The 56,975-nt window shown below is 69.8% G+C and carries 53 protein-coding genes and 1 pseudogene (2 of these 54 only partly in view); 24 read left to right on the top strand and 30 right to left on the bottom strand.

What is annotated here, in order from left to right:
- Positions 1-844: the 3' portion of an aldehyde dehydrogenase family protein gene (locus ACH4TV_RS26775; protein WP_398402297.1), read on the top strand. 77 nt of this gene lie to the left of the window's left edge; 844 of the gene's 921 nt are visible here — the last part of the coding sequence; its start codon lies off the left edge, out of view; it ends in the stop codon at positions 842-844.
- A 115-nt stretch (positions 845-959) separates the two neighbouring features.
- On the opposite strand, the gene ACH4TV_RS26770 is transcribed toward ACH4TV_RS26775, so the two are convergent.
- Positions 960-1,370: a hypothetical protein gene (locus ACH4TV_RS26770; RefSeq protein ID WP_398402295.1), complete on the bottom strand. Its 411-nt coding sequence runs from the start codon at positions 1,368-1,370 to the stop codon at positions 960-962.
- A gap of 60 nt (positions 1,371-1,430) precedes the next feature.
- Between ACH4TV_RS26770 and ACH4TV_RS26765 the strand changes: the two genes are divergently transcribed.
- On the top strand, positions 1,431-2,144 hold the full coding sequence (locus tag ACH4TV_RS26765; protein ID WP_398402293.1) for a uridine kinase: 714 nt from the start codon (positions 1,431-1,433) through the stop codon (positions 2,142-2,144).
- A gap of 262 nt (positions 2,145-2,406) precedes the next feature.
- Here ACH4TV_RS26765 and ACH4TV_RS26760 read toward each other — a convergent pair whose 3' ends face one another.
- Positions 2,407-3,162 (bottom strand): SigE family RNA polymerase sigma factor, encoded by a 756-nt coding sequence (locus ACH4TV_RS26760; RefSeq protein WP_398402291.1) that lies wholly within the window; start codon positions 3,160-3,162, stop codon positions 2,407-2,409.
- A gap of 318 nt (positions 3,163-3,480) precedes the next feature.
- Here ACH4TV_RS26760 and afsQ1 point away from each other — a divergent pair, with 318 nt between their 5' ends.
- The 5 genes from afsQ1 to ACH4TV_RS26735 all read left to right on the top strand — a co-directional run bounded on the left by afsQ1 (position 3,481) and on the right by ACH4TV_RS26735 (position 7,474).
- Entirely contained in the window at positions 3,481-4,158 is a 678-nt protein-coding gene (afsQ1, locus tag ACH4TV_RS26755; protein WP_198655456.1) for a two-component system response regulator AfsQ1, read from the top strand.
- Entirely contained in the window at positions 4,155-5,750 is a 1,596-nt protein-coding gene (locus ACH4TV_RS26750; RefSeq protein WP_398402289.1) for an ATP-binding protein, read from the top strand. The genes afsQ1 and ACH4TV_RS26750 overlap by 4 nt, the downstream gene beginning before the upstream one ends.
- Positions 5,747-6,361, top strand: coding sequence for a hypothetical protein (locus ACH4TV_RS26745; protein ID WP_398402287.1), 615 nt, complete (start codon positions 5,747-5,749; stop codon positions 6,359-6,361). Before ACH4TV_RS26750 ends, ACH4TV_RS26745 begins: the two co-directional genes overlap by 4 nt.
- A gap of 220 nt (positions 6,362-6,581) precedes the next feature.
- Positions 6,582-7,133: a VanZ family protein gene (locus ACH4TV_RS26740; protein ID WP_398402285.1), complete on the top strand. Its 552-nt coding sequence runs from the start codon at positions 6,582-6,584 to the stop codon at positions 7,131-7,133.
- A gap of 131 nt (positions 7,134-7,264) precedes the next feature.
- Positions 7,265-7,474 (top strand): PspC domain-containing protein, encoded by a 210-nt coding sequence (locus ACH4TV_RS26735; protein WP_398402283.1) that lies wholly within the window; start codon positions 7,265-7,267, stop codon positions 7,472-7,474.
- Positions 7,475-7,551: 77 nt separating this feature from the next.
- Here ACH4TV_RS26735 and ACH4TV_RS26730 read toward each other — a convergent pair whose 3' ends face one another.
- Positions 7,552-7,911 (bottom strand): ATP-binding protein, encoded by a 360-nt coding sequence (locus ACH4TV_RS26730; RefSeq protein ID WP_398402281.1) that lies wholly within the window; start codon positions 7,909-7,911, stop codon positions 7,552-7,554.
- A gap of 136 nt (positions 7,912-8,047) precedes the next feature.
- Complete coding sequence (locus ACH4TV_RS26725; RefSeq protein ID WP_398402279.1) at positions 8,048-9,322, bottom strand: adenosine deaminase; 1,275 nt, start codon at positions 9,320-9,322, stop codon at positions 8,048-8,050.
- Between the two features lie 157 nt (positions 9,323-9,479).
- On the opposite strand from ACH4TV_RS26725, the gene ACH4TV_RS26720 reads away from it, so the two are divergent.
- Positions 9,480-10,238 carry a prolyl oligopeptidase family serine peptidase gene (locus ACH4TV_RS26720; protein ID WP_398402277.1) on the top strand — a complete coding sequence of 253 codons (759 nt, stop codon included), beginning with the start codon at positions 9,480-9,482 and terminating at the stop codon, positions 10,236-10,238.
- Between the two features lie 106 nt (positions 10,239-10,344).
- Here ACH4TV_RS26720 and ACH4TV_RS26715 read toward each other — a convergent pair whose 3' ends face one another.
- Positions 10,345-11,295: a LysR family transcriptional regulator gene (locus ACH4TV_RS26715; protein ID WP_398402275.1), complete on the bottom strand. Its 951-nt coding sequence runs from the start codon at positions 11,293-11,295 to the stop codon at positions 10,345-10,347.
- Between the two features lie 63 nt (positions 11,296-11,358).
- On the opposite strand from ACH4TV_RS26715, the gene ACH4TV_RS26710 reads away from it, so the two are divergent.
- Complete coding sequence (locus tag ACH4TV_RS26710) at positions 11,359-12,642, top strand: MFS transporter (RefSeq protein WP_398402273.1); 1,284 nt, start codon at positions 11,359-11,361, stop codon at positions 12,640-12,642.
- A gap of 288 nt (positions 12,643-12,930) precedes the next feature.
- Positions 12,931-13,968, top strand: a complete 1,038-nt coding sequence (locus ACH4TV_RS26705) for a sigma-70 family RNA polymerase sigma factor (RefSeq protein WP_398402271.1) — start codon at positions 12,931-12,933, stop codon at positions 13,966-13,968.
- A gap of 30 nt (positions 13,969-13,998) precedes the next feature.
- Here the strand turns inward: ACH4TV_RS26705 and ACH4TV_RS26700 are convergent.
- Positions 13,999-14,139: pseudogene (locus ACH4TV_RS26700) on the bottom strand (hypothetical protein); the annotation flags it as partial.
- Positions 14,140-14,393: 254 nt separating this feature from the next.
- Between ACH4TV_RS26700 and ACH4TV_RS26695 the strand changes: the two are divergent.
- Positions 14,394-15,314, top strand: a complete 921-nt coding sequence (locus ACH4TV_RS26695; RefSeq protein WP_398402269.1) for an AEC family transporter — start codon at positions 14,394-14,396, stop codon at positions 15,312-15,314.
- A 256-nt stretch (positions 15,315-15,570) separates the two neighbouring features.
- Here ACH4TV_RS26695 and ACH4TV_RS26690 read toward each other — a convergent pair whose 3' ends face one another.
- From ACH4TV_RS26690 to ACH4TV_RS26655, 8 genes are all read right to left on the bottom strand, one after another.
- A complete protein-coding gene (locus ACH4TV_RS26690; RefSeq protein ID WP_398402370.1) occupies positions 15,571-16,854 on the bottom strand; it encodes a thymidine phosphorylase in 1,284 nt (427 codons plus the stop codon).
- A 136-nt stretch (positions 16,855-16,990) separates the two neighbouring features.
- Positions 16,991-17,395, bottom strand: a complete 405-nt coding sequence (locus tag ACH4TV_RS26685; RefSeq protein ID WP_398402267.1) for a cytidine deaminase — start codon at positions 17,393-17,395, stop codon at positions 16,991-16,993.
- Positions 17,392-18,654 carry an ABC transporter permease gene (locus tag ACH4TV_RS26680; RefSeq protein WP_398402265.1) on the bottom strand — a complete coding sequence of 421 codons (1,263 nt, stop codon included), beginning with the start codon at positions 18,652-18,654 and terminating at the stop codon, positions 17,392-17,394. Before ACH4TV_RS26680 ends, ACH4TV_RS26685 begins: the two co-directional genes overlap by 4 nt.
- Positions 18,651-19,781 (bottom strand): ABC transporter permease, encoded by a 1,131-nt coding sequence (locus tag ACH4TV_RS26675; protein ID WP_398402263.1) that lies wholly within the window; start codon positions 19,779-19,781, stop codon positions 18,651-18,653. The genes ACH4TV_RS26680 and ACH4TV_RS26675 overlap by 4 nt, the downstream gene beginning before the upstream one ends.
- The gene (locus ACH4TV_RS26670) at positions 19,778-21,490 is read right to left on the bottom strand and encodes an ABC transporter ATP-binding protein (protein ID WP_398402368.1); all 1,713 of its coding nucleotides are present in this window, start codon (positions 21,488-21,490) and stop codon (positions 19,778-19,780) included. Before ACH4TV_RS26670 ends, ACH4TV_RS26675 begins: the two co-directional genes overlap by 4 nt.
- Positions 21,491-21,731: 241 nt before the next feature.
- A complete protein-coding gene (locus tag ACH4TV_RS26665; RefSeq protein ID WP_398402261.1) occupies positions 21,732-22,778 on the bottom strand; it encodes a BMP family protein in 1,047 nt (348 codons plus the stop codon).
- A gap of 362 nt (positions 22,779-23,140) precedes the next feature.
- Complete coding sequence (locus tag ACH4TV_RS26660; RefSeq protein ID WP_398402259.1) at positions 23,141-24,169, bottom strand: BMP family protein; 1,029 nt, start codon at positions 24,167-24,169, stop codon at positions 23,141-23,143.
- A 298-nt stretch (positions 24,170-24,467) separates the two neighbouring features.
- Positions 24,468-25,709, bottom strand: coding sequence for a M20 family metallopeptidase (locus ACH4TV_RS26655; RefSeq protein WP_398402366.1), 1,242 nt, complete (start codon positions 25,707-25,709; stop codon positions 24,468-24,470).
- A 288-nt stretch (positions 25,710-25,997) separates the two neighbouring features.
- Here ACH4TV_RS26655 and ACH4TV_RS26650 point away from each other — a divergent pair, with 288 nt between their 5' ends.
- Entirely contained in the window at positions 25,998-26,717 is a 720-nt protein-coding gene (locus tag ACH4TV_RS26650) for a class I SAM-dependent DNA methyltransferase (protein WP_398402257.1), read from the top strand.
- A 130-nt stretch (positions 26,718-26,847) separates the two neighbouring features.
- Here ACH4TV_RS26650 and ACH4TV_RS26645 read toward each other — a convergent pair whose 3' ends face one another.
- The 4 genes from ACH4TV_RS26645 to ACH4TV_RS26630 all read right to left on the bottom strand — a co-directional run bounded on the left by ACH4TV_RS26645 (position 26,848) and on the right by ACH4TV_RS26630 (position 31,783).
- A complete protein-coding gene (locus tag ACH4TV_RS26645; protein ID WP_398402255.1) occupies positions 26,848-28,071 on the bottom strand; it encodes a hypothetical protein in 1,224 nt (407 codons plus the stop codon).
- Positions 28,072-28,160: 89 nt separating this feature from the next.
- Positions 28,161-29,096: an N-acetylneuraminate synthase family protein gene (locus tag ACH4TV_RS26640; protein ID WP_398402253.1), complete on the bottom strand. Its 936-nt coding sequence runs from the start codon at positions 29,094-29,096 to the stop codon at positions 28,161-28,163.
- A 12-nt stretch (positions 29,097-29,108) separates the two neighbouring features.
- Entirely contained in the window at positions 29,109-30,428 is a 1,320-nt protein-coding gene (locus ACH4TV_RS26635; protein ID WP_398402251.1) for a cytidylyltransferase domain-containing protein, read from the bottom strand.
- A 62-nt stretch (positions 30,429-30,490) separates the two neighbouring features.
- Positions 30,491-31,783: a DUF6716 putative glycosyltransferase gene (locus ACH4TV_RS26630; protein ID WP_398402364.1), complete on the bottom strand. Its 1,293-nt coding sequence runs from the start codon at positions 31,781-31,783 to the stop codon at positions 30,491-30,493.
- Between the two features lie 222 nt (positions 31,784-32,005).
- Between ACH4TV_RS26630 and ACH4TV_RS26625 the strand changes: the two genes are divergently transcribed.
- The 3 genes from ACH4TV_RS26625 to ACH4TV_RS26615 all read left to right on the top strand — a co-directional run bounded on the left by ACH4TV_RS26625 (position 32,006) and on the right by ACH4TV_RS26615 (position 35,817).
- Positions 32,006-32,992 (top strand): glycosyltransferase family 2 protein, encoded by a 987-nt coding sequence (locus ACH4TV_RS26625; protein WP_398402249.1) that lies wholly within the window; start codon positions 32,006-32,008, stop codon positions 32,990-32,992.
- Entirely contained in the window at positions 32,992-34,365 is a 1,374-nt protein-coding gene (locus ACH4TV_RS26620; RefSeq protein WP_398402248.1) for a polysialyltransferase family glycosyltransferase, read from the top strand. Before ACH4TV_RS26625 ends, ACH4TV_RS26620 begins: the two co-directional genes overlap by 1 nt.
- 246 nt (positions 34,366-34,611) lie before the next feature.
- Positions 34,612-35,817, top strand: a complete 1,206-nt coding sequence (locus tag ACH4TV_RS26615) for an acyltransferase family protein (protein ID WP_398402247.1) — start codon at positions 34,612-34,614, stop codon at positions 35,815-35,817.
- 66 nt (positions 35,818-35,883) lie between these two features.
- Here ACH4TV_RS26615 and ACH4TV_RS26610 read toward each other — a convergent pair whose 3' ends face one another.
- From ACH4TV_RS26610 to ACH4TV_RS26600, 3 genes are all read right to left on the bottom strand, one after another.
- Positions 35,884-37,233: a polysialyltransferase family glycosyltransferase gene (locus tag ACH4TV_RS26610; RefSeq protein WP_398402246.1), complete on the bottom strand. Its 1,350-nt coding sequence runs from the start codon at positions 37,231-37,233 to the stop codon at positions 35,884-35,886.
- Positions 37,230-38,216: a glycosyltransferase family 2 protein gene (locus ACH4TV_RS26605; protein WP_398402244.1), complete on the bottom strand. Its 987-nt coding sequence runs from the start codon at positions 38,214-38,216 to the stop codon at positions 37,230-37,232. The genes ACH4TV_RS26610 and ACH4TV_RS26605 overlap by 4 nt, the downstream gene beginning before the upstream one ends.
- 124 nt (positions 38,217-38,340) lie before the next feature.
- Positions 38,341-39,024 carry a TetR/AcrR family transcriptional regulator C-terminal domain-containing protein gene (locus ACH4TV_RS26600; protein WP_398402242.1) on the bottom strand — a complete coding sequence of 228 codons (684 nt, stop codon included), beginning with the start codon at positions 39,022-39,024 and terminating at the stop codon, positions 38,341-38,343.
- A 72-nt stretch (positions 39,025-39,096) separates the two neighbouring features.
- On the opposite strand from ACH4TV_RS26600, the gene ACH4TV_RS26595 reads away from it, so the two are divergent.
- Complete coding sequence (locus tag ACH4TV_RS26595) at positions 39,097-40,557, top strand: FAD-dependent oxidoreductase (protein ID WP_398402240.1); 1,461 nt, start codon at positions 39,097-39,099, stop codon at positions 40,555-40,557.
- An 18-nt stretch (positions 40,558-40,575) separates the two neighbouring features.
- Here ACH4TV_RS26595 and ACH4TV_RS26590 read toward each other — a convergent pair whose 3' ends face one another.
- Together ACH4TV_RS26590 and ACH4TV_RS26585 are read right to left on the bottom strand one after the other, a co-directional pair.
- Entirely contained in the window at positions 40,576-41,151 is a 576-nt protein-coding gene (locus ACH4TV_RS26590; RefSeq protein WP_398402238.1) for a Uma2 family endonuclease, read from the bottom strand.
- Between the two features lie 92 nt (positions 41,152-41,243).
- Positions 41,244-42,824: a methylmalonyl-CoA mutase gene (locus ACH4TV_RS26585; protein ID WP_398402236.1), complete on the bottom strand. Its 1,581-nt coding sequence runs from the start codon at positions 42,822-42,824 to the stop codon at positions 41,244-41,246.
- Between the two features lie 134 nt (positions 42,825-42,958).
- Between ACH4TV_RS26585 and ACH4TV_RS26580 the strand changes: the two genes are divergently transcribed.
- The gene (locus ACH4TV_RS26580; RefSeq protein WP_398402234.1) at positions 42,959-43,855 is read left to right on the top strand and encodes a peptidoglycan-binding protein; all 897 of its coding nucleotides are present in this window, start codon (positions 42,959-42,961) and stop codon (positions 43,853-43,855) included.
- Positions 43,856-44,153: 298 nt separating this feature from the next.
- Here the strand turns inward: ACH4TV_RS26580 and ACH4TV_RS26575 are convergent, their stop codons facing one another.
- The 6 genes from ACH4TV_RS26575 to ACH4TV_RS26550 all read right to left on the bottom strand — a co-directional run bounded on the left by ACH4TV_RS26575 (position 44,154) and on the right by ACH4TV_RS26550 (position 48,508).
- Positions 44,154-45,302 (bottom strand): hypothetical protein, encoded by a 1,149-nt coding sequence (locus ACH4TV_RS26575; protein ID WP_398402232.1) that lies wholly within the window; start codon positions 45,300-45,302, stop codon positions 44,154-44,156.
- The gene (locus tag ACH4TV_RS26570) at positions 45,302-45,961 is read right to left on the bottom strand and encodes an RNA polymerase sigma factor (protein WP_398402230.1); all 660 of its coding nucleotides are present in this window, start codon (positions 45,959-45,961) and stop codon (positions 45,302-45,304) included. Before ACH4TV_RS26570 ends, ACH4TV_RS26575 begins: the two co-directional genes overlap by 1 nt.
- Before the next feature lie 362 nt (positions 45,962-46,323).
- Positions 46,324-46,530 (bottom strand): hypothetical protein, encoded by a 207-nt coding sequence (locus ACH4TV_RS26565; protein ID WP_398402228.1) that lies wholly within the window; start codon positions 46,528-46,530, stop codon positions 46,324-46,326.
- A complete protein-coding gene (locus ACH4TV_RS26560; RefSeq protein WP_398402362.1) occupies positions 46,527-47,108 on the bottom strand; it encodes an RNA polymerase sigma factor in 582 nt (193 codons plus the stop codon). The genes ACH4TV_RS26565 and ACH4TV_RS26560 overlap by 4 nt, the downstream gene beginning before the upstream one ends.
- A gap of 167 nt (positions 47,109-47,275) precedes the next feature.
- On the bottom strand, positions 47,276-47,869 hold the full coding sequence (locus tag ACH4TV_RS26555) for a hypothetical protein (RefSeq protein WP_398402226.1): 594 nt from the start codon (positions 47,867-47,869) through the stop codon (positions 47,276-47,278).
- Between the two features lie 75 nt (positions 47,870-47,944).
- Positions 47,945-48,508 carry a hypothetical protein gene (locus tag ACH4TV_RS26550; protein WP_398402225.1) on the bottom strand — a complete coding sequence of 188 codons (564 nt, stop codon included), beginning with the start codon at positions 48,506-48,508 and terminating at the stop codon, positions 47,945-47,947.
- Positions 48,509-48,687: 179 nt separating this feature from the next.
- Between ACH4TV_RS26550 and ACH4TV_RS26545 the strand changes: the two genes are divergently transcribed.
- Positions 48,688-50,517 (top strand): Ig-like domain repeat protein, encoded by a 1,830-nt coding sequence (locus ACH4TV_RS26545; protein ID WP_398402223.1) that lies wholly within the window; start codon positions 48,688-48,690, stop codon positions 50,515-50,517.
- Between the two features lie 43 nt (positions 50,518-50,560).
- On the opposite strand, the gene ACH4TV_RS26540 is transcribed toward ACH4TV_RS26545, so the two are convergent.
- Positions 50,561-52,207, bottom strand: a complete 1,647-nt coding sequence (locus tag ACH4TV_RS26540; protein WP_398402221.1) for a glycoside hydrolase family 20 protein — start codon at positions 52,205-52,207, stop codon at positions 50,561-50,563.
- A gap of 321 nt (positions 52,208-52,528) precedes the next feature.
- On the opposite strand from ACH4TV_RS26540, the gene ACH4TV_RS26535 reads away from it, so the two are divergent.
- The 6 genes from ACH4TV_RS26535 to ACH4TV_RS26510 form a co-directional block, all read left to right on the top strand.
- Positions 52,529-53,095 carry a 2-oxo-4-hydroxy-4-carboxy-5-ureidoimidazoline decarboxylase gene (locus tag ACH4TV_RS26535; protein WP_398402360.1) on the top strand — a complete coding sequence of 189 codons (567 nt, stop codon included), beginning with the start codon at positions 52,529-52,531 and terminating at the stop codon, positions 53,093-53,095.
- 207 nt (positions 53,096-53,302) lie between these two features.
- On the top strand, positions 53,303-53,683 hold the full coding sequence (sdhC, locus tag ACH4TV_RS26530) for a succinate dehydrogenase, cytochrome b556 subunit (protein ID WP_398402219.1): 381 nt from the start codon (positions 53,303-53,305) through the stop codon (positions 53,681-53,683).
- Between the two features lie 5 nt (positions 53,684-53,688).
- Complete coding sequence (locus ACH4TV_RS26525) at positions 53,689-54,180, top strand: succinate dehydrogenase hydrophobic membrane anchor subunit (protein ID WP_398402217.1); 492 nt, start codon at positions 53,689-53,691, stop codon at positions 54,178-54,180.
- 32 nt (positions 54,181-54,212) lie between these two features.
- Positions 54,213-55,967 (top strand): succinate dehydrogenase flavoprotein subunit, encoded by a 1,755-nt coding sequence (gene sdhA / locus ACH4TV_RS26520; RefSeq protein ID WP_398402215.1) that lies wholly within the window; start codon positions 54,213-54,215, stop codon positions 55,965-55,967.
- The gene (locus ACH4TV_RS26515; RefSeq protein ID WP_398402213.1) at positions 55,967-56,746 is read left to right on the top strand and encodes a succinate dehydrogenase iron-sulfur subunit; all 780 of its coding nucleotides are present in this window, start codon (positions 55,967-55,969) and stop codon (positions 56,744-56,746) included. Before sdhA ends, ACH4TV_RS26515 begins: the two co-directional genes overlap by 1 nt.
- 187 nt (positions 56,747-56,933) lie before the next feature.
- On the top strand, positions 56,934-56,975 hold the start of the coding sequence (locus ACH4TV_RS26510) for a hypothetical protein (protein WP_398402211.1). 750 nt of this gene lie beyond the right edge of the window; only the first 42 of its 792 coding nucleotides appear in the window; the start codon lies at positions 56,934-56,936; the stop codon falls past the right edge of the window.

The raw sequence follows: 56,975 nt of genomic DNA, 5'->3' as shown, positions 1-56,975 counted from the left end.
GAAGTTCCCGCGTTCCGAGAGCGGCCGGGTGTACGAGGTGACGGACTCGAAGGGCAACTGGCTGGCCAACCCGCCCCTCGCCTCCCGCAAGGACGCCCGTGACGCGGTCGTCGCCGCGCGCAAGGCGTTCGGCGGCTGGGCCGGGGCCACGGCGTACAACCGCGGCCAGATCCTCTACCGCGTCGCCGAGATGCTGGAGGGCCGCAAGGACCAGTTCGTCCGGGAGGTCGCGGACGCCGAGAGCCTGTCGCGTCCCAAGGCGTCTGCCCAGGTGGACGCGGCGATCGACCGCTGGGTCTGGTACGCGGGCTGGACCGACAAGATCGCCCAGGTGGTCGGCGGCGGAAACCCGGTAGCAGGGCCCTACTTCAACCTCTCCTCCCCCGAGCCGACCGGCGTGGTCGTCGTCCTCGCCCCCCAGGAGTCGTCGTTCCTGGGCCTGGTGTCGGTGGTGGCACCCGTGATCGCCACCGGCAACACGGCGATCGTGATCGCCAGCGAGAAGTCGCCCCTCCCGGCCCTCTCCCTCGGCGAGGTCCTGGCCACCTCCGACGTACCCGGCGGAGTCGTCAACATCCTCTCCGGCCGTACGGCGGAGATCGCCCCGTCCCTGGCCGCGCACCAGGACGTCAACGCGATCGACCTGGCCGGCGCGGACGAGGCACTCGCGAAGGAACTGGAGATCGCGGCGGCCGACAACCTCAAGCGCGTCCTCCGTCCACAGCCTGTGGACAACGCGCAATGGTTCGCCACCCCGGGCACCGAACGCCTGACCGCCTTCCTGGAAACAAAGACGGTCTGGCACCCGACGGGTTCATTGGGCGCATCGGGATCGGCGTACTGAGAAGCGCCCTTGGAGTGGCCGCAGGCCACCCCAAGGGGCGCGGGGAACTGCGCGACCAGCCACAACGGACCCGCAGTCGACACACGACCTGGGTTCCCCGCGCCCCACACACCACTCAGCCGCCCAACAGCCCCACAGCCTGCCCAAGCACCGGAATGCTCCCGATCGACTGCGCCTGCGCGACCGGCCCCGTCAGGGCCTGGGACGTCAGCGGCTGGAAGTCGGAGAGCTGAGTGGCGACCCCGTTGTCCAGCGGGTCAACCCCCGTACCGGCGAGCGGGTTGGGCTTCAACCCCTGCACCGCCCCCGTGACATAGCCGACGGACCCGGTGAGCGCCGCCAGGCCCGACTGCGGGTCGATCTGCCCCAGCGAGGTCGTGGGGGTGACGCGCATGGCGTCCACCGCGGGGCCGCCCTCGGCCGCGGCGGCCGTCGCGGCGCCCGCCCCCAGGGCCGCGCCCGTGGCCGCGAGGGCGATCAGGACGCGCTGGGCGGTCGGGTTCTGGGGGGACGCATGTCGTGCCATGACTGGTGGCCACCTTCTGGTGCGCAGGGTAATCAGGTCGACACGAAGGGTAGTTGAGGTGTGACGCACCTTTCAAAGCCGACCCGCGGGGTCGGCAGGGAGGCGCCGGATGCCTCACACTGGTCTCTCGTGACCTCCCAGCCGCCCATACCCACCCGAGTCGTGCTGCTCTGCGGCCCTTCCGGCTCCGGCAAGTCCCTCCTCGCCGCCCGCTCCGGCCTCCCGGTCCTGCGGCTCGACGACTTCTACAAAGAGGGCACCGACCCGACGCTGCCGCAGGTCCTGGGAAGCACCGACATCGACTGGGACCACCCTCAGTCGTGGGACGCGGACACGGCGGTCACCGCGATCACCGAGCTGTGCCGCACGGGGCGTACGAACGTTCCCGTGTACGACATCTCGCAGAGCGCCCGCACGGGCGAGGAGACCGTCGACGTCGGCCGGACCCCGCTGTTCATCGCGGAGGGCATCTTCGCCGCCGAGATCGTGACCCGCTGCCGGGAGGCGGGCGTCCTCGCGGACGCGCTCTGCCTGAGCCGGGGCCCGGTGAAGACCTTCCGCCGGCGCTTCCTGCGGGATCTGCGGGAGGGCCGCAAGTCGGTGCCGTTCCTGCTGCGCCGCGGCTGGCGCCTGATGCGCGCCGAGCGTTCCATCGTGGCCCGCCAGACGGCCCTGGGCGCGCACGCGTGCGACCGGGACGAGGCGATGGGCCGGCTCGCGGACGCGGCGGCGGGACGCTGCGTACAGACGAGCAGCAGCAGTACGACCGCGTGACCGAGAAGACCTGCGTACGTAGTACGTAGGTCCTGGCACGCGGGTCACCGCACGCCGGTCGCTGCACGCACGCACACAAAAGCGGGACTGGTTGGACCCCCCGGCCCTCCAGTCCCGCTCTCTTTGTGCTTCCCCCGTCGGTGCTTCCCCCGTGGCCCCCCGGCCCCGTTGGATCCCCCCTGGTGGTGCTTCCCCCTGTGCTCCCCCGAGCACATCCCCCGTTCACCGCTCCCCCGTTGGGCGGTGCTCCCCCCTCGTACCCTCAGGCGACAAGCTCGCCGAAGGATTCCTCCTCGTCACGGCCGAAGCTGAGGACCTCGTCCTCACGCATCCGGCGGAGCGACCGCCAGATGCTGGACTTCACCGTGCCGACACTGATGTCGAGGATCTCCGCGATCTCCGGGTCCGTGCGGCCCTCGTAGTAACGAAGGACCAGCATGGTGCGCTGGAGTTCGGGGAGCCGGGCGAGCGCCTGCCACAGGACCGCGCGCAGCTCCGTGCCGCGCATCGCGTCCGTGTCGCCGGCCGTCTCCGGCAGTTCCTCGGTCGGGTACTCGTTCAGCTTGCGGCGGCGCCACGCGCTGATGTGCAGGTTGGTCATGGTGCGGCGGAGGTAGCCCCCGACCGCGGCCTTGTCGCTGATCCGGTCCCACGCCCTGTACGTCGAGAACAGCGCGCTCTGGAGCAGGTCCTCGGCCTCGAAGCGGTCACCGGTCAGGTGGTAGGCGGTTGCGTACAGGGAGGCGCGGCGCTCCTGGACGTAGGCGGTGAACTCCACCTCCGACAGCGAACTACGCTCCCCCGTGGACTCCCTGTACGCGGCCCCCGTAACCCCCGTGGTACTGCTGCCGCTTCCCCCCGTGTGTGCGTCAACCACCGACATGTACGTGGTGTGCTGACGCCCGGTGCCGCGAACGCACCCCCGCCCGTTCACGGCACCGGACTTCTCGGTGGTCCGGGTGACGTCGTGCAGACGCGTGATCACTGCGTTCGCGCTCGTGCTGTGCAGCGTGCTCATCTCGCGCCCCCCGTCGTGGACTTCCCGGTCTTCGGCTCGGTTCTTGGTGCTTCCTTGCCTGTGCCGAGAAGCTTGCCCACGCCACTTCATGACGGTGTCCGCCGACTGTCACAGGCGTGCAACAGGACCCCTTCTCAGGAACAGAACAGCGAACAGCACAGTCGGGACACAGCAAGGCACGGTAAGCGCCTGCGGGCACTCGCGAGACACCCCGAAATCGCCCGATAAGCACCCGATGGGCAGCCGATCGCGGGCCCGCGACCAGTGGGAGCGCTCCAGGTGTCGCAGCGCGACCCGGCCATGGGCCAGAATGCATCCGTGCCTTCCCTGTTGCTGATCGAGGACGACGACGCCATCCGTACGGCCCTGGAGCTGTCTTTGACGCGCCAGGGACACCGGGTTGCCACCGCTGCCACCGGTGAGGACGGTCTGAAGCTGCTGCGTGAGCAACGGCCGGATCTGATCGTGCTGGATGTGATGCTGCCCGGCATCGACGGATTCGAGGTGTGCCGGCGCATCCGGCGCACGGACCAGCTGCCGATCATTCTGCTCACCGCGCGCAGCGACGACATCGACGTGGTGGTCGGGCTGGAGTCCGGCGCCGACGACTATGTCGTCAAACCCGTGCAGGGGCGGGTGCTCGACGCCCGTATCCGGGCCGTGCTGCGACGCGGGGAACGCGAGTCCAACGACTCGGCCTCGTTCGGTTCGCTGGTCATCGACCGGTCGGCGATGACCGTGACGAAGAACGGCGAGGACCTGCAACTGACGCCCACGGAGCTGCGGCTGCTCCTTGAGCTGAGCCGGCGGCCCGGTCAGGCGCTGTCCCGCCAGCAGCTCCTGCGGCTGGTCTGGGAGCACGACTACCTGGGCGACTCGCGGCTGGTGGACGCGTGTGTGCAGCGGCTGCGCGCCAAGGTCGAGGACGTGCCGTCGTCGCCGACCCTGATCCGTACCGTCCGTGGGGTCGGCTACCGGCTGGACTCCCCTCAGTGACCAAACCGCAGGACAAGCTCCGCGGCTGGGCCGCGGCGCGCAAGGCGATACTCTCCGGGCTGCGCTTCACCAGCCTGCGGCTGCGGCTGGTCGTGGTGTTCGGGCTGGTGGCGCTGACGGCGGCCGTGTCGGCCTCCGGGATCGCGTACTGGCTGAACCGCGAGGCCGTGCTCACGCGGACGCAGGACGCGGTGCTGCGCGACTTCCAGCAGGAGATGCAGAACCGTGCGGGCGCGCTCCCGCAGCGGCCGACACAGGACGAGTTGCAGCACACCGCCGGCCAGATGGCCAGCAGCAGCCAGCGGTTCAGCGTGCTGCTGGTCTCCGAGGACGAGAGCGGACGGACGGTCGTCGGCAACTCCGGGGCGCTGGACACCTTCTCGCTGGCGGACGTGCCCGAGTCGCTGCGTACGGCGGTCGGCAGGCAGCAGGCGATCACCTCGAACAACAAGTACCCGTACCACCTGTACTGGCAGCGGATCATCGACAACGACACGCCGTACCTGGTCGCGGGCACCAAGGTGATCGGCGGCGGTCCGGCCGGCTACATGCTGAAGTCGCTGGAGCCCGAGGAGAAGGATCTCAACTCGCTGGCCTGGTCGCTGGGTATCGCCACCGGTCTCGCGCTGATCGGCTCGGCGCTGCTGGCGCAGGCCGCCGCCACGACCGTACTGAAGCCGGTGCACCGCCTGGGTATCGCGGCCCGGCGGCTGGGCGAGGGGAAGCTGGACACGCGGCTGCGGGTGTCGGGCACGGACGAACTGGCCGACCTCTCAAGGACGTTCAACCACACGGCGGAGGCGCTGGAGAAGCGGGTGGCCGACATGAGCGCCCGCGACGAGGCCTCGCGCCGGTTCGTGGCGGACATGTCCCACGAGCTGCGTACGCCGCTCACCGCGATCACCGCCGTGACGGAGATCCTCGAAGAGGAACTGGACGCGGAGACCGGCAGCATCGACCCGATGATCGAACCGGCGGTGAAGCTGGTGGTGAGCGAGACGCGGCGGCTCAACTCCCTGGTGGAGAACCTGATGGAGGTCACCCGCTTCGACGCGGGCACCGCCCGGCTGGTTTTGGACAACGTTGACATCGCCGACCAGATCACCGCCTGCATCGACGCCCGCGCCTGGCTGGACGCGGTCGAACTGGACGCCGAGCGCGGCATCATGTCCCGCCTCGACCCGCGCCGCCTCGACGTCATCCTCGCCAACCTCATCGGCAACGCTCTCAAGCACGGCGGCTCGCCGGTACGGGTGTCGGTGCGCGCTTCCGATGACGACGCCGACGGCGGCGCCGACGGCGACCTGCTGATCGAGGTGCAGGACCACGGTCCCGGCATCCCCGAGGACGTCCTCCCGCACGTCTTCGACCGCTTCTACAAGGCGAGCGCCTCCCGCCCCCGCTCCGAGGGCAGCGGCCTGGGCCTGTCCATCGCCCTGGAGAACGCCCACATCCACGGCGGCGAGATCACCGCCGCGAACTCGCCGAAGGGCGGCGCGGTGTTCACCCTGCGGCTGCCCAGGGACCCGGTGGACCCGGCGGAGACACCGGCCGAGCCCGGCGGGGCGAACGGCAACGGGGAGAGCGCGTGACGAACGTACGAGGCGTACGGCCCTGGCTGGCCGCCCCCCTGCTCGCGCTCCTCCTCGCCGGCTGCGGGATCCGCGCCACCGAGGTCCCGACGGACTTCGGCCCGGCGCCCTCCCGCGTCCCGTGCTCCCTCTCCGAACCCGCCGTCGCCACCCAGGCGTCCTCGGGGGTCCCGGTCCAGGTGTTCCTCCTGTGCGCCTCGCAGCTCGTGACGGTCGACCGCACAGTGCACGTCCCGGACGGTACGGCGGAGGCTCAGCGGCGCGTGCTGGTGGCCCAGGGGCTGCTGGACGAGCTGGCGCTGCCCCCGTCGGCCGGTGAGACCGAGGCCGGCTACACGACGGACGTACGCGGCGGCATGAGCGTCAGCGGCCCGGGTCCGGACGATCCCGAGGACGGCCTGCGGCTGAGCACCTCTCCGGACGACCTCTCGTCGTACGCCCTCGCCCAGATCGTCTGCACGTTCTCCGACTCGGCCGCCGCAGAGGGAGACGGCTACGTCGTCCTGGGCGGCCCGGACACCGGCCCCCTGCGACGGTACGCATGCACGGCCGAGGTCCGTTCCCGCCCGGGAGCCCAGGCCCCCCCGTCGTCGGACGCGGACGGCAGCTGAGCGCTACCTGATGAAGGGGGGCGTGCAAGCGCCCCTTCAGGGGCGCGGGGAACTGCGCGACAAGCCCCCACCGCCCCGCGGCCAACGAACCACGCACCCACCCCAGAGCCCTCGACGAACGGGGCAAGGGGCCGCAAAGGCCCCGGTGTGGCACACGACTCACCCCCCTGCACCGGGGCAACCCGGAACCGATCGTGCCGACCCCCGCGTCTTGGGGGGCGTGCAGCGTCATGGCTCGGGCGGCAGCAGCGCCGCGAATCGCATCCGTGCGACAGGAGGTGTCCTCCTCGTCGCCCACCTCGCGCTCGTCGCCTGGATCACGCTGCGCCCGCTGGACGTCCCATGGCAACTGCCCGCCAACCTGCGCCCCTTCGCGGGCATCCGGGCCGACCTGGCCCTCGGCTGGCAGGAGGCGGCCCGGCGCATCGTGGAGGGACTCGCACTGCTGGCCCCGCTGGGCGTGCTGCTGCCGATGGCGGGCGGCCGGCTCGGCGTCTCCCCGTTCGTCTCCCTGGTCCGTACGGTCGCCGCGGGTGCCATGATCTCGCTCGGCATCGAGCTGTTGCAGACCGGCGTGCCCGGACAGGTCGTGGATGTCGACTCGCTGCTCCTGAACACCGTGGGCGTGGCCCTCGCGCATGTCACGGTCGTGCCCACCGTACGGTCCTGGCTGCGCCGCAGGAGCGACCGCAGGCTCCGGGCGGCCATCCGTACGGAGGAAGCGACTCAGGGTCGGACCCCGACGATTCCCAGGGTCGGGATCGCCCCGTAGAGCGACGCTTCGCCCGCTATGCGTCCGTAACGTTGAGTACAGATGAGGCGACCGGATCAGCCGGACAAGGCCGGATCCGCGAGCCTCGCACCGCTACCCACTGAACTCACTGAACCCACCTGGGAGACGCCATGACCGCCCTCGCCCGCCCCACCAACGGCCGCATGATCGGCGGAGTGTGTGCCGCGCTGGCACGGCGCTTCGGTATGTCAGCGACGACGATGCGCGTGATCTTCGTGCTGTCCTGTCTGCTCCCCGGCCCGCAGTTCCTGCTCTACATAGGCCTGTGGATCTTCCTGCCCTCCGAGAAGCAAGCGGACAAGGCACAGACCGCCTGGTAGCCGACTCACCCGCCTGTACGCCGATGGGGCGCACCCCCGAGCAGGGGGTGCGCCCCATCGGCGCGTTCACGGGTGGGTCAGCCGAGCGGGATGCCGTTCACCGGGAGGCCCTGCGTGGGCAGGCCCTGCAGCGGGAGGCCGCCGAGCAGACCGGCGACCGGCGCGGTCGGGCCCTCGGCGAGCACCTTCGTGACGGCCGGCTGCGCGGCGGCGACACCCGCACCGAGGGCGGTCTGCCCCTGGGCCACGGCCTCGGCGGCACCCGGCAGCGCCTGCGACGCGCTCTCCACGGGCAGCGTCTGGGTCACGGAGCCCAGCGCGGCGGAGTCGGGAAGGGCGGGAAGGGCCGGGGCGGCGTTGGCGGCACCCGCACCCGCCGCGGCGAAGGCGGCACCGAGAGCGGCGACGCCGAGGGTCTTGGCAGCAGACTGCTTCATAGTGAATGCGTCCTTGAATGCGATGACGGGGATGTGAGCGGTCCAAGACCGTAAACATGCGGAGCCGCCCGCCGCAAACAGTGAAAAGCAGCCGAGTCACCCCGACCCGACCGCTTCCCGGACTCCTCGCCGAGCCCTACGCGTCGACAGAACCGCTGGTGGACGCGGTTTGCCGGAACAACCATTCGGATTTCAGCTCGGCATATCCAGGCTTGATGACGTCATTGATCATCGCCAGTCGTTCATCGAAAGGAATGAATGCTGACTTCATAGCATTGACCGAGAACCATTGCAGGTCGTCGAGCGTGTAGTCGAATGCCTCGACAAGGTGCTCGAATTCCCGGCTCATACCGGTACCCGACATCAGCCGGTTGTCGGTGTTCACGGTCGCCCGGAAGTGCAGCCTGCGCAGCAGCCCGATGGGGTGCTCGGCATAGGAGGCGGCGGCGCCGGTCTGGAGGTTGGAGCTGGGGCAGAGTTCGAGGGGGATGCGCTTGTCCCGTACGTACGAGGCCAGGCGGCCCAGTTTCACCGAGCCGTCCTCCTGGACCTGGATGTCGTCGATGATGCGCACGCCGTGGCCGAGCCGGTCGGCGCCGCACCACTGGAGGGCCTGCCAGATGGAGGGGAGCCCGAAGGCCTCGCCGGCGTGGATCGTGAAGTGGTTGTTCTCGCGCTTGAGGTACTCGAACGCGTCGAGGTGCCGGGTGGGCGGGAAGCCGGCCTCGGCACCGGCGATGTCGAAGCCGACGACGCCCAGATCCCGGTACCGGTTCGCCAGTTCGGCGATCTCCAGGGAGCGGGCGGCGTGCCGCATCGCGGTGAGCAGGGCGCCGACCCGGATGCGGTGGCCGTTGGCACGGGCCCGCCGTTCGCCTTGCCGGAAGCCCTCGTTGACGGCCTCGACGACCTCTTCGAGGGTGAGCCCGGCTTCGAGGTGCTGCTCAGGCGCGTACCGCACCTCGGCGTAGACGACGCCGTCCTCGGCGAGGTCCTCGGCGCACTCGGCGGCGACCCGGACGAGGGCGTCGCGGGTCTGCATGACGGCGCAGGTGTGGGCGAAGGTCTCCAAGTACCGTTCCAGGGAACCGGAGTCGGCGGCATCACGGAACCAGGCGCCGAGCTTGTCGGGGTCGGTCTCGGGGAGCTGCAAGTAGCCCGTCTCGCCGGCCAGGTCGACGATCGTGCCGGGGCGCAGCCCGCCGTCGAGGTGGTCGTGCAGGAGGACCTTGGGCGCCCGGAGGATCTGGTCCCGGGTCGGGCTGGGACCGGGGCCGGGGCTCGAACTCGGGCCCGGACTCTGGCCCGGGGTGTTCACTGCGGGCGTGCTGTCGCCCGTACTCCTGCCCGTGCTCCGGCTCGCACCCTGGTCCGTCTTCTGACTCGTCGTCCGATCACTCTGGCTCGTCATTTCCGCACTCTAACTCCTACGCGCGTAGATCACCCGTTGCGTTTCCTCCTTTCCCTCACCCTTCTTCTCCCGCTCTCCGCCTGTACGTTTCCGCCGATACGTAACGGTGACCGCGAGGACAGGTGGAGTGCACCGGTGCTTCTGACAGTGTTCTGCCATGGCACACCAAGTGACGCCGGCGCGACAGGCCCGGCTCGGGAGGGCGCTCGGACCGGAACCGTCGTCGGTGGGCGGCGTCGTTCTGCTGCTTCCCGGCGGTGACGAGGTATCGACGCGCAGGCCGTCGCCCATGCTGGCGGCCGCCTCCGTAAGGACGTTGGGCCGCCGGCTCGCCCGCGCGGGCCGTACGGACGGACTCGCCGCACACGTCGTCCACTACCGCTACCGCGGCTGGAACGGCGGCGAGGCGCAGCTCGCGCACGACGCGCGCTGGGCCGCCGACGAGGTCGTACGGCGGTACGGCGACGTCTCCGTCTGCCTCGCCGGGATCGGCATGGGCGGGCGGGCGGCGCTGCGCGCGGCGGATCACGAGGCCGTCAACTCCGTACTGGCGCTGGCACCCTGGCTGCCCGAGGACGACGTGGCGGCGACGCCGGAGCCGGTGCGGCAACTGGCCGGGCGGCGGGTGCTGATCGTGCACGGCACGAACGACGAACGGACCGATCCCGAACTGTCGTTCCGGTTCGCGGCGCGGGCGAAGAAGGCGAACCGGGACATCTGCCGGTTCGAAGTGCACTCCGATGGACACGGGTTGCATCAGTACCGGCAGGAAGTGCACGCGCTGGCGGAGGACTTCGTGATGGGGGTGCTGGTCGGGCGGCGGTTCTCGCGGCCTTTGGAGGATGCGTTGGTGGCTCCGCCGCCGTTGGGGTTGAGGATGCCGTTGGCTGTGGGGTTCGGGTCTTTGCGGCGGTAGGTTGGGGTTGTGTTCGGGGTGCGGGTCGGTGGGGGCTTGTCGCGCAGTTCCCCGCGCCCCTAGAAGCAGGTCCGCCGCCCTTACGTAGGGAACAGGTTTCTCCTTCTCAGGGCAGCAGGTTGCCCTTTCTTGCCAGGAGGAACTTCTTGAAGGCTGCCACCGGCGGAGTATCCGGGTGGCCGTCGAGCCAGGCCACGCCGATTTCTCTGGCGGCTCTTGGTGAGGTGACCGTCAGTTCGGCTACTCCTGGGCGGGGGACGGCCGGCGGAGGGAGTAGCGCTACGCCCAGGCCGGCGGCCACCAGACCCCGCAAGGTCTCGGCCTCCTCGCCCTCGAAGGCGATGCGGGGGCGGAAGCCGGCCTGTTGGCAGAGGTCGTCGGTGATGCGGCGGAGGCCGTAGCCGGGTTCGAGGGTGACGAAGGTTTCGTCGGCCGCTTCGGCGAGGCGAACTCGTCTGCGGGTGGCGAGGCGATGGTCGGCGGGGACGACCAGGCGGAGTTTCTGTTCGTCCAGGCGGCGGCCGACGAGGTCGGGGGCGTCCGGGACGGGGGAGGTGAGGCAGAGGTCCAGTTCGCCTGAGCGCAGGCGTTCGATCATCGCCTCGCCGTAGTTCTGGACGAGGGTGAAACGGACCCGGGGATGGTCGGCGCGGAAGGCGTGCAGCAGGCCGGGGACGGTCTCGGCGCCCATGGTGTGCAGGAAGCCGAAGGCGACCTTGCCGGTGGCGGGGTCGGCGTCGGCACGTACCTCGTCGGCGGCGCGCTCGATCTCGGCGAGGGCCCGCTCGACGGAGGCGAGGAACGTACGGCCGGCCGGGGTGAGGGAGACCGTGCGGCCCCGGCGGGCGAACAGGTCGACGCCCAGGTCCTGTTCGAGACGGACCATCGCCCGGGAGAGCGTCGACTGCGGGACCTGCATCTCCTGGGCGGCGCGCGTGACGTGCTCCGTGCGGGCGACTCCGGCGAAGTAGGAGAGACGTGGGGCGAGGGCGGTGACGATGTCTTCTGTGTCACTGGACGGTGACAGACGAGCCGCTGACCTTTGCTGATGCACCATGGGAACGATTATGGGGTTTCCGTGCATTGGACGGATGAACGGGGGCGTACGTAACTTCGAGGCATGCCTGCTGCCAGTACCGGGGCGTCCACGACAGTGGCCGCCTCCTCGCTCACCCCCGTCCCCTCCCTCCCTGTCATCGACTCCCGTATGGCCCCGGGTGGGCCCGGCTACCGGCGGATGAGCTTCGCGCTCTTCCTCGCGGGCGTCGCGACCTTCGCGCTCCTCTACTCCACGCAGGCACTGCTGCCGTTGATCTCCGGCGACTTCGGGGTGTCGGCGAGCGACGCGAGCTGGACGGTGTCGGCGGCGACGGGCGCGCTGGCCCTGTTCGTCCTCCCGATGAGCGCCCTGTCGGAACGGTTCGGGCGGCGTGCGGTGATGACGGCGTCGCTGGTGGTGGCGGTGTCGGTCGGGCTGCTGGTGCCCTTCGCTCCGTCGCTGGGCGCGTTGATCGCGCTGCGAGCGGTGCAGGGCGCGGCGCTGGCGGGGCTGCCTGCGTCGGCGACCGCCTACCTGGCCGAGGAGGTCCGTCCGAAGGCGCTGATCACGGCGATCGGTCTGTTCGTCGCAGGCAACAGTGTGGGCGGGATGAGCGGCCGGGTCATCACGGGCTGGGTCGCGCAGGAGTGGGGCTGGCGGGTCGCGGTCGCTGTGATCGGTGTGGTCGCGGTGGGCTGCGTGGTGGCCTTCCGGCTGCTGCTGCCCGCGCCGCGTCACTTCCGGACGGGCTCGCTGCGGCCCCGGGTGCTGGTCCGCACGGTCCGTACGCATCTGGCGAACCCTTTGCTGCGGCGGCTGTACGCGATCGGCGCACTGTTCATGACGGTGTTCGGCGGCGTCTACACAGTGATCGGGTACCGCCTGACGGAGGCCCCCTTCGGCCTGCCCCAGGGCATCGTCGGCTCGGTCTTCCTCGTCTACCTGGTGGGTACGGTGTCGGCGTCGACGGCGGGGAGGCTGGTGGCCCGCCTTGGGCGCCGGGGCGCGCTGTACCTGGCCGGCGGCACGACGACGGCGGGCCTGCTCCTCTCCCTCTCGGACACCCTGGCGCTGGTTCTGCTGGGCCTGGTCCTGATCACGGCGGGCTTCTTCGCGGGGCACGCGGTGGCATCGTCGGCGGTGAGCCACACGGCGAAGGAGGGGCGGGCGCAGGCGTCGGCGCTGTATCAGTCGGCGTACTACATCGGCTCCAGTGCCGGCAGTACGTTGGGAGCGGTGGCGTTCCACGCGGGTGGGTGGTCGGGAACCGTGGGGATGGGACTGCTGGCGGTGCTCGGCGTCGTGACGATCACGGTGATGGGGTCACGGGCGGCACGGAATCTGCGGGTCGCCGCGGCGGCTTAGCCCACGGCCCTTTCTCGCCCCCGCCGCCCCTACCCGTCCCATCCCTTCCTGGGGGCTGCGCCCCCAGACCCCCGCTACGGCCCTGAACGGGCCTTGTCCTCAAACTCCCCCAGAGGGGGGACCCCCAACGGGCTGAAAGACCAGTAGCGGGGGTTCGGGGGCAGCGCCCCGAGGATGGGATGACCTGCACCTTTGTCCACTCCACGGGCCGTTGTCAGTGGCCTGCGCTAGCTTTCATCGTGTTGGGTCGCGATGGTGCGACGAAGGCAGCCAAGGGGTGGGTTGGCGATGGGTGACGGTACGGCTACGGCGACAGATCTCGACGTAAAACTGGAGCGGCACCGCGTCGAACTGACCGGGTACTGCTACCGCATGCTCGGCTCCTCCTTCGAGGCCGAGGACGCGGTGCAGGACACGATGGTCCGCGCCTGGCGGAGCTACGAGAAGTTCGAGGGGCGGTCCAGTCTGCGTTCCTGGCTGTACCGGATCGCTACCAACGTGTGCCTGGACATGCTGACCGCCGGCAACAAGCGCGCCCGCCCCATGGACCTCACCGACTCCACGCCCCTCGCCCGGGCCGCCCTCTCCCCCCGCCCGGACAACACCTGGCTGGAGCCCATGCCGGACGCCCGCGTACTGCCCACCGTCGAGGACCCGGCGGAAGCCGCCGTGGCCAAGGAGTCCGTGCGGCTCGCCTTCATGGCCGCCCTGCAGCAACTCCCCGCGAAACAACGGGCCGTGCTGATCCTGAGGGAAGTGCTGGCCTGGAAGGCGAGCGAGGTCGCCGAGCTGCTCGACACCTCGGTCGCGTCCGTCAACAGCGCGCTCCAGCGGGCGCGGGCGACACTCGCCGAGCGCGATCACGCCGGGGGCGTCGACGCCGCCGTCTCCGATCCGCTCAGCGAAGAGCAGCAGAAGCTCCTCGATCGCTACGTCGCCGCGTTCGAGGGGTACGACATGACGGCGCTCACGGCGCTGCTGCACGAGGACGCCGTCATGACGATGCCGCCGTTCGACCTGTGGCTGACCGGGCCGGAGGACATCACTGGCTTCATGACGACGCTCGGCGCACCCTGTGCGGGCTCGCACCTCGTGCCGGTCGCCGTCAACGGACTGCCGGGCTTCGCCCAGTACAAGCCGGACGAGGAGACGGGCGGCTTCTCCCCCTGGGCGGTCCAGGTGCTGGAGATCTCAGACGGCCGGATCACCGGGTTCCACTGCTTCCTCGACACAAAGCGCTGGTTCCCGCTGTTCGGTCTGCCTCTCCACCTCGATCTCAACCTCGATGTCGAAGGTGAGGCCGACCAGGCCGAGGAGGGCGAGTAGGGCCGGGGCGGGGTCCCGGAGGCGTATCCGGCCTCCGGCCCGGCGGGCCGTGAGCTGGAGCCGGGCCAGCAGTTCCACGGCGGCCAGTCCGGGCGGCCCGAGCCCCGCCACGTCGCACACCACGACCGGGTCGCGATCACCACCACCGCCGGTCCCCAGCAGCGCACACATGTCTTCGCATCGCCTCGGCACCTCATCGCGGGTGACGGGGCCGGCCAGCACGAGTACAGCGGGTGTCATGGCGTCCACGAGCGGTAGACCCGACCGGTGCCCGTAACTCATCGCCCACCCGTTGAAGCCCACCCGTTGAGATCGCTTTGACTCGCGCCACTCGTCCCCCGGAGAGTTGCGTGTATGCCCCATGAACCGGCCCCGCCCGTGATACCCCACGGCCTCCTCCGCCCCCGACCGACGGAGGAGGCGCCGTGCAGGGAGTGCTGACCGGGTTCGCGGTGATCGCCGTGGTCATCGGCGTCGGATACGTGATCGGGCTCCGCGGCTACCTCGGGGACAATGGACGCGAGGTCCTGACCAAGCTCGCCTTCCACGTGGCCACCCCGGCCCTGCTGTTCACGACGCTCGCCCGGGCCGACCTGTCGGTGATCTTCTCCAGCCGACTCCTGGTCACCGCGCTGAGCACGGTCGCGGCGGCCGGTGTCTTCATCGCGGTGGGTGTCGTACGCCGCTGGGGTGCCGGACGTACGACGATCGGGGCGCTCTGCTCCAGCTACGTCAACTCCGGGAACCTCGGTATCCCCATCGCGGTGTATGTGCTGGGCGATGCCTCGCTGGTGGCGCCGGTGCTGCTGTTCCAGCAGATCGTGGTCACGCCGGTCGCGCTGACCGTCCTCGACCTGACGAACGGGGGCGAGAAGGGGCCGCTGTGGCGGCAGTTGATCACGCCGATACGCAACCCCATCGCCGTGGGTTCGCTCTCCGGGGTGCTGGTGTCGGCGACGGGATTCACCGTCCCGGCGCCGGTCATGGACCCGCTGACGCTGATCGGCAACATGTCCGTCCCGGCGGTGCTCCTGGCGTTCGGGATCTCGCTGTGCGGCAGCACGCTGCCGTTGCGCGGGTCGGAGCGGGGTCCGGTGCTGCTGTCGGTCGTGCTGAAGTCGGTGGGCCAGCCGTTGGCCGCCTGGGCACTGGCCGCGGGTGTCTTCGGCCTGCGCGGCGCACCCCTGCTCGACGTGGTGGTGACCTCGGCCCTGCCCGCCGCCCAGAACCTGTTCACGTACGCCGGCCGCTACCGCGTGGGAGAAACCCTGGCCCGCGAGTCGATCCTGCTGTCGACCATCCTGGCCGTACCGGTGCTGGTGGTCGTCGCCGCCCTGCTGGGCTGAGCAGAAGAAGCGGGGATCCGGGCCCGGAAGCGGGCCCCGGAAGCGGGGGAGGCGAGACGACGAGACCGGAAGCGGGGACCCGGGGCACCGGAAACCCAGAGGCCGAACCCGGGGGACCGGAAACCCGGGGCGCCGGAAGCCTCCAGGAGGAACCCGGGGCCCGGGGCCCGGAAGCCAGGCTTCGGAGCCCGGAAGCCAGAACCCTGGCCCGGGAAGAGACAGCCGCCCCCTCCCGGGCTCACCGCCCCCTACCGGCTCAAGCGATCCGCTCCCGCACCACCGGCGCCGCCGTGAACTCCGTGCCCGCCGCGCCGATGTCGTACGAACCCTCGACCGCCTGAAGGGCGTACTCGAAGCGCTCCGGAGTGTCCGTGTGGAGGGTCAGCAGGGGCTGGCCGGCCGTGACCGTGTCGCCCGGCTTGGCGTGGAGTTCCACTCCCGCGCCCGCCTGCACCGGGTCCTCCTTGCGCGCGCGGCCCGCGCCCAGTCGCCAGGCGGCGACGCCGACGCCGTACGCGTCCAGGCGGGTCAGGACGCCCGAGGCCGAGGCCTTGACGACGTGCTGTTCCTTCGACGTCGGCAGGGGGGCGTCCGGGTCGCCGCCCTGGGCCGCGATCATGCGGCGCCAGACGTCCATCGCCGAACCGTCCGCCAGTGCCTTCGCCGGGTCGGCGTCCTTGATTCCGGCCGCGTCCAGCATTTCCCTGGCCAGCGCGAGGGTCAGTTCGACCACGTCCGAGGGGCCGCCGCCGGCCAGGACCTCGACCGACTCCCGTACCTCCAGCGCGTTGCCGGCCGTCAGGCCGAGCGGAGTCGACATGTCCGTGAGAAGAGCGACCGTGCGCACACCATGATCAGTGCCCAGGCCCACCATCGTGGACGCCAGTTCCCGTGCGTCCTCGATCGTCTTCATGAAGGCGCCGCTGCCGACCTTGACGTCCAGGACCAGGGAGCCGGTGCCCTCCGCGATCTTCTTCGACATGATGGAGGAGGCGATGAGGGGGATCGCCTCGACCGTGCCCGTCACATCCCGCAGGGCGTACAGCTTCTTGTCGGCCGGGGCCAGGCCGTCGCCCGCCGCGCAGATCACCGCGCCGGTGCCGTCCAGGACGCTCAGCATCTCCTCGTTGGAGAGCAGGGCGCGCCAGCCCGGGATCGACTCCAGCTTGTCCAGGGTGCCGCCCGTGTGGCCGAGGCCCCGGCCCGAGAGCTGCGGTACGGCGGCGCCGCAGGCCGCCACCAGAGGGGCCAGCGGGAGGGTGATCTTGTCGCCGACGCCGCCCGTGGAGTGCTTGTCGGCCGTCGGGCGGGAGAGGGAGTCGAAGTTCATGCGCTCGCCGGACGCGATCATCGCCGCCGTCCAGCGAGCGATCTCGCGGCGGTTCATGCCGTTCAGCAGGATCGCCATGGCGAGCGCGGACATCTGCTCGTCGGCGACCTCGCCACGCGTGTACGCGTCGATGACCCAGTCGATCTGCTCGTCACTGAGTTCACCGCGGTCCCGCTTGGTGCGGATGACGGAGATGACATCCATGGACAAGAGCGTCATGACTTTGGCTTCCTTCCGGTGGTACCGCGAAGCGGTCGTTCTGCGAAAACTGTGCGGCCCCCCGGAGTAGGTGCTCGACCAACTCAGGGGGGCCGTACGGGAGTTGCTCGGTGCGTTACTCGGTGAACTACTTGGTGAGGTGGTCCGGGCCGAAGGCCTGGGGCAGCATCTCCGAGAGGGGCAGGATGCCCGCCGGGGTCTCCAGCAGCAGGGTCGCGCCGCCGAACTCGTACAGCAGCTGCCTGCAGCGACCGCACGGGACGAGGACGTCGCCCTTGCCGTCCACGCACGTGAAGTGCGTCAGCCGGCCGCCGCCCGTCCGCTGGAGCTCGGAGACCAGGCCGCACTCGGCGCACAGGCCGATCCCGTACGACGCGTTCTCGACGTTGCAGCCCGAGACCGTGCGGCCGTCGTCGACCAGGGCCGCGACGCCGACGGGGTAACCGGAGTAGGGGGCGTACGCGTGGGACATCGCGTCCCGCGCCACCTCCCGCAGCTTCCCCCAGTCGACGCTCACCTGTGCCGACGTCACTTGCCCTGCCCTCTGCGATACGGCATGCCGTCCGCCTTCGGCATGCGCAGGCGTTGCGCCGAGAAGGAGAGAACGAGCAGGGTCACGATGTACGGCGCCGCCGTCACGAGCTGGCGGGGGACCTCGTCCGTGTTGACGTACCAGACGAACATCATGGCCGAGATGGCCGCGGTGATCACGGCGGGAACGTACCGCTTCTTCCACACCAGGTAGGCCGCCCCGAACACCAGCAGGATCGCGAGGAGCAGGATCAGCGCGTGCACGTTGGTCGTGCCGCCGCGCAGGTTGAGGCTGTCGGTGTAGCCGAACAGGCCCGCGCCGAGGGCGAGTCCGCCCGGCATCCAGTTGCCGAAGATCATCGCGGCGAGGCCGATGTAACCGCGGCCCGCCGTCTGGCCGTCGAGGTACACGTTCGAGGCGACGATCGACAGGAACGCGCCGCCGAGGCCGGCGAAGCCGCCCGAGATGATCACGGCGAGGTACTTGTACTTGTAGACGTTGACGCCGAGGGACTCGGCGGCCACCGGGTTCTCGCCGCAGGAGCGCAGCCGCAGCCCGAAGGCCGTGCGCCACAGGATCCACCAGCTGGCGGGTACGAGTGCGACCGCGATGACCGTCAGCGGCGACAGGTCGGTGACCAGACCGCCGACGAGGCCCGCGATGTCCGAGACCAGGAACCAGTGCTTCTCGTTGAGCGTGTCCAGCCAGCTCGACAGCCCTGGGATGTCGAAGGTGCCGAGGGAGTCGATCGGCGGGGACTGCTTGGAGGAGCCCCCCTCAGCGGTCTCGAAGGTGAACTTCGAGAGGTAGCGGGCGGTGCCGAGAGCCAGGATGTTGATGGCCACACCGGAGACGATGTGGTTGACGTTGAAGGTCACCGTCGCGATGGCGTGCAGGACGGCGCCGAGGGCACCGCCGATGATGCCGAAGAGGATGCCCACCCACGGGCCCCACTGGTAGCCGGCCCAGGCACCGAACCAGGTGCCGAGGATCATCATGCCCTCGAGGCCGATGTTGACGACGCCCGCGCGCTCGGACCACAGACCTCCGAGGCCGGCGAGACCGATCGGGACGGCCAGGCGCAGGGCCGTGGACATCTGGCCGGTGGACGTGATGCCGTCGGCGCCCGTGATCAGGCGGACGACCGACGTCAGGACCAGCACACCCGCGATGATCAGCAGAAGTACCGGGAGCGAGATCCGGCGCTTGCCCTTGCCGGGCTGCTGCGCCTGCGGCTTGGCGATGGTCTGGGTGCTCATCGGGCCGCCACCTCCTTCTGGGTGGAGTTGTTGTCGGCGGCGGCTGCGGCCAGTTCGGCGCCCACCTGACGCTGCTGGCGGCGCAGGCCCCACTGACGTACGGCCTCGTACGAGATGACGACGGCGAAGACGATCAGGCCCTGCATGATGGTGGCGATCTCCTTCTCGTACGCCACCGGGGTCGCGTAGTCGAGGGCGGGAGACGCCTTGTCGAGGAAGGCCCACAGCAGCGCGGCGAACGCGATGCCACCGGGGTTGTTGCGGCCGAGGAGAGCGATGCCGATGGCGGTGAAGCCGAGACCCGAGGGGAAGCTCAGGCTGTAGGTGTGGACCTCGCCGAGCAGCAGCGGCAGGCCGGACATGCCCGCCACACCGCCGGAGATCAGCATGGAGATGAGCACCATGCGCTTGGCGTCGACGCCGGAGGCCGCGGCGGCGGACTCGGACTCGCCGGTGGCCCGCAGGTCGAAGCCGAAGCGGGTGCGGTTGAGGACGGCCCAGTACAGGACGCCCATGAGGACGGCGAGGAAGACCAGGCCGTAGATCTCGCCGACGTCCGCGCCCAGGTCGATGCCGGGAACCCAGCCGGATTCCTTCATCACGCCGGTCGTGTTGTTGTTGCCGACCTGTACGCCCCAGTTGTCGGAGAGCATCAGCCAGCCGATGAGGCTGGTGGCGATCGCGTTGAGCATGATCGTCGCGACGACCTCACTCACACCCCGGGTGACCTTGAGGATGCCCGCGATGCCGGCCCAGAAGGCGCCGGTGAGCATCGCGACCAGGAGGAGCAGGGGGATCTGGAGGAAGGACGGCAGCGACACGTTGGCGCCGACTGCGGCGGCCATCATCGCGCCGAGGCGGTACTGGCCGTCGACGCCGATGTTGAAGAGGTTCATACGGAAGCCGAGGGCGACCGCGAGGGCGGCGATGTAGTACATCGACGCCTGGTTGACGATGAGGACCTGGACGTCGGAGAACGACGCCTGTTCCAGCATCAGCGCGTACGGCTCGAACGGGTTGCGGCCCGAGGCGAGCAGCACCACCGAGGTCAGGGCGATCGCCGCGACGAGCGCGATGACCGGCCCGGCCACCGCGAGGAGCACCCGCTCCTTGTCGAACTTCTTCATCGGGCCTCGTCCTCCGGGGCGGCCTGCGCCGCGCTGGCTTCGGTCGCTGCGGGCGCAGCGGGCTCTTCGGGCTCTTCGGGCTCGTCGACGTGCTCCAGGTGGCCGGACGCGGCACCTGTCATGGCCGAGCCCAGTTCCTCGGGCGTGATGGTGGCCGGGTCGGCGTCGGCGACCAGCCTGCCGTTGTAGATGACGCGCAGGGTGTCCGACAGGCCGATCAGCTCGTCCAGGTCGGCGGAGATCAGCAGCACGGCCAGCCCTTCGCGGCGGGCCTCGCGGATCTGGTCCCAGATCTGCGCCTGGGCGCCGACGTCCACACCCCGGGTGGGGTGGGCGGCGATCAGGAAGCGCGGCTTGTGGGTCATCTCGCGGCCGACGATCAGCTTCTGCTGGTTGCCGCCGGACAGGGAGGCGGCGGTGACGTCGATGCCGGGGGTGCGGACGTCGTACGCCTCGACGATGCGTCGGGTGTCCTCCTGGGCGCCCTTCGGGTCGAGCCAGAAGCCGCGCTTGCCCTTGCTGTTGGGCTTCTCGGTGACATGGCCGAGGATGCGGTTCTCCCAGAGCGGGGCTTCGAGGAGCAGGCCGTGGCGGTGCCGGTCCTCGGGGATGTAGCCGACGCCGTGCTCGCGGCGCTTGCGGGTGGGCCAGGCGGTGATCTCGTCGCCGGCGAGGGCGATGGTGCCGGAGTCCGCGCTCTTGAGGCCGATGAGGGCCTCGATCAGCTCGGTCTGGCCGTTGCCCTCGACGCCGGCGATACCGAGAACCTCGCCCGCGTGAATGGTGAAGGTGACGTTGTCCACGGCGAGCTTCACCGCGCCGTCCTGCACCTCGGACATCAGCATGCCGGCCGATGTCTGGTTGCTGAGCTGGATCGTGCCCTTGTCGATGACGATGAGGTCGCGGACCTCGATCACCGGCCGGTCCGTCACCGTCGACTCCGCGGTCTCCGGCGTCGGCAGCTCGCTGCCCACCATCAGTTCGGCGAGCTGGCGCGGGGTCGTCTCGGCGGGGACGGCGGTGCCGACCGTCGTACCGCGCCGGATGACGGTGATCTCGTCGGCGACCGACAGGACCTCGCCGAGCTTGTGGGAGATGAAGATGACGGCCAGGCCCTCGGCCTTGAGTTCGCGCAGGTTCTCGAAGAGGGCGTCGACCTCCTGCGGCACGAGGACGGCGGTCGGCTCGTCGAGGATCAGGGTCTTGGCGCCGCGGTAGAGCACCTTGAGGATCTCGACGCGCTGCCGGTCGGCGACGCCGAGGTCCTCGACGAGGGCGTCCGGGCGGACGTTCAGCCCGTAGCGGTCGGAGATCTCCCTGATCTTCTTGCGGGCGCCGCCGCCGATGCCGTGGAGCTTCTCGCTGCCCAGGACGACGTTCTCCAGGACGGTGAGGTTGTCGGCGAGCATGAAGTGCTGGTGGACCATGCCGATGCCGCGCACGATGGCGTCGGCCGGCGACGAGAAGGCCACCTGCTCACCGTCGACCGCGATGGTGCCCTCGTCCGGCTTCTGCATGCCGTAGAGGATTTTCATCAGGGTGGACTTGCCGGCCCCGTTCTCGCCGACGAGGGCGTGCACGGTGCCCTTTTTGACCGTGAGGTGGATGTCGTGGTTGGCGACGACACCGGGGAACCGCTTGGTGATGCCCGTCAGCTCGACCGCGGTCGTCGACTGGGCGGTGAGCGGAGGGCTGCTGGACGCGTCGATGGCGCACTCTCCTTGGGAAAGGGGCCTCTCTACGCGCGTAGCGCCCCTGCTGTAAATAATGCCCGGACCTGACCGGACTCGATCGTCTGCCGATTGATCCGTACCGATCAGTACTGTGCCAGTCCGGGCTTCGTACCGCGCGAACGGGGTGCGGATCGGCCATCCTCTCCGCACCCCGTTCCATGCCCGTAACGCTGTTATTACAGCGTCTGGCAGGCCACGCTCAAGTCCTCTGACATCGTCAGGAGGTCTTGACCTTGATCGAACCGTCCTTGATGCCGGCCTCGGCCTTCTTCAGCGCGTCCTGGAGCTCCGCGTTGTCCTTGAAGACCGGGTTGGAGTCGGCGAGGCCGACACCGCCCGTGGCGAGGCTGGCGCGGACGACACCGGTCTCGGGCTTACCGTCCTTGACCGACTTCGCCAGGTTGTAGACGGCCCCGGCGACGTCCTTCATGGCCGACGTCAGGATGGAGTCCTTGTACTTGGCCAGCGCGTCCTGCTTGTACTGGTCCGAGTCGACACCGATCGCCCAGACCTTGTTCGCGGCGGCGGCCTTGATGACACCCTGACCGGAGAGACCGGCGGCGGCGTAGACGACGTCCGCCTTGCTGTCGATCATGCCCTCGGCCGCGTTCTCGCCCTTGTCGGGGCTGGCGAAGCCGCCCTCCTGAGCGGTCTCGGTCAGGTACTGCGACTTGACCGTGATGCCCTTCTTGGTGTCCTCGACGCCCTGCTTGTAACCCGCCTCGAACTTGTGGATCAGCGGGATGTCCACACCGCCGACGAAGCCGACGACGTTCGTCTTGGTGGTGAGGGCGGCCGTGACACCGGCGAGGTAGGAGGCCTGCTCCTCGGTGAAGACCATGTCGGCGACATTGTCGGCCTTGATCTGCTCGTCGTCGACGACACCGAAGGTGACCTTCGGGAACTTCGCCGAGACCTCCTTGACGGCGGGCGCGTAGGCGTAGCCGACGCCGATCACCGGGTTGTAGCCCTGCTTGGCGAGCTGCTCCAGGCGCTGGGCCTTGTCCGCGTCCGACTCACCGTCCTGCGGCTCGACAGCCGTGCTCTTGTAGCCGAACTCCGCGTCGGCCTTGTCCATGCCGGCGGTGGCGGCGTCGTTGAAGGACTGGTCGCCCTTGCCGCCGACGTCGTAGGCGAGGGCGAGACCCTTGCCCTCGCTGTCGCTGCTGCTGGAGGACGAGGACGAGCTGCCACAGCCAGTGGCGATGACGGCGAGGGTGGCGGACGCGATACCCGCAACCGCGATTCGGGACAGCCGGCGCATGGGAAGAGCTCCTTGTGTGCAAGCGCCCAACCAGGCGCTGGTTCCGCCGCAGCGTAACGCGCGTAGACCAGACGGAAAACCCCAACTGTCCGGTCCGTTATCGAGCTGTGGCCGCAGTCGCGGCCCACATTACGGACAGGAGCGCACCGCTTGCGGGAAGCAAGGGGCGTATGTGCTGGAACGATGCCCGGCCGGGCGTATGAACGGGGTGCGGAACAGGGGTCCGCCGACCGAATGCGGACCGAAGGTGGATGGAAGGCCGGCCGGAGCCACGACGATCAGCGCCCCGGCCATGAGGCCGGGGCGCTGTCGTACGGGGCCGGTCGCGCCGACGTCGGGTCACGTCCGCGGAACCGACGGCGTCACTTGGTGTTGACGGTGACCTTGCCGTCGATGATGTCCTGCTTGGCCTTGTCGACGGCGGCCACGACGTCCGTCATCGCCTTGTACTTCGGGTTGGTGTCCGAGAAGCCGACGCCGCCCGACTTGAGGTCGCCGCGCTGGACGCCGGACAGCGGCTTGCCCTCGTACACGGACTTGGCGAGGTCGTAGACCGCGCCGCCGACGTTCTTCAGGGCCGAGCCGAGGATGTAGTCCTTGTACTGGGCGAGCGCCTGCTGGTTGTACTGGTCGGAGTCGACACCGATCGCCCAGATCTTCTTGGAGGCGGCCTCGGAGATCACGCCCTGACCGGACAGGCCGGCCGCGTGGTAGAGGACGTCGGCGCCGGACTCGATCTGGCCGCTCGCCGCGTCCTTGCCCTTGTCGGGGCTGGCGAAGCCGCCCTCCTGGGGCGTCTCGGTCAGGAACTGCGACTCGATCTTGATGTCCGGGGAGACGGACTTGGCGCCCTGGACGAAGCCCGCCTCGAACTTGTGGATGAGCGGGATGTCCACGCCGCCGATGAAGCCGATGTGGTTCACCTTCGTCGTCTTGGCGGCGGCGACGCCGGCCAGGTAGGAGGCCTGCTCCTCGGTGAAGACCATGTCGGCGACGTTCTTCGCGCTGACCTGCTCGTCGTCGATGATGCCGAAGGTGGTGTCCGGGAACTTGGCGGACACCTCCTTGACGGCGGGCGCGTAGATGAAGCCGACGCCGATCACCGGGTTGTAGCCGGCCTGGGCGAGCTGGGTGAGGCGCTGGACCTTGTCCGCGTCGGACTCCCCGTCCTGCGGCTCGATGTCCCGGCCGCCCATCTTGAACTCCTTGTCGGCCTTCTCGAAGCCGGAGTACGCGGCGTCGTTGAAGGACTGGTCACCCTTGCCGCCGATGTCGTACGCGAGACCGATGCCCTTGCCGGTGTACTTGCCGGAGTCGTCGTCGGAGCTGCCCGCGCTGGTGCTGGACTCACCGCAGCCGGCAGCCGTGAGGGCGATGACCGCGACGGTCACCGCAGCTTGAGAGAACCGAGTCCTCCGAGAAATAAGACGCACAGCAGGCACCCCTTCATCCCCACGGCACCGTCCACCGGCCCCGCTTACCCAATGCGCCACCTGCGGCAGCGATTGCGGCGCACAGTAACGCGCGTAGAAAGGGAGGGGAACGGGGTTTCGAGAGGCCGTTATCGATTCGTGCCGAGGGGGGTTACGTTTGCGTACTCACGGTTACACCGAAGTGAATCAAAGAGACGAAGCCATACGGAAGGGGCACCGCGCCGGGTGCCTGTCAGTACCCCCTCCCCCGCCATCCCTACCCCTGCTGTACGTCGATCAGCGCGGCGGCCGTGAACAGTTCCACGCCGACCGTGATCGCGTACTCGTCGGCGTCGAAGTCGCCCTGGTGCAGATCGCGCACGCCCCGGTCGCCCGGCCTGCGCACGCCGAGCCGGGCCATGGCGCCGGGCACCTGCTCCAGGTACCAGGAGAAGTCCTCGCCGCCGAGGCTCTGTTCGGTGTCCTCGATGGAGTGGGCGCCGCGCCGGGCGGTCATGGCGTCGCGCAACAGCTCGGTGACCGCCGGGTCGTTGACGACGGGCGGCACCCCGCGCACGTAGTTGATCTCGGACTTGGCCCGGTACAGGTTGGCGATCTCGTCGATGGCCGCGTGGACGAGGTCGGGCGCCTGGTGCCAGGCGTCGAGGTCCAGGCACCGTACGGTCCCCGAGAGTTCGGCGTGCTGCGGGATCACGTTGCAGGCGTGCCCCGACTCGATCCGCCCCCACGTCACGGCGAGCCCGCTGCGGGCGTCGACGCGCCGGGCGACGAGCGCGGGCACGTCGGTGGCGACCCGGGCGGCGGCGGTGACGAGGTCGGTGGTGAGGTGGGGGCGCGCGGTGTGGCCGCCGGCGCCGTCGAGCGAGACCTCAAGGCGGTCGCAGGCTGAGGTGATCGGCCCGTGGCGCAGCCCGATCCGCCCGGCGTCGACCTTCGGGTCGCAGTGCAGGGCGACGATCCGCCCGACCCCGTCGAGCACTCCGCACTCGATCGCGTCGGTGGCACCGCCGGGCAGTACCTCCTCGGCGGGCTGGAACAGCAGCCGCACCGGCCGCGGCAGCCGGCCCTGCCGGTGCAGCTCGGCGAGCACGAGCCCGGCGCCGAGGACGACGGTCGTGTGCACGTCGTGGCCGCAGGCGTGGGCGCGGTCGGGCACCGTGGAGCGGTACGCGCACTCACTCTTCGTGTCCGGGATGGGCAGCGCGTCGATGTCGGCGCGCAGGGCGAGCATGGGGGGAACCGTGCCGCTCTCGTGCTGTCCGGGGTCGACGCCGATGTCACAGATGAGCCCGGTTCCGATGCCCAGCACACGCGGCTTCAGGCCGGCCTTCTCCAGCCGTTCCTTGATCGCGGCGGTGGTACGGAACTCCTGGTTGCCGAGTTCCGGGTGCATGTGCAAGTCACGCCGGAACGCGACGAGTTCGGCGCGCAACGCCTCCGGCAGTGTGCCGGGGAGCGCGGCTTCCCCGGGGAGATCGGCCTCGGACTCTCGGGACATCAATTGGTTCACCCCATGAAGGGTAGGACGCCGGGGCGGTCAACTGACCCACGATCAACAAAAGTTCAACCTGTTAGGGGAAGAAAACCTGACCGCCGAAGGCATATTCGCGTACGGCGATGGGTAAACTGGCCCGTTTTTTCGGCCGATTCGGATCATGAGGGCGCATTCCCGGCACTCACTTCCGCCTGCCTCTGTCCACGATGCCACTGCGCGCACGGTCCCGCCGGTTCTGTCCACCCACCGAAACGACCGCGGCCACGCACCGCCCCCGGTAACGTCGCCCCCGTGACCGCCCCGAACCAGGAGTCCGTACTGGACTTCATAAAGCCCTCCGCACCGACCGCCGTACCGGCCTCCGTACCGGCTTACATCGCCGCCACCCGCGCCTCGTACGACGCCATGGCAACCGACTACACAGAGCGATACGCGGACCATCTGGCGGACCTGCCCCTGGACCGCGCCCTCGTCGCCGCCTTCGCCGAACTGGTGCGGGCCGAGGGCACCCAGCCTGTCGCGGACATCGGCTCGGGCCCCGGCTACGTGACCGCGAGACTGCACTCCCTGGGCGTGCCGGTGTTCGGCGTGGACGTCTCCCCGCGCATGGTGGCGCTGGCCCGCCGGGCCCACCCCGGGCTCCGGTTCCACGTCGGCTCGATGACGGCCCTGGACCTCCCGGACGAGACTCTGGGCGGCGTACTGGCCCTGTACTCGATCATCCACATCCCGGACAGCGACCTGCCCACGGTGTTCGCGGAGTTCCACCGCGTCCTGGCCCCCGGCGGCCACGTGCTCATCGGTTTCCAGTCGGGCCCCGACGACCACCTGCACCTCGCGGAACGCTTCGGCCACGAGATGTCCCTGGACTACTACTTCCGTACGCCGGACCAGGTGGCCGACCTCCTGACCGGGGCGGGCCTGACACTGCGCGCCCAGACGGTCCGGGAGCCGCACGAGGAGGAGACCCGCCGACGCGCGTTCCTGCTGGCGCGGAAGCCGGTGGCGTAGCCGCGTACGGCACGCCTCCACGACATCGTCGTCGACGCGGCCGGAACCGAACCGAAGCGTCAAGAACCGTGTCCACCTGGACCTGACGACGCCCGACCTCGCCACCGAGGCCGACCGGCTCACGGCGGCGTCAGCCCGTCGCCTTCGCTTCCTTCACCGGCTGGGTCGGCTCCGTGGAGACCCGGTCAACGTCCCGCGCCGATCCCGTGACCCCCGACAGGAACCCCTGGGCCCGGGGTGACGCGTTCGCCGTCAGCCAGGTCGGGTCGATGTCGCAGACGGCGACCTTGACGTCCGTGCCCGCCAGGGCCAGGGGGAGGGTGTGGACGACCGTCGAGGGGAAGCTGAGGATCGTACGGCCGATGGGGCCGCGGCGGGCGATCAGTTCCAGGGGGAGGTCCGGGCGGACCACCTCCAGGCCGGTGCAGGCCGCCAGGTCGTGGAGTTTCTCGGGGCTTTCGCGGCGGTGGGCGAAGTAGCGCGTCACACCGTGGGCCTTGGCGAGGGTGCGGACCGCGTCGCGGTAGCTGTCGGCGTCGACCACGCCCGTTTCCACCAGCGACGTACCGACCATGTCGGCGCCGGGCGAGATGGTCGGAGGGCCGAAGCGGGAGCGGGTCCAGGCGAAGTCGTTGTACGTGACCTCGACGCCCTTGGGGGTGTCCTCGATCGGCATCGAGGAGAAGATCTCGACCCGGCGCCTGCCGCCCGGGGTGAGGCGGCGGCGGGCCTTCGAGGAGACCGGGATGAACAGCAGGTCCCGCGCGCCGGGGCGCTGGGACTTGCGGTGCCAGCGCACCAGGCGTTCACCGCGGGCGAGCTGGGAGACGAACTCCATGGTCGCCGTGCCGTCGTCGACGACGACGAGGTCGCGGGCCTTGGTGATGGTGAGAAGTACTTGTACGTAACGGGAGAACGGGTCCCCCATCACGATCCGCCCGGTCCTGCGCAGCAGGGGGGCCAGGCCGCCGATCGTGCGGAAGGGAGCCGACGTACCGGCCCTCGCGTCCTCCCAGCGGACCTCGTGGCCCTCCTCGCGGGCGAGCTCGGCCATGCGGCGCAGCTGGCCCCGGGTCATCGGGTCGACCGGGGACAGGACCACCAGGGTCAGTCCGCCACCGGCGGGTTCCCGGTGGACCGTCGGCCGGCTCTGGCCTCTGCGCCAGCGGCGGGACGCCTGTCCGGGGACTTTGCCCTTTTTGCGGGTGGAAACAGCCGACGCCGGACCGCCGGCCCCCTCCGGGCTGAGCGCATGTGCATGCACATGCGCCCATTCCAGCACGTTCAGGAGCTGGACCGGACTCTCGACGAAGGCGAGAGTGTGGGGGCCGGTGGTACCGGCGCGTGGGCTCATCGACGTACGACCGTCGCTTCCGTGAGTACGGACTGGGGAATCCGCGTGGACGGAGCGGTTACCGGCTGACGCCGGTAAAGCCGCTGGGATCAGGCCGAGACCGGCTCGCCCGCAGCAGCCGCGATCTCCGCGTCGGCGATGACGCCGGAGACACGGCGGAGCTTCTTCATCGGGCCGATCTCGGACTCGTAGACCTTCTTGACACCGTCACCGAGGGACTCGGAGATGGTGCGGATGTCACGGACGAGGCGGACGAGGCCCTGCGGCTCGACGGAGGCGGCCTGGTCGGAGCCCCACATCGCGCGGTCGAGGGTGATGTGACGCTCGACGAAGGTGGCACCGAGGGCGACCGCGGCCAGCGTGGTCTGCAGGCCCGTCTCGTGGCCGGAGTAGCCGATCGGGACGTTCGGGTACTCCTTCTCCAGCGTGTTGATCACGCGGAGGTTGAGCTCCTCGGCCTTGGCCGGGTACGTCGACGTCGCGTGGCACAGCAGGATGCTGTCCGAGCCCAGGACCTCGACCGCGTGGCGGATCTGCTTCGGGGTGGACATACCCGTCGACAGGATGACCGTGCGGCCGGTCTGGCGGAGGGCGACGAGCAGCTCGTCGTCCGTCAGGGACGCGGAGGCGACCTTGTGGGCCGGGACGTCGAACTTCTCCAGGAACGCGACGGCCTCGGTGTCCCACGGGGAGGCGAACCAGTCGATGCCGCGCTTCTTGCAGTGCTCGTCGATCTTGCGGTAGTCGTCCTCACCGAACTCCACACGGTGGCGGTAGTCGATGTAGGTCATGCGGCCCCAGGGGGTGTCGCGCTCGATGTCCCACTGGTCGCGCGGGGTGCAGATCTCCGGGGTGCGCTTCTGGAACTTGACCGCGTCGCAGCCGGCTTCGGCGGCCACGTCGATCAGCTTGAAGGCGTTCTCAAGGTCACCGTTGTGGTTGATGCCGATCTCGCCACAGATGTAGACGGGCTGGCCGGGGCCGGCGGTCTTCGAACCGAACGAGCGCAAGCGGGTGGAGGTCATGACTTTGGTTCCTTACTTCTTGTTGAGGGGGTCGAGAGAGGGGCCGAGGATCCAGCTGGCGATCTCTCGGATCGCGCCGTCGCCGCCGGGAACGGTGGTGACCGCGCGTGCGGCGCCGCGCACAACGTCGTGGGCGCTTGCGACCGCCACGGGCCAGCCCACCAGGGCGAAGCACGGGAGGTCGTTGACGTCGTTGCCGACGTAGAGCACGCGCTCCGGCGCGATGCCCTGCTCCTCGCACCACTGCTTCAGTGCGAGGTCTTTCCGGTCGATGCCGTGCAGCACGGGCAGCTGTAGCTTCCGTGCGCGGGCGGCGACTACCGGGTTCTGTTCCGAGGACAGGATCAGCATCTTGAGGCTGCTCTTGCGCAGAGCGGCGATGCCGAGTCCGTCGCCGCGGTGCACGGAGACGAACTCCCGTCCTTCGGAGTCGATCAGCACCCTGTCGTCGGTCTGGGTGCCGTCGAAGTCGAGTACGACCGCGTCGATGTCGTCGGCGGTCGGGAGGGCGCCGGGGCGGTTCGCGTCGAAGAGCGGCGCGAGGGCCCGGGCGCGGGCGAGGTCGTGCGGGTCGTCGATCTCCAGCACGCGGGCCGGGTCGGTGCGCACGGGTTCGGTGTGACCGAAGAAACGGTGCTGCGACTTGCGGAAGCCCGCCGCGTCCATGGCGTAGACGGCGCCGGTCTCCAGGAGGTCCTGGGGGCGGTCCTGGCGGCGGGGCCGGAAGGACTTGTCGTGATTTACGCCATAGCCGCCGCCGGCGGTCACCGTCTCGGTGGCCACGGCGGTGCCGGTGCCGCCCTCGACGGCCGTGTGCTCGCCGGGCACCGCCTGCGGGTCGTCGGCGGCGTCGCGCCAGATGAAGCCGTGGAAGGGAGCGACGGTCAGCGCGCTGTCCGCCCCGTTGTGCACGACCGCGTTGACGACGCCGTCGACGTCCTCACGGATGATGAACGGGCTGGTGCACTGCACGAGCAGCACCACGTCGACCTTGGCGCCGTGCAGCGTCTCGTGGGCGTCCATGGCGTGCAGGACGGCGGCCTCGGAGGTCGCGGTGTCACCGGCGATGGCGGCGGGGCGCAGCACGACCTCGGCACCGGCCTGCCGGGCGGCGGCGGCGATCGCCTGGTCGTCGGTGGAGACGACGACGTCCGTGACCAGCTTCGCGGCGATGCACTCGCGCACGGCGCGGGCGACCAGCGGGACCCCGCCGACGGGCAGCAGGTTCTTCGCGGGGACGCCCTTGGAGCCGCCTCTCGCGGGGATCACCGCGAGCACGCGGGGCCGCGCGGTCGCTCGGCCGGCTTCCGGGTTGGACTCCGGGTTGGACATTGCCTGTACTCCTTGACGCTCTTCGCGTGCTTGACGGGGAATCCGGTCGGAAATCCGGTCGGTCACAGCTCCCCCATGCGCCGGATCACGGGCGCGACGCGCTGCACGCCGTGCCGGTAGGCGCCGCGGGCCGCGCGACGCACGATCTGCCGCACCGCTCCCGGCTCCTTGTCGACGGCCGGCGCTCCGGGCAGCGGAACGCCGTCGGGGCCGAGGTGGTGCCGAGCGAGAATACCCGGCAAATATCCGGGAGCCGTCATCGGTGTGTAGTACGGGGCCAGGGGCGGAAGCTTCGAGGATCCCAGAAGACGGTCGATCCTGTCGCGCGCGGCGTCGAACGCCGTCTCGTACGAGCCATCCGCGGCCACCCCCTGCCGGGCCACCCAGTCCGCGTCCGGAACGGGCTGGTGACCGGCGTCCAACTGCTCCCAGGAGGCCAGGCAGCCGGAGCCCACGAAGTGGTGGTTGCCGAGCGCCTCACGCACTCCCAGGTCGCTCAGCACGACGGTCGGGATGCTGCGGTGCAGGGACTCCAGCGCAGCCGTGGAGCTGATGGTGACCAGCAGGTCGGTGCGGTCCAGGACCTCGCCCATGTGCCCGTAGACGAGCTGGAAGTTCGGCGGCAGATCGGAGCGCTGTGCCAGCTTCTGGTACGGCAGTTCCTCGATGTGCGTGGTGTGCTCACCGGGCTTGGAGCGCAGCTTGAGCAGCACCTCCCGCTCGGGGTGCAGCTGGGCGTGCTGCACGAGCCGGTCCAGCAGATATGTCCGGTCCTTGCGGCTCTCCGGGACGGAGGGCTGGGCGGCGAACACGACGGTGTACGGGTGACCGTGATCACCCGTGTAGGAGGCGCCACCCAGGAACGGAAGTGCGACTTCGGTCACAGCGGACGAATCGGCACCGACTCCGTCGTATACGGCCTTGAAACGGTCGGCGTCCTGGCGGGAGTTCGCGAGGACCAGATCGGCGCCGTGGCGCAGCAGGAGGCCGTCGGCGAGCTTCTCGTAGACGACGCCGACGTAGCCGGTGACGACGACGGGGCGCAGGGCCTGGTCCTGCCACACGTGGGTCAGGCCGTGCAGCATCGCCTGGACGCCGCCGCCGACGAGGGAGAGCACGAGAATGTCGTACGGCTCCTCCTGGTCCATGGCACGCAGGAACTCCAGGGCGGTCACCTCACGCAGCGAGTCCGCTTTGACGCCGACCTCCTGGAGCTGGCGGGCCGTGGGGGTGGCCCTGCCTCTGAGGAGGAAACCGTCGAGGTGGATGTCCGAATTATCAGGAGAAATCCGGCTGGCTGTGAGTGCACCCCATTTCCACCGAGTGTCGGAATCGGCGAGGACGGCTACCCGCATGGGGCTGGAGGTACTGGCTGGCACGCCCAAGACCTTAAGCCGACATGGGGGGCTTCCACCCAATCCCAAGGCAACAAAGGGTTAACAAAGGGTCGCGTCGACTTGAATCAAGACGTCATACGTGCAGAAACCCCCTTCATTCACCGGGCGGACACATGTACTTCACCCGACATCAAACCCCGGGTAAAGTGGGATCACCGGAGAGGCTCTAACCTCGGACTCGTGGTCAAGCTCTCGGTCATCGTGCCGTTCTACAACGTGCAGCAATATGCGCCCGACACTCTGAAGAGCCTGCGCGCCAACGCGCGCGAGGACTTCGAGTTCATTCTCGTCGACGACTGTTCGCGCGACGAGACTCCGGACATCCTCGCGCGCGCAGAGCGCGAGCTGCCGGGCGCCGTGCTGGTCAGCCACGAGAAGAACGGAGGCCTGGCCACCGCCCGCAACACCGGTATCGACAAAGCGCGTGGCGAATACCTCACGTTCCTCGACGGCGACGACTGGCTCGCGCCCGGCTATTTCCCCCAACTCCTCGCCGCTATTGAGGAGTTGGGCTGCGATTTCGTTCGTACGGACCATGTCCAGTGCACCAACAGGGCGCGCGCGATCCATCGGGTCCCGCACGGCCGGCGCGGGGTCGTGATGTCGCCGCGGGACGCGATCCTGCCCACCGACCGCACCACTTCCGTCGACTACGCCTATGCCTGGGCGGGCATCTACCACCGCAGGCTCGTCGACCGCGGCATCCTGCACTTCACCGACGGGCTGCGTACGGCGGAGGACCGGCCGTGGATCTGGAAGCTGCACCGGGAGGCCGAGTCGTTCGCCGCGGTGGGGCTGCTCGGCGTCTTCTACCGGCGCGGGGTCGCCTCCTCGCTCACCCAAATCGGTGATGTTCGCCAACTCGACTTCATCCGGGCCTTCGACCAGGTCATCGAGGAGACGGCCCGCGACCCCGAGGCGGATAGGCTGCTGCCGAAAGCAGTGCGCACCTACTGCGCGATCATGGCTCATCATCTCGGAGCGATCGAGAGGTTCGAACCCGCCGTGGCCCGAAAACTGCGCTCGCTGAGCGCCGCCGCGTTGAAGCGGATGCCGCAGGACGTCCTCGCGGAGGCAATCGACTCGATGGACGCCCAGCGGGCCACCCGCCTGCGGAAGGTGCGGCGCAGGCCCGTCTCCGCGTCCGCCGGGACGGTGTCCGTCTGATGTCCGGCAGCAAGCAGAACCGCACCACCCAGATCTTCTGTGCGTCGACGCTGTACGGCGCCGCCACGCTGGCCGCGGCCCTCGACGCCGGGCTCTTCGAGCCGGCCGACCGCAGGGTGCTGCTGGTCACCAACAACGCGGCCAACCCCGAGATCACGCCCGGGATCGACGCGATGTCCGGTTTCGACCGGGTGAGCGAGCGGTTCGACGAGGTCCTCTCCTGGAACGAGACGATCGCCCCGTTCCACCCCAGCGGCTGGGGCCCGCGCGCCGACGACGTCCCGCTCTGGGAGCGGCACCTGCGGCTGCTGTGGAACCTCGGCGACGACAACATCCAGCTCACCGTCGAGTCCGTGCAGGTCAACCCGGCCCTCGCGCTGTGCCAGTTGTTCACGGGCGCCCCCGTCGACGTCTACGCGGACGGCCTCATAAGTTATGGCCCCACGCGCGACAAGATCGACGCGCTGGTGGGCACCCGCATCGGGCGCCTGCTCCACCTCGACCTCGTCCCGGGCCTGACCCCGCTGCTGCTCACCGAGTTCGGCGTGCCCGCCGAACTGGTGCCGTCCGAGGCGTTCCTGAAGGTGCTGGGCGAACTCGCGGAAGACGCGCCCCGGACCGAGACCGGCCTCCAGCAGGGCCGGCCGGCCCTGCTCCTCGGCCAGTACCTCTCCGCGCTCGGCATCCTCACCGCGGCGGAGGAGGAGGAGCTGCATCTGCGCATGGTGCGCGGCGCCGTGGCGGCCGGACACCGCTCGCTCGTCTTCAAGCCGCACCCGACCGCGCCCACGGCCTGGTCGCACTCCCTGGAGACGGAGGCGAAGAAGCTCGGCGCCGAACTCACCGTCCTGGACCGGCCCGTGCTCGCCGAGGTCCTCTTCCAGCAGCTGCGCCCGGCGCTCGTGGTCGGCTGCTTCTCGACCGGCCTGTTCACGGCGGCGGGTCTGTACGGCCTCCCGGTCGCCCGCGTCGGCACGGACACCGTGCTGGAGAAGATCACGCCGTACCAGAACAGCAACCGGGTTCCCCTGACCATCGTGGAAGTGCTGCTGCCGGACCTCGCGGACGCCAAGGCCGTCAAGAAGTGGTCGATGCCGTCGGGCAAGCAGGTCGGTGAGAAGCTGACCGGGCTCATCAAGGCGGTCGGCTTCTGCATGCAGCCGAGGATCTATCCCCGGCTGCGCCCGGAGGCGGAGAGCTACCTCTCCAAGCACCTCACCGAGCAGACCTGGCGCTACTTCAAGCGCCGCCGGCTGACCTCTCTGGCGCTGCCGGGCGCCCTGCCGTCCCAGCTGTCCTTCATCCCGCGCAACGCGACCGTGCGCCGGATCGCGCGCCGGGCGCGGGCGTTGAGCAAGACCGTGAAGCGGTGACAACGGACGCCTCAGGGATCTAATCTGCCGAACGCATCGCCACCGCTCCCGTATACACACGGGACACAGACGGTGGCGACGCGTCGGCGTCCGTACACGTGCGTGCATACGTCAATGAGCTGACCGGTTGTTCATCCGTGAGAGTTCTGTGCTACCTCTTTGGCTTGCCCCTGACTCTCCTGATTGCTGTCGTCGAGTCAGCGTCGCTCCTCCCCTTCTCTTGTTCCCGCTGCGAAAGGCCACCCGATGACCGCGGCCGACCAGACCATGGCACCCCCGCTCCCGGCTCCACCGCCGGGTCCGCGGTCCGGGGGTACCGAACCGGCCGTCCCACCCCCCGCTGAGGGCGACAAGCCCAAGGCCCGCCCCGTCAGCCGGCTGCGCGCGCTGGACGGGCTGCGGTTGGTCGCGGCCCTGATGGTCTGCATGTACCACTTCGCCGGCAAGAACGGCACGGTCGCCGAGTCCTGGAACCAGTCGCCCGGTGTGATGTTCCCGACCCTGTCCCAGTTCGCCACCTACGGCAGCCTCGGGGTGCAGTTCTTCTTCGTCATCAGCGGCTTCGTGATCTGCATGAGCAGCTGGGGCAAGACGCTGGGCGACTTCTTCCGCTCGCGTATCGCCCGTCTCTACCCGGCGTACTGGGTCGCGATCATCATGGTCACCGCCGCCTCGTTCCTGATGCCGGTGGTCGTTCACCATGTGCGCGCCGACGAGTTCCTGCTCAACTTCACGATGATGCAGCAGCCGCTGGGCAGTTCGCGTGTCCTGGGCGTGTGCTGGACCCTGTGGGTGGAGCTCAAGTTCTACGTGCTGTTCGCCCTGTTCGTGGTCTGGAAGGGCGTCACCTACCGCCGCGTGGTGACCTTCTGCATCCTGTGGACGCTGGCCGGCGCCTTCGCCCGGGTCGCCGACAACCCGCTGATCTCCGAACTCACCTTCCGCGACCACGCCCCCTACTTCATCGGCGGCCTGGCCCTCTACCTGATCCACCGCTACGGCAGCGACCTGCTCCTGTGGGGCATCGTCGGCATGTCGTTCCTGCTGGGCCAGCGCTACTCGGTGACGGCCCTGTGGCACCCGGGCGCGCAGGGCGACTTCTCCCGCAATCCGTACGTCATCCAGCTCATCGTGCTGCTCGCCTTCGCGTCCGTCGCGGTGGTGGCCCTGGGCTGGACGAAGTGGGCGAACTGGAACTGGCTGACGATCGCGGGTGCGCTGACGTACCCCTTCTACCTGATCCACGAGCACCTGGGCTGGTTCTTCATCCGGGTCCTGCACCGCGGCTGGGGCCTCGACCCGTATGTGACGATCCTCGCGTCGGTGGCGAGCCTGCTGACGCTGGCCTGGTTCATGCACAAGTTCGTCGAGAAGCCGTTCGGACCCCGTCTGAAGCGGACGATGACACTCCAGTCGAAGCAGCTGGGCGAGAAGCTGAAGCAATCGCGTTAACCGTGGGGATGTGAGAGGGCCCGGAGTCGGAATCCGACTCCGGGCCCTCTCACATCCCTGTGCGGGTCAGGACCGCACGGCCCTGACCCTCTTCACGACCTTCCGCACCGTCGGGTTGCGCCGCAGTGTCTCCGCGCGGACCGCGCTGCCGCCGGGGAGGCGGAGGCTGGTCAGGCGGCGACGCTTGAAGTAGTGGGCGTTCTCCGACAGATGGGCCGACAGCCAGGCGGCGACCTCGTCGCGCAGCTGCGGGTGCTTACGGGACTGCATGCAGTACCCGACCGCCTTCACCAGCGGCGACAGCCGCTCGACCAGCCGGGGGTCGTCGGACGGCACACCGATGGCGGACGCGAGGTCGCGTTCGGCGTCGGGCAGGGCCGCGTCGATGATGGTGAGCGGGATGCGGTTGCTGTTCTCGTACGGCGTGATGCGGTCGAGAAGCGACTCCGTGCCGACTCTGGCGACCGGGATGCCGTAGAAGGTCGCGGCGGTCATCAGCGCGGTGGAGAAGCAGCCGACGACCAGTTGCGGCTTCAGGTACGCGAACACCGTCTCGGCGAGCACCGGTTCGCGCAGCACGCTCAGGTGCACGCCGAGTTCCGTGGCGGCGGTCTCCAGGGAGGTGGAGTACGCGGCCGGGGCGCTCGGGTGCGGCTTGAACAGGACGGCTGTGTGACCGGCTCGGGCCGCGGCCCGGAGCATCCGGACGTGCAGCTCCTCCTCTTCCTCCTGGCTGATGAGGTCGATGGCGGACAGGTACTGACCGAGGAGCACGGCCGTCGGGCGGTTCTCGACCGGGATGCGGTCGGCCAGGATGTCGACCCCCTGCTCCCCGATCTCGTTCAGCACGCCGACGATCGGCTCGTTCGGGATCGGCACCGGCTCCACGCCGTACTCGGCGAGGAGCAGGGGCCGCAGGCCCGGTATGAGGTCGAGGTGCAGCACGCGGGCGATGCGGCTGCTCATGCCGTGCGGGATGCGGTTGCGGGTGGGGCCGTAGCTCATCAGGCCGTCCGCGTACACATGGATCGGGCTGTCGGCGAAGATCTCGGCGACCGCGCGGGAGGGGTTCGCCTGGATCGACTCGCAGGCGATCTCGACGGGCTCGTCACCGAGGTTCCAGGCCAGGCGTACGGCCTTCTCCCACATGATGGCGTCCTGCGCGCGCGGGGACCAGCCCGCCGGGTGGTGCGGGGAGATGAACTCGTTCCAGGAGCGCACCTCGTCGAACTCGGGCCGCAGCTTCTCGAAACCGGACATCCGGTCGAGGGGCGTGCCGACCTCCGGAATGGCGGCCGTGTTGCTGACGACCAGAATCCGGCGGTGCTCCTCGCGCGGGCCGAAGAGCCCGGCGCGGATCGCGGCCGTGACGGTCGCCGCGGCGTACTGCGTCGCCGAGAAGAAGATCTGGATCATGCCGCGATTCCCTTCATACCGCCGCGCACGCGCCGCAGCAGGTGGACGCGCTGCTCGCCCATTCCGATGAGGGCGGCCTGGAGCTCGTCCTCGGACATCTTGTTCAGTGCGTCGGCGCTCATCTGCCGCAGCTTCGCGGCCGTGGGCCGGTCGAACCGGCCGCGCTGGAGCAGCTGGTGCGCGATGACGACGCAGTAGTTGCGCAGCGCCTTCTTGCGCAGCAGCCCGACCTCGGGGTCGCTCGCGAGTTCGGCGAGTACGAGGTCGAAGGACCGGAAGAAGTCCAGCTGGCGTACGTCACCGATCTGGGTGAGGGAGGTGGTGACGCCCCGGCGGTAGAAGACCCCGCGCAGGCTCGCGACCAGGTACGAGTCCGCCCTGCGGTGCAGGTCCCAGATCCAGGGCCGGTCCTCGGCGGTCTTCAGCCCGTCGTGGAAGCGCAGCATGCCCTTGTCGAGGAGGCGCCGGTGGTAGACGCCGGCCCAGGCGTAGGGGTAGTCGACCATCGTGGTGTCGTCGACCGGGAGGATCGAGGTGCGCGGGTCCAGCGGCACGTTCCTGCGACCCTCGGGCGCCCGGTGGACGGCCCGTTGGAGGTCGGTGACCTGGACGTGGTCGGTGCGCACGAAGTCGACGTCGTGGCGCTGGATGGCGCCCACGAGGTCCTTCAGATAGCCCGGGGCCAGCCAGTCGTCGCCGTCGAGGAAGGTGAGGTAGGTGCCTTCGGCGACGTCGATGCCGGTGTTGCGGGCGGTGGCCAGGCCGCCGTTCTGCTCGTGCCGGATCACCCTGCCGTTCTTCAGCCGCTTCGTCAGCTCCAGCAACGCCTCGTAGGTCTTGTCCTTGGTCGAGCGGTCCTCGACGAAGATGAACTCGAAGTCGTCCTGGTCGTTGTTGACGAGACTCGTCACTGTGTCCGAGACATAGGTCTCGATATTGTAACAAGGGACGATAACGGACAGTATCGGGGGACGGTTGGTCACGCGTGCACCTGGGCTCTCTCAGCGGCAGATTCCGCGACAGTAAGAGTTATTCGACGCCTGTTGTCAACTTGGCCTTGGCCCGCCAGCACTCGAAAGAGGAGGGCCGGGCCGCGCTCCCACCGCATCACGACGACTCTCCGTACGTCATTCCGTACGTCGCCCCGATCCCTGCGAGCACCAGCTGCAGCCCTTCCTCGAACTGTCGGTCATAGTCCTGGAAGACCTCGGCGCCGGCCGCGGCCGACAGGGGAAAGTCTGCCATCCGCCGGGCCCGCTCCTCGACGTCGTACCCGTCCCGGCGCTCGCCGGGAAGGGGCTGGACGCCCTGTTCCTCCGTGACAAAGCCAATCGTATAGACGTACGCCGTCATGGTCGCGCGCACGGCCTGGGCCGGGGTGAAGCCCGCCTCGACGAAGCAGCGGAGGTTCGCCTCCATCTGCACGGCGTGCTCGACGCCGGTGAAACGGGAGCCGCTGAACACCTTGGCGCCGTCGCGGTAGCCGAGCAGGGCGTCGCGCAGCCCACGGCTGGTGACGAGCAGGCGCTCGTGCCAGGGGACCTCGGGACCGAGCGGCGGGCCGGCGACCATCCGCCGGTACATCTCGGTGGCCATCTCGTCCAGCAGGGCCTGTTTGTCCTTGAAGTGCCAGTACAGGGCGGGCGCCTTGACGTCCAGCTCCTTGGCGATGGCCCGCAGGGTGAGCCCGTCGAGGCCCACCTCGTTGAGGAGTGCCAGGGCGGTGTCCGCGACGCGCTTGCGGTCGAGGGGGACTCGTCGTTCCGGCCGCTCCGGTCGTTCCGTACTCACACTTGACAACTTAACACCGTTAAGGCCACTCTCGGGAGCAGATAGCACTTAACAACGTTAAGGAGGCGCACAATGGCCGACGTACTCGATGTACTCATCGTGGGAGCGGGGCCGACCGGACTGGCGCTCGCCGTGGACCTCGCGAGGCGCGGGGTGGACGCGATGGTCGTGGAGCGGGCCGAGGGGCTGTTCCCCGGGTCGCGCGGCAAGGGCATCCAGCCGCGCACGATGGAGGTCTTCGACGACCTCGGGGTGCTGGACGCGATCCGGGCGGCGGGCGGCCCGTACCCGGTCGGGATGATCTGGCAGCACGGCGAACGGGTGGGCGAGCACCGGATGTTCGACCCGGCCCAGGAGGGCGAGGAGTCGCCGTACGGCACCGAGCCGTGGATGGTGCCGCAGTGGAGGACGCAGGAGATCCTGCGGGCGCGGCTGGCGGAACTGGGCGGCGGTGACGACCGGATCGTGTTCGGGCGGGAGGTGGTGTCGGTCGCCCACGACCCGGACAGGGAGGAGGACGGGGTGACGGTCGGGTTCGCGTCGGGGCCGCCTGTCCGGGCCCGGTACGTGGTCGCGGCGGACGGGGGCCGGTCGACCCTCCGGCGGGCGCTCGGCGTCGGGATGACCGGCGAGACGGTCGACCCGGACCCGATCCTGGTGGCCGACGTGCGCGTCACGGGCCTGGACCGGGACAACTGGCATGTGTTCCCGCCGACCCCGGACGGCGCCGGCTTCCTGGCGATCTGCCCCCTGGCCGGGACGGCGGACTTCCAGCTGGTGGCGCAGTTCACTCGGGGCGAGCCGATCGACCTGTCGTTGGAGGGCGTACGGAAGGTGGCCGCCGCCCGGTCCCACCTCGCCCCCGAGGACGTCACGGAGGTCCGCTGGGCGTCCGAGTTCCGTCCCCGGGCGGCCCTGGCGGACGCCTTCCGGGTGGGCCGGGTGTTCCTCGCCGGGGACGCGGCGCACATCCACTCCCCGGCCGGCGGCCAGGGCCTCAACACGAGCGTGCAGGACGCCTACAACCTGGGCTGGAAGCTGGGCGCGGTGCTGCGGCGCGGGGCGCCGGAATCCCTGTTGGACACGTACGAGGAGGAGCGCCGCCCGATCGCCGCGCGGATGCTCGGCCTGTCGACAGCAGTGCACCGGGGCGAGGTGCGGCGGGGGGAGGCGACCCGTCAACTGGGCCTGGGATACCGGGAGTCGACGCTCACGGCGGAGACCCGGCCGGCTGCGGCCGAGGAGGCGCTCCAGGCGGGCGACCGCGCACCGGACGCCACGGTGGACGTGAGCGGCCTACGACTGTTCGACGTGTTCCGGGGGCCGCACTGGACGCTGGTCGCGGTGGGCGTGGAGGTGCCCGAGGGGCTGGATCCGGGCTCGGTACGAGTGGTGGCCGTACCGGCGTACGAGGCGTACGGGCGGGGCCTGTTCCTCGTCCGCCCGGACGGGTACGTGGGGTGGGCGGGCGACGGGACGACACCGGGGGCGACCGGGCTCGGCGGCTACCTCACGCGGCTCGGGGTGGGGTGACGGGGTCGGGCGTCCCGGTCAGCCGTCGAGGAGGGTGTCCACGGACAGTTCCACGGAGACGCCGACGGACTCCGGGACCGGCACGCTCTGGCCCCGCTTGAAGTGCTGGGGGTCCGGATACTTGCCGTCGGCCGGGTCGGTGTAGAGGAGCACCTCGTCGTGCTTGCGGTCCGCGACGATGTAGGCGGGGATGCCTGCCTGGGCGTAGCACTCGACCTTGGTATAGAGGTCGTCCGGCCAGTTGGAGGAGGTCACTTCCACGACAAGGCGAAAGACGTTCGGCGCGTAGCAGTTCTTCTGTACGTAGGCGTCGCAGAAGTCGTCGTCGACGACAGAGAAATCCGGAATCGCAAAGTCGTCAGGCAACGTCGGCAGCCAAAGGCCGATGCCCTGGACATACTCCACCCTGCTTCCTTCGATGCCCGACTTCTCAAAGATTCGCCCGATCTTGGTCAGCGACAAGGCGTGCGGGCCGTCCGGCGGCGGTGTCACAGTGAGCCTTCCCTGGAGAATCTCCACGCGGTGCCCAGGCAGTGCACGGGAAAGCTGGTCGGCGGCTTCGCTCAACGTCAGCTCGTGTTGCAGTACGGCCACGGCATCCTCCTTTTCGGGGATCACTCTCCACGAGAGTAACCGGACGCGGGCAGGGTCCGCCCGCGATCACCCATACGGAGTGTTAGGGCAGCTCAGAACGCATCACTAGGCACATGAACCCCCCAAACCCCCCGCAACGCCCCGCACACCTCACCCACCGTCGCCCGGGCCCGCAGCGCGTCCTTCATCGGGTACAGGACGTTGTCCGTGCCCTCCGCCGCCTTCTTCAGGGCGGTGAGGGCCGCGTCGACCGCCGCCTGGTCCCGTGCGCCCCGCAGTTTCGCGAGGCGTTCCGCCTGCTGGGCCTCGATGGCCGGGTCGACGCGGAGGGGCTCGTACGGTTCCTCCTCGTCGAGGCGGAAGCGGTTCACCCCGACCACGATCCGCTCGGCGGCGTCGGTCTCCTGGGCGATGCGGTACGCGTTGCGCTCGATCTCGCCCTTCTGGAAGCCGTGTTCGATCGCGGCCACCGCACCGCCCAGGTCCTCGACCCGCCGCATCAGCGCGACCGTCGCCGCCTCCACGTCGTCCGTCATCCTCTCGATGACGTACGAGCCCGCGAAGGGGTCCGCCGTCGCCGTCACGTCCGTCTCGTGGGCCAGCACCTGCTGGGTGCGCAGCGCCAGGCGGGCGCTCTTGTCCGTGGGGAGCGCGATCGCCTCGTCGAAGGAGTTGGTGTGCAGGGACTGCGTGCCGCCGAGCACCGCGGCCAGGCCCTGGACCGCCACCCGGACCAGGTTCACCTCGGGCTGCTGTGCCGTCAGCTGGACGCCGGCGGTCTGCGTGTGGAACCGCAGCATCCACGACCTGGGGTTCCTCGCGCCGAACTCGTCCCGCATCACCCGCGCCCAGATCCGCCTGGCGGCGCGGAACTTGGCGACCTCCTCCAGGATCGTCGTACGCGCCACGAAGAAGAAGGAGAGGCGCGGGGCGAAGTCGTCGACGTCCATGCCGGCCGCGATCGCCGTACGGACGTACTCGATGCCGTCCGCGAGCGTGAACGCGATCTCCTGTGCGGGGCTCGCACCCGCCTCCGCCATGTGGTAGCCCGAGATCGAGATCGTGTTCCACTTCGGGATCTCCGCCCGGCAGTACCGGAAGATGTCCGCGATCAGACGGAGGGAGGGCTTCGGCGGGAAGATGTACGTTCCCCGCGCGATGTACTCCTTCAGTACGTCGTTCTGGATCGTGCCGGTGAGCCGCGCGGCCGGGACTCCCTGTTCCTCGGCCACCAGTTGGTACATCAGCAGCAGGAGCGCCGCCGGGGCGTTGATCGTCATCGACGTCGACACCTTGTCCAGCGGGATCCCGCCGAAGAGCAGCCGCATGTCGTCGACCGAGTCGATCGCCACGCCCACCTTGCCGACCTCGCCGTGCGCGAGGGCGGCGTCGCTGTCGTGGCCCATCTGGGTGGGCAGGTCGAAGGCGACGGACAGACCTGTCGTGCCGTGCGCGATCAGGTCCTTGTAGCGGGCGTTGGACTCGGCCGCCGTGCCGAAACCGGCGTACTGGCGCATCGTCCAGGGGCGGCCCGTGTACATGGAGGGGTACACGCCACGCGTGAAGGGGTACGCGCCGGGCTCGCCCAGTTTCCGTGCCGGGTCCCAGTCCGCGAGCACATCGGGCCCGTACACCGGTTCGATGGGTAGCCCGGACTCCGACTCACGCGCCATGGCACACCTCCGCCCTACTTGTCATCACTTATGACTAACAATGCCGCGTAGTCCGCCACCGGTCACGTGCGGGGAACATGGGTAGGGGGGATACAGACGATGAGATTCGGGGGGCCGACTTGCGTACTACGGGCATGGCAAAGGCGTTTTCCGGAGGTGCCGGAGGTGACGGGAGCGGGGGGTCCCGGGCGGTCCGCGGCGCCCTCACGGTCCTCGCGGTCCTCACGGCGGTCACCGTGGGCAGCTGTACGGTGCAGACCGACAACCTGGACGACGGCGCGCGGTCGCCCGTACGGATCGAGGTCTCGCATCCGCCCGCGGACGGCAAACCCGCCGGCACGGCCACGCCGACGCCGACGACGACGCCGAAACGGGCGACTCCCCCTCCCGCCCCTCCCCCCGCCGTCCTCTGGTCACGCGGTGACACCGGGCGTGATGTGCGGGAGCTCCAGGCCCGGCTGCGGCAGGTCGCCTGGCTCTACGACGGGCCGACCGGGTCGTACGACGATCTGACGGAGAGCGCCGTCAAGGGCTTCCAGGGGAAGCGCGGGCTGCCCGTCACCGGGAAGACCGACACCGTCACCTGGCAGCGGCTGCTGCGGATGACACGCGAACCCGGGCAGTGGGAGCTGTTCCTGATGGGCGGGCAGCCGGCCGCCTATCCCGACCCGCGCTGTCTGACGGGCCGTGTGCTGTGCATCAGCAAGACGAGCCGGACGCTGCGCTGGATGGTCGACGGGCAGACCGTCTCGACGGTGGCGGTGCGGTTCGGCAGCCAGTACACACCGACCCGGGAAGGCGTCTTCAGCGTCTACTGGAAGTCACGGCACCACGTGTCGACGCTCTACGACTCCCCCATGCCCTACGCGATGTTCTTCAGCGGCGGCCAGGCGGTCCACTTCTCCACCGACTTCGCGGCCCGCGGCTACGGCGGCGCCTCGCACGGCTGCGTGAACGTCCGGGACGAGACGGCTGTCGCGGCGATCTTCGCCGAGGTGAGCAACGGCGACAAGGTCGTCGTGTACTGGTGAGCCGACGCGGGGGGAGAGTACGGGCGGAGTGGGATTTGGGGCGCGGACGGGACCGGGGGAACGTGTCCCGCCCGCGCCAGGTGCACGAGCCGTAGGTACGGGGGGAACCCCGGCTCTGTGCGAGGAACCGATGACCAGTCGGTTCACTGTCTACTGCGTCGGCGTGGCCGAAAGTGTCACACCCGGCACGCAGGAACTTCGGCGGCACGCATAGGCGCAGGTCAGAGCGGTGCGCTTTGGTCGATCACGACGCGGTGCGGAAGTGGTGCGGGAGCTGCCGACGTGCGTCGTACGGGGCTCAGGTGGCCGTCGGCAGCGGCAGGATGCCGTACGACGGGTCGGCGGCCGGCGCCGGTGCGGGCTGGGGCTCGTCCGCCCTGAGCGCGACGAAGGACGTCGGTGCGGGTGTGGGCGTGGGCTGCGTCGCGGCACGGCCGCCGCGGTGGCCGTCGCGGTTGCCCTGGCCGTTTCCGCCGCCGTTGTTTCCGTTGCCGTTCCCGTTGCCATTGCCCCCGGGTGGGTCGTTGTCCTTGCCGTCCTCACCGTCATCGGCGCCGGTCCGACCGCTCGGGGCTTCCCTGCCCGCCCCTGTGCCGGTGCCTGTTCCGGTGTCGGCGTTGGAGCGGACGGCCGGCTCGTCCTTGAGGGCGTCCTCGCAGTACTGCGGCACCTTCGTGGAGCCCTTGGCCGCCTTCTCCAGGGCCCGTCTGCGGTCCGCCTCCAGTTCCTTGCCGCCGCGCATGTCGCGGCAGGACGAGGTGACGTCGCGCCACGCGCCGGGCGACAGGGCCTCGCCGGAGGGGACGACCTTCCGGCCGTCCGCCGTACCCTCGCCGGTTCCCTGGCGCCCGGTGGAGCCCCGCGTCGCACTGTCGGGTCCGAAGGACGGGAAGCTGCCGCCCCGGGTGACGTCCGGCGAGGGCGAGGCGATCAGGCGGTCCGGTGACTCGGCGGCCGACACCGTGGCGGCCGGGCGGCCGGGCTCGGCACCGCCGAACGGGTTCGTCAGGAGCCCGGTCCCGGCGGCCACCGCGACCGAGCCGACCATGCCGGCGGCCAGCGCGGCACCGAGCCCGAGACGCATGGGGCGGCCCCAGCGGGCCGGACGGAACCCGGTCCGACGGGCAGCGCCGGAACGCCCGGCGCCTCCCACCCGTACGAGCCCCATGTCCGTGGAGGACGGCACTGGCGCCGGGGAGGCCGTGAGGGTCGTGTCCGTGGCCGGGCGGGACATGCGGAAGGCGGCCAACGCGGCGGCCTCACCGGGGAGTTCGGCGTTCGACAGCGGGAGGTCCACCGACAGTGCGCCCAGGGTCTTGGCGAGCCGCTCGGCCTGGTCGCGGGCTTCGGGGTCCGTGAACGCCGGTGAAAGCTCCAGGGGCTCACCGCTCAGCAAACTCTCCGCCGTGGCGCGGTCCAGCCACCCGTACCGGTCGTCGTCGGCCATCACATGTCCTTCTGCGTCCGCGAACGCATATGCGTCACACCGGCCGACGTAATCGCATGTCCATGCGGTTCCCGCTGGGGCGGCAGCGCGTCGAGCGCGCCGGTCGCCTCCGGGTCCTCCCCGAGCAGCTCCGCGAGCCGTTTCAGACCGCGGTGCGCCGCCGTACGGACGGCTCCGGGGCGCTTGCCGAGGGTCTCGGCGGCGGTCTTGGCGTCGAGGCCCACGACCACGCGCAGGACGACGGCCTCGGCCTGGTCCTGCGGCAGCCGGGCGATGAGGGAGAGGGTGCTGTCGGTGGCCAGCGACTCCATGGCCTCGCCCGCGGTGTCGGAGTCGGCGGCCCGGCCGGTCAGCTCGGTCTCGTCGCCGACCGTCGCCGGACGGCGCCCGCGCATCCGTATGTGATCGAGGGCGCGGTTGCGGGCGATCCGGGCGGCCCAGCCCCGGAACCGGTCGGCGTCCCCGTCGAAGCGGTTCAGGTCACGGGCGATCTGGAGCCAGGCCTCGGAGGTCACGTCCTCGACGTCCGGGTCGCCGACCAGTGTCCGCACGTACCCGAGCAACCGCGGGTGCACCGCGCGGTACACAGTCCGGAACGCGGTCTCGTCCCCGGCCTGTGCCGCAAGCACCGCGGCGGTCAGCTCCGCGTCGTCCCCCACCCACGCGCCCCTTTTGCGCCTAAACCGGCGCCGCTCTCGCGGAACAAGTTCTCGCCGTTGTGGTTTCTCAGTCGATGGTTGCGGTCAAAGGCCCGGTGGATTCGGCTGGGCGTCGTCCGCAGCCCGTGGTCCATGGTCCGTGGTCCGTAGCGAATGGCACGTTACGGCGTCAAAGTACTCCTCGTCCATGTCCGTACAATGTGCAACTGACCCGTGACCCACTCCGGTGTGACAGAAACCGCACGCGCGGCGCTGTAGGAAATACGGGCCGCCGCGCGGCCCGTGCCGCGCGACGGCCGGGGCCTCTCCTGTGGGGGGTGGCGGCCCCGGTCGTTGCCCGGGTCCGGGGTCCTGGGTCAGGCCTACCGCCGCCAGTCGTCCCGGCGCCGGGTGCGCGCCACCTTGTGTGCGCCGGAGTCCCGGGCCAGCAGGAACGCGGCGACGGCATCCCGCTCACCGCCGTCGCCGGTGCCCTCGCTCTCCCCCTGCCCTTGCCCTTGCGCGGTGCCTTCGCGCAGGGCGGCGGCGAGCAGCCCTGCCAGGCGGCCCGTCGTGTCGTCGCCGTTCATGTCCGATCCCCCAGTTGCCGGGCGAGGCGCTTCAGGCCCCGGTGTGCTGCGGTGCGTACCGCGCCGGGGCGTTTGCCGAGGACGCGGGCGGCGGCGGGGCCGTCGAGGCCGACGACCACGCGGAGCAGGACCGCCTCGGCCTGGTCGCGCGGGAGTGCGGCGATGAGTCCGAGGGCGTACTCGGTGGAGAGGGTCTCCAGTGCCTGGTCGGGGGTGCTGTGCGGACCGGGCAGTTCGAGTACGTCCTGTTCGAGCGCCGTGCCCTGGGGTCGTATCCGCTTCCGGCGCAGCAGGTCGAGGGCGCGGTGCCGGGCGATGGTCGCCGTCCAGCCGCGGAAGCCCGCCCCGTCGCCCTTGAACCGGCCCAGGTCGCGGGAGATCTCCAGCCAGGCGTCGGACGCCACGTCCTCCGCCTCGTCGCCGACGAGCCCCCTCAGATAGCCGAGGAGCCCGGGCTGCACCAGCCGGTACGCGACCGCGAAGGCGGCCTCGTCCCCGTCCTGGGCCCGCGCGACAGCCACGCCCAGCTCCTCGTCGCACGCCTGCACGCGGCGGGACTCCCGCCGTCCCTGACCCAAGCGCTGCCCCCGTCCGTACCGGCGTTCCGCGTACGAGCACGGGTTCGACTCCCCCGCCCCCATGGGCATCAGCGCCGCTCCGCACGGAAGTGTCACAGCGGACGCGGGGCGGTGACGCCGAAGGGGCGGGACGCCGGCGGAGATCAGGCGGGGTTCACTCGGGGCGCTCAGGCCCGTCCCCGTGCCCGCCTCGACACCACCGCGCGCAGTACGCGCCGCCCCTCCGTCGACACCGCGATGACCTGACGGAGTCCGCCCGAGCCGTGGCCGGCGAGGAGTTCCAGGACGGTGATCTGGCGCCGCAGTTCGGCCGCGACGAGCGGTGACATGCCCTCCGTACGGCCTTCGCGGCGGGATTCGACCGAGGACGCGCCGTCCGGGGAGAGGTCCAGCAGCCGGTGGATGCGGAGCGCGGCGACGGAGCAGGCGTCGGCCCACTCGCGCACTCCGGCGGCGGACCGGGTGGCCGGCGCGGCGGCGAGCATCCGCCGGGCGAGGAGAGCCGCCTCCCCCTCGGCGAACGCGCCGGAGGCACCGGAGGGTTCGGGTTCGTCGGGTTCGCCGGTGTCGAGTTTGACCCGGGCCTCTGCCAGCCGGACCGTCCACTCCTCCGCGTCGCTGCCGTCGGCGAGGCTGGCCCACAGGGGGCGCAGAATCTCGTCGTCGCCGCCCAGGAGGGCCACGCACCGATCCAAACAAGCCAGTCCGCTGGCTGCCAGGCCGCGCTCGTCGGCCCGAGCGATCAGTTCCACCAGGCTCATGCACGCCTCCTCGCCAGGACGCCGACCCTTACGGAGCCCGCGCTTTCCCTTACTGCGTGCAACGTACCCGGAGCGTCACAGAGGCAGAACACCGAGTCGGTCGAGGAACCGGAAGAACAGGTTTTCGGCCAAAGGGTCAGGCTCTGAAGTCAGTACGTCGAGCAGCGGCCCGGTGTTCACCGTGTGCCCGGCCTCCGCCGCCCAGTCGACCGCCCGTCGGGCCGCGTCACCGGGTTCCAGGAAGTAGTCGTCCAGCGTGAGCCCGCCCCCTTCCTCACCGCCCTCTTCCGCTTCCTCGCCCTCGCCTTCGCCTTCGCCTTCGTCCTGCCCGGCACCGAGGTACCCGGCCATGGCGTTCCGCGCCAGGCAGGTGGTCCACGCCCCGCTCTGAGGCGCCGCCGCCTCCAGCACCACGCAGCGACTGTCCATGACGTACCCGAAGAGCGCGGGCGCATCGGTCTCCACGGCGAGCGTGTTCATGCTGCCGATGTCACCGTCGCCGCTCGGGTACTCCCACACCTGCCAGCCGTCGTCCCGCCGCTCACGCGGGGTCAGCCCGTCGCGCACCGCGCGCAGGGCGTCCGTCTCGGCGAGCGGCTGCCCGCTCCTGCCCACGATCAAGTAGCCCCAGTAGCCCAATGCCGTCCCCCCGGCCCATGGTTCGCACCGCTGTAGTCGTAGCTGTCCTGAGATCGGGCCGAATACACCACAGCAGCACGGGAGTTCGCTACGGGAAAGACACATCCGGCGTGTCGGCCCGATCGAAGTTATCCACGAACAGACCCCACCCGCCACATTTCCCTCACATCGCTGTTACATTGCGATCACTGGCGGTCGACGAGGGGGTCGGCCGTCAACTCAACCTGACGGGGGCCAAGTTGATGAAGAGGTTGCGTTTCAGAGCCGGTCGTACGACGGCTGCCGCGTCGGCACTGGCGCTGCTGTTCGGCGGAAGCGGTCTGGCCGTGGTCGCGAGCACGCCCGCGGCCGCCGCGGAGGTATCGGCGGACACCGTGACCGAGCTGCCCGTGAAGACGTACTCGCGCATGCTCGTCGACGACACGAACCGCCGTGTGTACATCACCACCGGGGACAAGTCCCCCGGCCAGGACCACTACTTGCTCGTGTACGACTTCGACGGCAACCTTCTGCGCACTCACGGCGGACCCGGTTCCGAGCTCGCCCAGCCGAGCGGTCTGGCCCTGTCGGCGGACGGCACCGAGCTGTATGTGGCGACGACGTACGAGGTCCGCGTGTACGACACGGCGACACTCGACTACAAGCGCTACCTGATCTACGACGGCGCGGGTCAGTGCGACAGCGAAGTAGCCCTGTCCGGCGGCCGGTTGTGGTTCACCCGGGTCAGCAACTACGACTGGCGCGGCTGCGACCAGACGTACTACCGCTTCCGTACCTGGTCCCCGGCGGAGAACGTCCAGGACGGCGGCGAGACCGCCTTCTACGGCCACCAACTGGCCACCGGCGAGGGCCTGCCGGACAGGATGATCGTCGCCCAGCGGGGTGCCCCGAACGGCATGGTCATCGCGTACGACACCGCCGGCGGCAAGCTCGCCTTCCGGTACGGCCGTGCGTTCGCCGACGCCGACGGCCAGGGTGCCCTGAAGCTCCGGGACCTTGCCGTCTCCCCGGACGGCGGCAAGGTGGCGGTCGCCGACGCGGAGGCGGGCGTACGGCTGCTGAACACCGCCGACTTCTCGGACGCCGAACGCGGCTACGACCCGCTGCCCGAGGGCGCGTCGGCGTCGGCCGTCGCCTACAGCGGCGACGGCGCGCTCGTCGCACGCGGCGCGACGGCCTCGGGGACGACTGCGGACCTGCTGGTCGAGAACGCCGACCCGACGACGGACGGGGCCCAGCGGGCGTACGTCTTCGAGGACTCGGCGGCGGGCGGCGACCGGGTCGCGCCGCGCGGCCTCGGCTTCAGCCGGGACGGTTCACGGCTGTTCGCGGTGACCACGAACGCGGACGGCAGCGGCTTCTGGCTGCACACCCTCGACCGTCCGGCGCCGCTGTACGACGCCGCCTTCGACGGCGCGCTGACCACCGAACCCGGCCAGGCGGTGGCGGGCGAGCCGCTCACGCTCCGGGGCACGCTGCGGCTGGGCGGCCCGGCACCGGCCGAACCGGCACGCGTCACGGCGGTCCGCACGGATACCGAGGGCGCCCATGACCCCCTGACCGCCCAGGTGGCCGCCGACGGGACGTTCGAGTTCACGGACGTCCCCGGCCGCACCGGCGACGCCACGTACACCGTGTCGTACGCGGGCGATGCGACCCACCGTCCGGCCGAGAGCACGAGCCTGACGGTGTCCGTGACGAAGGCGTCCGCCGCACTGGCGCTGACCGCCCCCGACCGGGTCCGGCTGCACCAGGGCGTGCACATCACCGGCACCCTGACGGCGGGCGGCTTCGCGCTCCCGGCCGGCACGACGGTCCGGGTGACCCGCACGGACTGGTTCGGCGCGCGTGAGCTGGCTGCGGCGGAAGTCGCGGCCGACGGCACCCTCCGAATAGACGACACCGGACTCCGGGCCCTGGGCACCACCACGTACGAGGTGACGTACGAGGGGGACGCACTGCACGAGGGGGCGCGGGCGGAGGTCTCGGTGCGGGTGCGCCTTTTCTGACCGGCCCAAGGAGCGACTGACGGAGGGGGACCGGCTTGGGGGATCACCCCAGCCGGTCCGCCAGGGCCTTGAACCGGTTCCACGACAGGGGCGGTTGGGCCCGCGGGTCCCACAGCTTCTGGACGGTCGCCCGCAGCGGCATCCGGATCCCGGCGGCCACCTGGTTCTGTGTCTGTGAACCGGCGAGGTCGCACCAGACGGCGAAGACCCCACCGAGGATCTGGCTGTCGTACGTCGAGGAGACGGCCGTGCTGCCGCGCAGCACCCGGGGGGTCCACTGCCGGTAGATCCGCTCGCCGGTGGGGTAGACGAAGGCGTTCGGCTGGCCGAGCACGTAATAGAGGTACTCGTCGTTGTAGTTGACGACCTTGCGACCCGCGCTCAGATACCCGGCCGGCTGGCGGGCGCCGATCTCCTTGCCGGTCCAGTAGGCGACCTGGATGTTCTTGCCCGGCTGGACCGAACTCGACTGGTAGAAGCCGTCGTTCCAGGCGCGCACGGTCGTCCGGCCGTGGGCGCGGACGGTGGCCGCGCGGTCGTTGAGCCAGCCCGTCGCGAGGTCGGAGACACCGGCGCCGGCGCCGTACCGGGCGACGGCCGCGGCGGCGAGCTGGGGGTACGAGGCGGCCGGACTGGAGACCATCAGCGCCCGGTACTCGTCGCCGCCCAGGTGCCAGGACGAGCCCGGGAAGAGGTCGGCGTACTCGCCCAGCAGGTCGTCGACGATCTTCGCGGACTCCGGCTTGGAGATGTCGATCGCGCCGCGTGCCGCCGTGCCCTGTGCGTTGGTCAGCTGAAGGTCGGGGTGGGCGGCGAGGACCGCGCCCAGATGGCCCGGGGAGTCGATCTCGGGGACGACGGTGATGTGGCGGCTCGCGGCGAGGGCGAGGATGCGGCGGACCTGGGCCTTGGTGAGGTGGTCCTTGGACACGATCTCCGGGTGGGTGTCGGAGGCGATCCGGAATCCCTGGTCGTCGGAGAAGTGCAGGCCCAGCTCGTTGAACTTGAGGTCTCCCAGTTCACGGATGCGGTCCTCGATCCAGGACGCCGTGAAGTGCTTGCGGGCGATGTCCAGCATCAGCCCGCGCTGCGGCTTGGCGGGCCGGTCGCGCACGATCCCCTCGGGGGCGGTGTTTCCGCCGCTCACCTCCTGCTTGAGGGTGCGGGTGCCGTAGAAGACGCCGGCCTCGGCGGGGGCGGCGACGGTGACGCGGCCGCCCGCGACGGTGAGGGTGTAGGACTCGGGGCCGTTCTTCACCTGGTTCTGCCCCCGGTCCAGCTTGAGCTGGACGTCCCCGGCACGCGGGGCGGCGGTCCCGCCGTACGTCATCTTCAGCTCACCGGCGAGCAGCTTCCCCTCGTCGGCGAGGGCGCCGGCACCGACGACCACGCGGGCGGTGGCGGCGGGGCGCCAGCCGGGTCCCCGGGCGGCGGTGTGCTCGCGTACGGCGGGGATCGTGCGGGGCGCCTTGGAGAGGGGGTATGTGCGGGCGGGCGAGGGTGAGGGTGCGGCCGAAGGCGCGGCACGGGACGGTGCGGCGGCGGCGCCTTCGGACGCGTCCGAGGACGGCGCGGCTCCGGTCGACGCGGTGTCGCTGCCGGTGTCGGTCCCGGTGTCGCCGACCGGCCAGAGGGCGACGGTCACTCCGATGGCACCGACGGCGACGAGAACACCGGCCCCGACAAGCAACCCGGACCCCTGTCCGTACGTCTTGCTCCCCGGAACCCGTTTCCGTTCGGGCGCCCGTCGCCTCCGCCCGGTCACCGGTTCCCACCTGCCCGAGTCCCACGTGTCGCCCGCATGCCACGCACCTCCTTGAGTCCCCTCCCTCTCTGAACCTACGACCCCACTCCACCGGGATCGTCCACGGAACGTTCCGAAACTCTCCCGTTCGGGTGAAATTCAGGCACCCGTAGGACAGCTACTGACCACTCTCGATAATGTGAGCGGCACTCCCAGCACACGCCTCACACGTCTCCCACGCCAATCCAGAACGCCTGAGGACTCACGCTGTCTGCGCATCGTCTTCCCCCTCTCCCCGGCCAGCTCGCCATACCGGCACAGACGCGCACCGAGTCTCCCTGTCCTACGCCTGCGAGCCTGGAGCGGTTCAACACCGAGCCGGCCGCGGACGCCGAGCGCGCACTCCTGACCTGCCTGCGCAGCCTCCGCTGGGCCCGCCGCCTCGCCGACCACCGCCCCTACCCGGACCTGGACTCCCTCCTGGCCGCAGCGGACGAGGCGTCCTACGACCTGACCCCGGGCGACCTGGCCGAGGCCCTGGCCGCCGAGGCGCTGCCGGAGCTCCCCGACGGCGCGTACTCCGCGGCCCACACGGCACTGAGCGCTGCGCATGCGGCGTACGAAAGCCGATTCGGACACGCGTTCGTCATCTACGTCGACCACGCCTCACCTGACGAGGCCCTCAACCAGGTCCTGGCAGGCATCCGGTCACGTCTGGCGAACGAACCGGAGGAAGAGCGGGTAGTTGCGGCAGAAGAACTCCGGCGCCTGGCAAAAGGACGGTTGGTGGGCCTACTCAGGGGCGCGGGGAACTGCGCGACCAGCCACATCTGACCCGCACCCGGCAAACAACGGCAGCCTCTCCCCCCGGTAGCCGCACGTAGTAGCCCGTACGAGCCTGTTTGATCACATCGGTAGGCCCGCTGTAAGCGTTCCGACAACACGTCGCTACGATGGCCAGGGCCGGTGGACCGTACCCGGCCGGGCCCGTCCGACACCCAAGCCGGCGCGGCCCCGATCCCCGCTCCCGGAGGGTTTTCCGTGCCGGCTGGAACGCTGTACCGCGGCCGGGAAGGAATGTGGTCATGGGTGGCTCATCGAGTCACCGGCGTCCTCATCTTCTTCTTCCTGTTCGTACACGTCCTGGACACCGCTCTCGTCCGTGTCTCCCCCGAGGACTACGACAAGGTCGTAGCCACGTACAAGACGCCGATCGTCGCCGTGCTGGAGTACGGCCTCGTCGCCGCCATCCTCTTCCACGCGCTCAACGGTCTCCGCGTCATCGCCGTCGACTTCTGGTCGAAGGGTCCCCGCTACCAGAAGCAGATGCTCTGGACCGTCGTCGGCCTGTGGGTCGTGCTGATGATCGGGGCCATCTACCCCGTCCTCGGCCACGCCGCTCGTGAACTGTTCGGGAGCTGACACAGATGGCGACGACTGAAACCACCGCTTCGGGCATCGGCCCCATCGAGGGCGCGGGCACCTTCTCGGGATACGACGCCGACAACCCGGCGCCCCTGATCGAGGCCCCGCGCCAGCGCACGAAGAAGACCCCCAAGTCCACCCGGGGCAACTTCGAGATGTACGGCTGGCTGTTCATGCGGCTGTCCGGCATCGTCCTGGTCGTGCTGGTCCTGGGCCACCTCCTCATCCAGCTGGTGCTGGACGGCGGTGTCTCGAAGATCGGCTTCGCCTTCGTGGCCGGCCGCTGGGCCTCCCCGTTCTGGCAGGTCTGGGACCTGCTCATGCTGTGGCTGGCGATGCTGCACGGCGCCAACGGCCTGCGCACCGTCATCAACGACTACGCGGAACGCGCGAACACCCGGCTGTGGCTCAAGGGCCTGCTCTACACCGCCACCGTGTTCACGATCCTGCTGGGCACGCTGGTGATCTTCACCTTCGACCCGAACATCCGCTAGGCACCGGGTCACAAGGGGCTGAGGTAATTCTGATGAAGATCCACAAGTACGACACCGTCATCGTCGGCGCGGGCGGCGCCGGCATGCGCGCGGCCATCGAGTCGACGAAGCGCAGCCGTACCGCCGTACTGACGAAGCTCTACCCGACCAGGTCCCACACGGGCGCCGCGCAGGGCGGCATGGCCGCCGCGCTCGCCAACGTGGAAGAGGACAACTGGGAGTGGCACACCTTCGACACGATCAAGGGCGGTGACTACCTGGTCGACCAGGACGCCGCCGAGATCCTGGCGAAGGAGGCCATCGACTCGGTCCTCGACCTGGAGAAGATGGGCCTGCCGTTCAACCGGACGCCCGACGGGACGATCGACCAGCGCCGCTTCGGCGGTCACAGCCGGAACCACGGTGAGGCGCCCGTCCGCCGCTCCTGCTACGCGGCCGACCGCACCGGTCACATGATCCTCCAGACGCTGTACCAGAACTGCGTGAAGGAGGGCGTGGAGTTCTTCAACGAGTTCTACGTCCTCGACCAGCTGATCGTCGAGGTCGACGGTGTGAAGCGGTCGGCCGGCGTCGTCGCCTACGAACTGGCGACCGGCGAGATCCACGTCTTCCAGGCGAAGGCCGTGATCTACGCGTCCGGCGGCTGCGGCAAGTTCTTCAAGGTGACGTCGAACGCGCACACGCTGACGGGTGACGGCCAGGCGGCGGTCTACCGTCGCGGGCTGCCGCTGGAGGACATGGAGTTCTTCCAGTTCCACCCGACCGGCATCTGGCGCATGGGCATCCTGCTGACGGAGGGCGCCCGCGGTGAGGGCGGCATCCTCCGCAACAAGGACGGCGAGCGCTTCATGGAGAAGTACGCGCCGGTGATGAAGGACCTGGCGTCACGTGACGTCGTCTCGCGGTCCATCTACACGGAGATCCGCGAAGGGCGGGGCTGCGGTCCCGAGGGCGACCACGTCTACCTCGACCTGACCCACCTCCCGCCGGAGCAGCTGGACGCCAAGCTCCCGGACATCACCGAGTTCGCCCGTACCTACCTGGGCATCGAGCCGTACACGGACCCGATCCCGATCCAGCCCACCGCGCACTACGCGATGGGCGGCATCCCGACGAACGTCGAGGGTGAGGTGCTGACCGACAACACGACGGTGGTACCGGGCCTGTACGCGGCCGGCGAGGTCGCCTGTGTGTCGGTCCACGGCGCCAACCGCCTCGGCACCAACAGCCTCCTGGACATCAACGTGTTCGGGAAGCGCGCCGGTATCGCGGCGGCGGAGTACAGCCAGAAGGCCGACTACGTCGAACTCCCCGAGAACCCGGCGGAGTTGGTGATCTCCCAGGTGGAGCACCTGCGCGACTCCACGGGCACCGAGCGGGTCGCCGCGCTGCGCCTGGAGCTCCAGGAGACCATGGACGCGAACGTCATGGTGTTCCGTACCGAGCAGACGATCAAGACGGCGGTGGAGAAGATCGCGGAACTCCGCGAGCGCTACCGGAACGTCTCGATCCAGGACAAGGGCAAGCGGTTCAACACGGACCTGCTGGAAGCCATCGAACTCGGCAACCTGCTCGACCTGGCCGAGGTCATGGCGGTCTCCGCCCTGGCCCGCAAGGAGTCGCGCGGCGGTCACTACCGCGAGGACTACCCGAACCGCGACGACATCAACTTCATGCGCCACACCATGGCGTACCGCGAGGTGGGTGACGACGGCACCGAGTCCATCCGACTCGACTACAAGCCGGTCGTCCAGACCCGCTACCAGCCGATGGAGCGTAAGTACTGATGGCAACCCCTGTTCTGGACAAGGCGGACGCGGCCGGCGAGCCCGAGCCCGGCTTCGCCGACTCCCCGTACATCACGGCCACCTTCCGCATCCGCCGCTTCAACCCGGAGGTCGCGGCCGAGGCGGTCTGGGAAGACTTCCAGCTGGAGATCGACCCCAAGGAACGCGTCCTCGACGCCCTCCACAAGATCAAGTGGGACCAGGACGGTTCGCTGACGTTCCGTCGCTCCTGCGCGCACGGCATCTGCGGCTCGGACGCCATGCGGATCAACGGCAAGAACCGTCTTGCCTGCAAGACCCTGATCAAGGACATCAACCCGGCGAAGCCGATCACGGTCGAGCCGATCAAGGGTCTGACAGTCCTGAAGGACCTCGTCGTCGACATGGAGCCGTTCTTCCAGGCGTACCGCGACGTGATGCCCTTCCTCATCACGAAGGACACGAACGAGCCGACGCGCGAGCGCTTCCAGACGGCGGAGGACCGGGAACGGTTCGACGACACGACGAAGTGCATCCTGTGCGCGGCCTGCACGTCGTCCTGCCCGGTCTTCTGGAACGACGGCCAGTACTTCGGCCCGGCGGCGATCGTCAACGCCCACCGTTTCATCTTCGACTCGCGTGACGAGGCGGGCGAGCAGCGCCTGGAGATCCTGAACGACCGGGACGGCGTCTGGCGCTGCCGGACCACGTTCAACTGCACGGACGCGTGCCCTCGCGGGATCGAGGTCACGAAGGCCATTCAGGAAGTGAAGAGGGCGCTGATCACTCGGCGGTTCTGATCTTTCGCACGGTCTGTTGATTCGCCTGAGGGCTCTGTTTCCGTATCGGCGGGAGCGGGGCCCTCAGTCGTTCCGGCAGGCGTTCCGGTAGCCGTTCCGGCAGTCGTTCCGTATGACGGCTCACATGCCTCTCAATACCCACCAGTACGACTAGGAACTTGGTCAACTCCCGTTACAGACTGGGCACATGACCAACCTGAGGAAAACGATCGCAGCACTGTCGGCCGTC

The organism is Streptomyces sp. NPDC020898, from assembly GCF_044333925.1.
Lineage (GTDB): Bacteria > Actinomycetota > Actinomycetes > Streptomycetales > Streptomycetaceae > Streptomyces.
The sequence above is the reverse complement of the archived record's forward strand: the minus strand, read 5'-3'. Positions and strand labels throughout refer to the sequence as shown.

Coding starts and splice junctions, on each gene's coding strand:
- ACH4TV_RS26610 (WP_398402246.1), bottom strand. CDS start 37,233: ATGATCCAGATCTTCTTCTCGGCGACGCAGTACGCCGCGGCGACCGTC.
- ACH4TV_RS26630 (WP_398402364.1), bottom strand. CDS start 31,783: ATGCGGGTAGCCGTCCTCGCCGATTCCGACACTCGGTGGAAATGGGGT.
- ACH4TV_RS26640 (WP_398402253.1), bottom strand. CDS start 29,096: ATGACCTCCACCCGCTTGCGCTCGTTCGGTTCGAAGACCGCCGGCCCC.
- sdhA (WP_398402215.1), top strand. CDS start 54,213: ATGAAGATCCACAAGTACGACACCGTCATCGTCGGCGCGGGCGGCGCC.
- ACH4TV_RS26635 (WP_398402251.1), bottom strand. CDS start 30,428: ATGTCCAACCCGGAGTCCAACCCGGAAGCCGGCCGAGCGACCGCGCGG.
- ACH4TV_RS26655 (WP_398402366.1), bottom strand. CDS start 25,709: ATGTCCCGAGAGTCCGAGGCCGATCTCCCCGGGGAAGCCGCGCTCCCC.
- ACH4TV_RS26575 (WP_398402232.1), bottom strand. CDS start 45,302: ATGGCCGACGACGACCGGTACGGGTGGCTGGACCGCGCCACGGCGGAG.
- ACH4TV_RS26565 (WP_398402228.1), bottom strand. CDS start 46,530: ATGAACGGCGACGACACGACGGGCCGCCTGGCAGGGCTGCTCGCCGCC.
- ACH4TV_RS26620 (WP_398402248.1), top strand. CDS start 32,992: ATGTCCGGCAGCAAGCAGAACCGCACCACCCAGATCTTCTGTGCGTCG.
- ACH4TV_RS26645 (WP_398402255.1), bottom strand. CDS start 28,071: ATGAGCCCACGCGCCGGTACCACCGGCCCCCACACTCTCGCCTTCGTC.
- ACH4TV_RS26710 (WP_398402273.1), top strand. CDS start 11,359: ATGCCTGCTGCCAGTACCGGGGCGTCCACGACAGTGGCCGCCTCCTCG.
- ACH4TV_RS26715 (WP_398402275.1), bottom strand. CDS start 11,295: ATGGTGCATCAGCAAAGGTCAGCGGCTCGTCTGTCACCGTCCAGTGAC.
- ACH4TV_RS26665 (WP_398402261.1), bottom strand. CDS start 22,778: ATGCGCCGGCTGTCCCGAATCGCGGTTGCGGGTATCGCGTCCGCCACC.
- ACH4TV_RS26725 (WP_398402279.1), bottom strand. CDS start 9,322: ATGACGAGCCAGAGTGATCGGACGACGAGTCAGAAGACGGACCAGGGT.
- ACH4TV_RS26615 (WP_398402247.1), top strand. CDS start 34,612: ATGACCGCGGCCGACCAGACCATGGCACCCCCGCTCCCGGCTCCACCG.
- ACH4TV_RS26580 (WP_398402234.1), top strand. CDS start 42,959: ATGGCAAAGGCGTTTTCCGGAGGTGCCGGAGGTGACGGGAGCGGGGGG.
- ACH4TV_RS26680 (WP_398402265.1), bottom strand. CDS start 18,654: ATGAGCACCCAGACCATCGCCAAGCCGCAGGCGCAGCAGCCCGGCAAG.
- ACH4TV_RS26705 (WP_398402271.1), top strand. CDS start 12,931: ATGGGTGACGGTACGGCTACGGCGACAGATCTCGACGTAAAACTGGAG.
- ACH4TV_RS26760 (WP_398402291.1), bottom strand. CDS start 3,162: ATGAGCACGCTGCACAGCACGAGCGCGAACGCAGTGATCACGCGTCTG.
- ACH4TV_RS26515 (WP_398402213.1), top strand. CDS start 55,967: ATGGCAACCCCTGTTCTGGACAAGGCGGACGCGGCCGGCGAGCCCGAG.
- ACH4TV_RS26525 (WP_398402217.1), top strand. CDS start 53,689: ATGGCGACGACTGAAACCACCGCTTCGGGCATCGGCCCCATCGAGGGC.
- ACH4TV_RS26735 (WP_398402283.1), top strand. CDS start 7,265: ATGACCGCCCTCGCCCGCCCCACCAACGGCCGCATGATCGGCGGAGTG.
- ACH4TV_RS26770 (WP_398402295.1), bottom strand. CDS start 1,370: ATGGCACGACATGCGTCCCCCCAGAACCCGACCGCCCAGCGCGTCCTG.
- ACH4TV_RS26675 (WP_398402263.1), bottom strand. CDS start 19,781: ATGAAGAAGTTCGACAAGGAGCGGGTGCTCCTCGCGGTGGCCGGGCCG.
- ACH4TV_RS26595 (WP_398402240.1), top strand. CDS start 39,097: ATGGCCGACGTACTCGATGTACTCATCGTGGGAGCGGGGCCGACCGGA.
- ACH4TV_RS26555 (WP_398402226.1), bottom strand. CDS start 47,869: ATGAGCCTGGTGGAACTGATCGCTCGGGCCGACGAGCGCGGCCTGGCA.
- ACH4TV_RS26585 (WP_398402236.1), bottom strand. CDS start 42,824: ATGGCGCGTGAGTCGGAGTCCGGGCTACCCATCGAACCGGTGTACGGG.
- ACH4TV_RS26720 (WP_398402277.1), top strand. CDS start 9,480: ATGGCACACCAAGTGACGCCGGCGCGACAGGCCCGGCTCGGGAGGGCG.
- ACH4TV_RS26730 (WP_398402281.1), bottom strand. CDS start 7,911: ATGAAGCAGTCTGCTGCCAAGACCCTCGGCGTCGCCGCTCTCGGTGCC.